Source organism: Streptomyces sp. NPDC002324 (assembly GCF_053593335.1).
Genome location: NZ_JBSFCF010000022.1, coordinates 115,343 through 161,720, shown reverse-complemented (window position 1 = coordinate 161,720; position 46,378 = coordinate 115,343). Strand labels below are relative to the sequence as shown.

The window sequence follows — 46,378 nt, the reverse complement described above, 5'->3', positions numbered from 1 at the left end:
ATCCCCCTCTGAACCCCCACGGGAGCCGACATGACCATCAAGGTCGTCCGGGGAAACCCCACCCCCGAGGAACTCGCCGCCGCACTCGCCGTCGTCCGCGCCCGCACCGCAGCAGCAGCCGTAGCCGTCCCCGAAGCGCCTGCGCAGCCGAACGAGTGGGCGGACAAGAAGCGCGCCATCCTCCGCGACGCCCTCGCGCAGCCGGGACCGACGACCTGGCGCACCTCCTATCGGCTCCGCTGAACCCGTCCGGGTACGTTGCGCGGCACGCTAGTACCCATTTGTACAGCTCGGGTTTCACGCTGGGCGACCACCCGCCGGTCCCGGAGGAGGCATCCATGGGGGACTGGCGCGGTGACGGCCCCGCCTGACTCGCGCGACCGGTGCCCGCGCAAAACTGCACGCAGGCGCGTCGTCGACACTCGCCGGCGAGACGAACCGCTGCGCCAGGCCGAGGCGATCATTCCGGCCGAAGGCTTCACCGCGGTGACCATGGATGGGCTCACCCGGCGGGCTCGGGTGCTCCATGGCGACGCCCAGTTGGTGCTGGCGGTCACCGGCGCCTTCTTCCGGGACGCGACAGCCGAGATCGAGCAGGCCGTCCAGGCCGAGCCCGACCCCCGTCGGCGCATCCGGGTCCACCTCGCCGGCGTCGGCACGGCCATGCGCCGGCACTCCCACGCGTTCTACGACGACATGGTCGGGTACGGGCCGACGGCACAGATCTACCGCACGAACTCAGCCGCCGCGGCGCACCGGGTCCACGTGACGCTCCTCCGCGTGCGACGACGCCGTCACGCGACATGGTCGAACCCGGCCACCCTCACGCAGTACACCCCGAACCGGTTGGCCACGGTGCTCGCGGGGTCGTCAGGCCACCGCGTTCAGCAGGTCGGCCAGCAGGTCGGGCCGTTCCAGGGCGATGAAGTGGCCTGCTCCCGGCACCTGCGTGAAGTCGGCGGCCGGCAGCAGTTTCTTGTTGGCTTCCCGGTCGGAGGGCCGGGACCAGTCGTTCTCCCCGTAGACGAGGTGGACGGGTGCCTTGACCTCGGGGTAGCGCGAGCGGGCGGCGATGAGGCTGGGCATGTTCTGGTACACGGCTCGGGCGACGGTCGAGTAGCCGGGGCGGCTGCCCACCTGGAGGAGTTCGTCGAGGTAGTCCTCCCGCAGCGCGCTCTTGTCGACCAGTCCGCCCTGCAGGATTTTGCGGACGACGGGCTTGGGCTGCACCCCGGCGACCACCGGGCCCACTCCCGGAGTGAGGACACCGCTGACCACTCCACGGGCGAGGAGACTGGAGCGGGCGATCCCGCCGGGGAAGTCGTAGGTGTTCACCGCGACGACGCGCCGGACCCGCTCGGGCAGGTCGGCCGCGGCGGTCAGGGCGAGCACCGCTCCCATGGACTCCCCGACCAGCGTCACGTCGTGGAGGTCGAGTTCGGTCAGCAGCCGCTCGACGCCCGCGCGCATGGCCGGCTCGTCGTACGACGCGCCGGGCACGATCTCGGAGTAGCCCATCCCCGGCAGGTCGAGGGCGTACACGGTGTACTGGTCCGAGATCATCGGGATGAGGAGGCGGAAGTGCTCGGCCTGGGTGCGCACGGTGTGCAGCAGGACGAGCGGAGCGCCGGTGCCCGCCTTGAGGTAGCGCAGCGTTCCCTCGTGACCTTCGTGTCCCGTGCGCGGGGCGATGGTGTGGCTGGTGGTCCCCGGGATCTGGATCGTGGGACGCGGTTCCTGGCTGGACATCTCGTCGGTTCCTCTTCCTGCTCGGTTACGGCTGTTCGGCTAATCGGTCGACTACGGCTACGGTTACTTGGCCAGTTGGGCGTACAGGCCCGCGAGGTCTCCGGCGAGGCCCGCCTTGACCTGGCGGGTGATGTCGTCGGCGAGCACCTCGTACGCTCCGGTCTCGATGCCGTCGAGGGCCAGAGCGGCGACATCACGAGGCGCGGACTTGGGTGCCTCGACGCCCGCCGCCAGGTCCGTGTCCACGTAGGCGACGTGCAGTCCGGTGACGCCGATGCCGCGCGGCTGCAGTTCCAGGCGCAGGGAGTTCGTCTGCGACCACAGTGCGGCCTTGGACGCGCTGTAGGAGCCGCCGAGGGCCAGCCAGGAGAGCACGGAGTGCACGTTGAGGATGTGTCCGCCGCCGTTGCGCTCGATGACCGGCACGAAGGCCCGGGTGACCAGCAGGGGGCCGTAGAAGTTGGTCTCGAACTCCCGGCGCACGTCCTCGACCGGGGAGTCCAGGAAGGACGCGCCGACCGAGGCGCCGGCGTTGTTGATCAGTACGGTGACGTCCTTCGCCTGCGCGGCGGCCGCGGCCACGGCCGCGGGGTCGGTGACCTCCAGAGCCACCGGGACGGCGTCGGGGTGCGTTACGGTGCGCGGGTCGCGGGCCGTGGCGTAGACCTTGCCGGCGCCGCGGGCGTACAGCTCCTCCACCAGGGCCTTGCCTATGCCGCGGCTGCCGCCGGTGACGAGGACGTTCGCGCCCTTGAGAGCGGTCATGACTGCCTCCACAGAGTGAGAAACCGATCGGTTTCCACAACAGTAAACCGATCGGTTTCCCGGCGCAAGTCCCGGGAGACGAAAGGAGGCGACAAGTCGGCGGTTCAAGGCGCATGGCGAAGTGCTCCGCCTCCGGCTCCTGCACCGCACGGCCGCCACGGTTTTCGACCGGGGCACGGCCGCGCCGAGCCTGCGACAGCTCGCGGCGGACGCGAAGACCTCCACGGCGGCGGTCTACTTGCTGTTCGGCAGTAAGGCAGGTCTGCTCGGCAGCCTGTATCAGGAGGCCGTACGCCTCTGCGTCGAGCGCCTGGGCGCGGTCCGCCCGACGGGCGACCCTGCCGGGGATGCGATCCGTATCGGGCTGGCCTATCGGGAGTGCGCCGTGGTCAACCCGCACCTCTACGCGATCCTCTTCTCCGACCGCGATGCCCAGTGCCCGTCCGACGCGGAGCGGCCGCGTGAGGTCGTCGAGACGTACCGGCCCTCGTCGACGCGATGCGCCGCGGGCGGCGGGCAGCGGGCCGGGCGGTTCGGTTCCGCGTCCGACGCCGAGGTCATCGCGCTGTCGGTCTGGGGAACGGCCCACGGCCTGGTCTCCCTGGTGCTGTCCGGGGACGAGCCGCCGGGGCCGGCGGTCGCCGACTGCAGGCCGTGCCGCGCCGCGAGTGGGCTGACGGGGGCGGGGACGGGCTCTGCGGCGGCGGAGACAGTGGCACGACTCGGGCTCGCGTGCGGAAGCCGATCGGTTTGCGGTGTGGACTGTTCGGTTTCTCGCCGTGTGGGCGGGTGAGTGCCAACCCGAGTCGCAAACGGTGCGGATGACTGTCGCGCGAGACGCCGCGTAGGTCACCGAGACTGGCTGGTGCGACGTGACGGACTGCAGCGCATCCCCGTCACCGTCGAGACCGAGCCCGAGGAGGCGGCGGTCCCGGCGTGGCGAATCTCCGCACGTCCCCGGGGCAGGGCGCTTCTCGGATGGCCCCGTACGGCACCCCATCCTGGAAACCGATCGGTTTTCATTCCGTCGGAATCGAGTTAACCTCGCAGCATGACCACCGAAACGAAATCAGGCCCGAGGGAGCGGCTGCTGGAGGCAGCGGCCACACTCACCTACCGAGACGGCGTCGGCATCGGCGTCGAGGCCCTGTGCAAGGCGGCAGGGGTGTCCAAGCGCTCGATGTACCAGCTGTTCGCGAGCAAGGACGAACTGCTCGCGGCAAGCCTGGAGCGGCGCACTGCCGCCTACGTGGCGGCCCTGCTGCCCGCGGCGGATGACGATCGTTCCCCCCGAGAGCGGATCCTGCATGTCTTCGCGCAGGTGGAATCGCAGTCCGGTGGGCCCGATTTCTACGGCTGCCCCTACCTGGACGCGCAGATCGAGCTCAAGGACCAGAACCATCCCGCGAGCCGGGTCGCCCGGCAGGTCAAGGAGAGCTTGACCGCCTTCTTCCGTGGCGAGGCGGAGCGGGGCGGGGCGAGCGATCCCGGTCTGCTGGCCCGGCAGCTCAGCCTGGTCTTCGACGGCGCCAGCGCCCGCGCGGGCATCGGGGCGGACACGCTGACCGGGCTCGTCGCGCCCACGGTGATCACCCTGCTCGACGCGGCGGGCGCGCGCTGACGCATCGCCCCTCCAAGGTGTGCCCCTGTCGCCGGCCCAAGGCGATCGTCGCGGCGGCGACCGACGCCAGGCCGAAGCTGCGCTACACCGCGGGCCCCATGGCCGGACGCGTCAGCACCCTGCGCCGTTTCGTGCCCGCCGGGGCCTTCGACAAGTAGATCCGCAAGATCAACCGCCTGGCCGGATGACGAGCGGATTCACGCGGAGACGGCCCCTCGCCGCGACGGCCGTCGCCCGTCCGTCCCACCTGCCGCATCGCTGACCCACCCCCAACCGGACCGGGGTCGTAGCGCCACACGGATCCGCAGTGCGGCAAGTGGCCCGTCTCGCCGCGCAGGCCCTCGACCAGTGCGGTGGCCGACTCCAGGGTGAAGCAGAGCAAGTCGATCACGGCGTCGGGAGCCGGCCCGGCCACCGTGCGGCCGAAGATGCCTGCCGCGTCCTCGCGCTGCCGGTCGGCCACGACCTGACGCACCCGTCGCCATTCGGGAGCATCGGTGTAGGCGGTGCTGCTGCCCCGGCTGATGTCGATCACTACGGTGTCGGCCCGGACGCTGTGCCGCCGGCCGGGCCGCGCCGGATGAGGCCGCCATCCCGCCTGCGCGCGACCGCCGGTCGGCGGTCTGGTCACTTGTCGGTGATGAACGGGGCGCGGCCGATCTGGGTGGAGTCGGAGACCTGCTGGAGGTAGTACGCGGCGGCGTTGGCCCGTGACAGGCGGATGCCGCCCCTGTCGCCGACGGCACGGACGTTGAGGGAGGCGGTCCTCGGGCCGTTGGACAGCATGGGGAAGCGGACGATGGTCCACTTCAGCCCGGACTCGCGCACGATCCGGCCGATGGCCACGATGGATTCGTAGGCCACGGGTTGGAATTTCCTTACGGCCGTGACCATGAGGCCGATCTTGGCTTCCTTGCCGTCTGCCGGGTCGGTGATGCTCGGCGTACCCATCGCCACCAGACGCTCGACACCGTGCTCGCGCATGGCCGCGACGATGTGGTGGTAGCCGGTGATGAGTACGGGGACGTCCGCCTTCTTGAGGGTCGGGCCGAGCATGCTCAGCACGGCGTCACTGCCGCGTATGGCCTGGGAGATGCTCCGGGGGTCGTCGAGTTGTCCTTGGACGGCGGTGAGCCGCTCGTGCGTGGGCAGCTTCGAGGGTGTGCGGGCGTAGGCGACCACGTCATGGCCCTCGGCCAGGGCCTGGTCGAGCAGCAGCAGGCCTGTGGGGCTGGTGCCGCCGAAGACAGTGATACGCATGAGATCCAATCCCTGGATTATTTGGACGACTTGATACGGATTGATGTGGCTTGAGGCCCATTTGGGTAACTTGAGAAGACTTGAGGTGAGTTGCTGCGCCCTTGGGTGAGTGTCAGGGCATGAGGGACGTCGGGGTGCGGGTGTGGGTGTGGGTGCTGCGGTGCAGGCGCTGCGTTACGCGGGGGACGTCAGTGGCGCTCGGGAACTGCGCAGTCGTCGGGGCCGCAGGCTGGGGTCGAGCCGGGCGTGGGGGGCGGCGGGAGGGTGTCGTTCCAGGCTGTGCGCAGTAGTTCGAGCAGCGTGTCGCTGTCCTGGGCTCCGGGAACGCCGTAGCGGTCGTCGATGACGATGAACGGGGCCCCACGCGCGCCCATGCGGCGTGCCAGTCGGGCGTCGTGCTGGACCTGCTGCCGGTAGTGGCGCTCGTCGAGGACGCGACGGGTCTCGCCGCGGTCCAGGCCCACATCGCCCGCCAGATTCACGAGGTCCTCCAGAGCGAAGACCGGATCTCCATGGCCGAAGTAGGCGCGGAAGATCGCGTGCCATGCCTCGCGGTTCCTGCCCCGAGCTGTGGCGTGGGCGAGGAACTCGTGCGCCAGGTCGGTGTTGCCGACCTCGTTGTCCAGCACCCGGTAGGGGCTCAGGCCCTCGCTCCGCGCGAGCGCCTCGATCCGCCTGGCAGACCTCTCCGCGTGGTCCGCGTCGAGGTCGTGCCGACGTAGCAGCGCCTCGCGGACGGGGAAGGTGTGCCCCTCGGGGAAGCCGCTGCTCAGCGGGAACGAGTGGTGGACCACCTCCACCTGGTCGCCGTGCTCGAATCGCTCGACGGCTCGCTCCACCCGGTGCTTCCCCAGACCGCACCAGGGGCAGGTCACCTCGGACCACACGTCCAGCTTCATCGCCCGCGCCTCCGTCCAATTCCTACGTGTTGTGCGTAACGCCATGGTGGACCAGTATGGGAGTCCCTACAAAAGGCACATCGGTGTGCGTGCCGGAGAGGAATGTGTGCCATGGGCACGGCAGGCGAGACGGATACGACGAGGGCTGCGGCGATCGGACCGTGTGCGGCCATTCCCGCCGATCAGATGGTGTTCATCCGGCAGATCCTGGACCGTGTCGGCGACAAGTGGAGCCTGCTGCTGATCGCGGTCCTGGAGACGGGCCCGCTGCGCTACACCGAACTTCAGAGGCGGGTCCCGGGTATCTCCCAGCGCATGCTCAGCCTCACGCTGCGCCAGCTGCACGAGGACGGCCTCGTCACCCGCACCGCATACGCCGAGGTGCCGCCGCGTGTCGAGTACACCCTCACCCCACTCGGGCGTGGCCTCCATGAGATCGTCACGTCGCTGATCGGCTGGGCCGCCGATCACCACGACGAGATCCGGTTCAACCGCGACCGAGCCGCAGCCACCGGCTCCTGACGCCGGAACCGGCCCGACCCCCTCCGCCCCTCGGCCCTGGTCCCGGACTAGGCCGACGAGCGAGCAGGTGAGCGCGCTCGCCGACCAGGGCTTTCGTGCGGTCGCCCCCGATGCCCGTGGCTTGTGGCTTTTCGCCCGGCGTGCGCCCGATGTATGCCAACGCCTACGGGGGTGAGTGAATTGGTCGGGGTCGTACTGACGATCGCGGACGCGCTCGCCCGGAACCGCTTCGACCTCGTCGGGCGCGACTGGGGCGGTGCCGTCGCCTGGTAACGGCATGTTCCCGAGAGCTGACGCAATCCTGACGGGGGCTTTGCCGCATCCATCTTGTTCCTGCGACTTATGTGCAGAAGTCTGGGGAAGCGGCTGAAAACAGCCGCTCACCGCGCGTGTTCGCCGCGCCGAGAGTGAGGCTCACGCCCCCATGCCGACCGCTCCCGATTCCTCCGCCCGTCCGGACGCCCCAGTCGGTGGGCACGGACACTCGTGGCACCGCCTCCGTGCGTCGATGACCCGCAAGGAGTGGGCAAGCCTGGGCGGGATGGCGGCGTTCATCCTGGCCCTGCACGTCATCGGCTGGTTCACGCTGGTCGCCGTCGTCGCCCCGCACCACTACAGCCTGGGCACCAAGACGTTCGGTATCGGTATCGGTGTCACCGCCTACACGCTCGGCATGCGGCACGCCTTCGACGCCGACCACATCGCGGCCATCGACAACACCACCCGCAAGCTGATGAACGACGGGCAGCGCCCCCTGTCCGTCGGGTTCTGGTTCTCCCTCGGACACTCCACCATCGTCTTCGCCCTCGCCTTCCTGCTCTCTCTCGGCGTCAAGGCCCTGTCCGGACCGGTCGAGAGCGACGACTCCACCCTGCACGGCGTCACCGGGTGGATCGGGACGACGGTCTCCGGGGCCTTCCTCTACGTCATCGCGGTCATCAACCTGGTGATCATGGCCGGGATCTGGAAGGTCTTCCGGCAGATGCGCTCCGGCCACTTCGACGAGGCCGCGCTGGAGGAGCAGCTGAACAACCGGGGCTTCATGAACCGCCTCCTGGGCCGCGTGATGAAGTCGATCACCAGGCCCTGGCAGATGTACCCGCTCGGTGCCCTGTTCGGCCTCGGCTTCGACACGGCCACGGAGATCGCCCTGCTGGTGCTGGCCGGGTCGGGGGCTGCTTCCGGCCTGCCCTGGTACGCGATCCTGTGTCTGCCGATCCTGTTCGCGGCCGGCATGTCACTGCTGGACACGATCGACGGCACCTTCATGAACTTCGCCTACGGCTGGGCCTCTTCCAGGCCGGTCCGCAAGGTCTACTACAACCTCACCATCACCGGCCTGTCCGTCGCCGTCGCCCTCCTCATCGGCACGGTCGAACTGCTGGGCCTGCTCGCGCAGGAGGCGGGGCTGCACGGCCCGTTCTGGGACCGGGTCTCCGGCCTGGACCTCAACATCATCGGATATGTCGTCGTCGGGCTGTTCTTCGCGACCTGGGTGATCGCCCTGCTGGTGTGGAAGGTCGGCAGGATCGAGGAGAAGTGGACCTCAGGGCTGAGTCGCACACCCACCTCCGCGGAGTAGGAGCCTTCGGGGCTCGCGGCGGACGGCTTCCCACCGCTCCAGTCGGCGCAGCCCGCGCACCGGCCGTACACCAGCGGCGATCGGGTGGAGTCCGGCCGTAGCCCGGCATTCCGGCCGCTGGCCGCTCGTGTCATGCCCCGTCGGCAGTGAAAGCGACATGACAGCGAGACGTCCTCCGGGTCCGCCACGCAACTGTGGTCCTAGGACCTATGCCTGATCGGCAATCAGTCGTAAATGCTGTTAGCGTGCACCTGCACACAAGTGGCAATTACGTGTCGGAGGACGTTGGACATGGCGGTTTACACGCTCCCGGAGCTTCCCTACGACTACGCGGCACTCGAACCGGTCATCAACCCGCAGATCGTCGAGCTGCACCACGACAAGCACCACGCGGCGTACGTCAAGGGCGCGAACGACACCTTGGAGCAGCTGGCGGAGGCGCGGGACAAGGAGCAGTGGGGCTCGATCAACGGCCTGGAGAAGAACCTGGCCTTCCACCTCTCCGGGCACATCCTGCACTCCATCTACTGGCACAACATGACCGGCGACGGCGGTGGCGAGCCCCTGGCCGCGGACGGCGTGGGCGAGTTGGCCGACGCCATCACCGGGTCCTTCGGCTCGTTCGCGGGCTTCAAGGCCCAGCTGACCAAGGCGTCCGCGACCACCCAGGGCTCCGGCTGGGGCGTACTGGCGTACGAGCCGCTGAGCGGTCGCCTGATCGTGGAGCAGGTCTACGACCACCAGGGCAACGTCGGCCAGGGCTCCACCCCGATCCTCGTCTTCGACGCCTGGGAGCACGCCTTCTACCTGCAGTACAAGAACCAGAAGGTCGACTTCATCGACGCCATGTGGGCCGTCGTCAACTGGCAGGACGTGGCCAGGCGCTACGCCGCCGCCAAGGAGCGCGGCGACAGCCTGCTGCTCACCCCCTGAGCGCTGACGCCGTGACCGTGACGGCGTCCGCACCGACGTCCTGCTCGTGATCGTCTTCTCAACCTTCACCGGGCAGGCGGCAAGGCGAAGGGCCCTCGCAAGGACGTGACTTGCGAGGGCCTTTCTCCATCCGCTCAACGCGCCGTCCGGGGTCCGGCCCTGCTCTGCAGGCCCCGGGGCGGGCCGGCTTCGCGGACGTATCCGTGGGCGGCGAGTTCACGGCCGACCTGCGGATGCGAGCGGGCCCCCGACGCGCCGCAGCAACAGCAACCCTGTGCCGTGCGCTGCGGATCGCCTTACCGACGACGGCGTGCTGCACCGGAACGCGAGCACCTCCGTCCCGTGTCTCGTGTGCCGTGTGCCGTGTGCCGTGTGCCGTGTGCCGTGTGCCGTGTGCCGTGTGCCGTGTGCCGTGTCCCAAGTCCCGTGACCGATCGCACGACCCGACGACGCGGCGATCTTGATAGCCTCGGGGAGCCAGTCGAGCCACATCCGAGGCCAGGGAATCCGGTGCGAATCCGGAACTGACGCGCAGCGGTGAGGGGGACGGGTGGGGCACGCATGCCACTGGGAGACCGGGAAGGCGCCCCGTCCGGACGAACCCGAGTCCGAAGACCTGCTGGCACCTCCGCACCCGTGTGCGGAGGGACGTCCGTAGGCCAGGCTCCGCGAACGAGCCCCGACCACCGAGGTACGCCCGTGCTCCGCACCGCCCTCCGTCCCGCTGCCTTCCTCCTTGCTCCCGCGCTACTGCTCACCGCCTGCGGCGGTTCCACAGGCGGCACCGAGGACACCAAGCCGTCCGTCGGCGCGGACTACCCGCGCACCATCGACAACTGCGGCCGGAAGGTCACCCTGAAGTCGGCTCCGCAGAGGGCCGTCTCGCTCAATCAGGGCACCACGGAGATCCTGCTCTCCCTCGGCCTCGCCGACCGCGTGGCAGGCACCGCCACCTGGACCGACCCGGTCATGAAGGGCCTGGACAAGGCCAACGCGTCCGTGCCCCGGCTCGCCGACAACGCGCCCTCCTTCGAGAAGGTCCTGGACGCCGAACCCGACTTCGTCACCGCCTCGTTCGTCTCCACCCTCGGCAAGGGCGGCGTCGCCACCCGCGATCAGTTCGAGAAACTGGGCGTGCCCACGTACGTCTCGCCCTCCGACTGCTCGGCCGGCAAGGACAACGACAGCGGTGGCGACGGATCGCGCAGCAAGCCCCTCACCCTGGACGCCGTCTACGGCGAGATTCACGACCTGGCCCACGCGTTCGACGTCGACGCCCGCGGCGACAAGCTCGTCGCCGAGTCGAAGGAGCGGGTGCGCAAGGCGACCGAAGGGCTGGACGCCTCCGGCGTCTCGCTCATGTACTGGTTCGCCAACTCGCAGTCGCCCTACCTCGCCGGCTGCTGCGGTGCACCCGGCGCCATCACCCGGGCCGTCGGCGCGAAGAACGCCTTCGCCGACACCCATGACGAGTGGCCCCAGATCGGCTGGGAGACCGTTGCCGACCGTGACCCCGACGTCATCGTGATCGGCGACCTCACCCGCAGGCAGCAGACCGCCGAGACCGCCCAGGCCAAGATCCGCTTCCTGGAGACCAACCCCGCCACTCGTCACCTGACCGCCGTCAAGAAGAAGCGGTACGTCCTGCTCAGCGGGCAGGCGATGAACCCCTCCATCCGCACCGTCGAAGGGATCGAGAAGGTCGCCGCCGGCCTGCGCGACTTCGGGCTCGTCAAGTGAGCCCGCGCGCACTGCTGTTGACCGGCGGCGGCTGCGCCGCGCTGCTCGCGTCGGTCGCCGTCGCGGTGACGATCGGCCCCGCCGACATCTCGGCCGGTGACGTCTGGGCCTCCGTTGCCGCCCATCTCGGCCTCGGCGAAGGCACCTTGGCGCCGCTGCGGGACGGCATCGTGTGGAACCTGCGCATGCCCCGCACCCTGCTCGCCGCGGTGTGCGGGGCCGGACTCGCGGTCTGCGGGGCGGTCATGCAGTCCCTGCTGCGCAACCCTCTCGCCGACCCGTTCGTCCTCGGCGTCTCCTCCGGCTCCTCCACCGGAGCGGTCGCCGTCGTCGTCCTGGGCGTGGGCGGGGGAGTGGTGTCCCTGTCGGCGGGGGCGTTCCTCGGCGCGCTGCTCTCCTTCGCCCTGGTGTTGCTGCTCAGCCACACCCTCGGCGGCAGCACCGACCGCGTCGTCCTGTCCGGGGTCGCCGTCATGCAACTCTTCTCCGCCCTGACCTCGTTCATCGTCCTGACCTCCGCCGACGCCGAGACCACCCGTGGCGTGCTCTTCTGGCTGCTCGGTTCGCTCACCGGCGCCGACTGGGGCCAGGTGGTGCTCTGCGCGGTCGTCCTGGCCGTGGTCCTGCTGGTCTGCCTCGCGTACGCCCGCACCCTGGACGCGTTCGCGTTCGGTGAGGAGGCCGCGGCATCGCTGGGCGTCCACGTGGCCCGTACCCGGCTGATCCTGCTCTGCGCCACCGCGCTGCTCACCGCCGCACTGGTCAGCTGCGCCGGAGCGATCGGGTTCGTCGGCCTGGTCCTGCCCCATGCCACCCGCGCTCTCACCGGGGCCGGCCATGCCCGTCTGCTGCCGGTCACGGCGCTGACCGGAGCCGTCTTCCTGGTGTGGGTGGACACCCTCGCCCGCACCGTCCTCGACCCCCAGGAGGTCCCGGTGGGCGTACTGACGTCCCTCATCGGGGTACCGGCGTTCGTGGCCGTGCTCTGTCGCGGACGGAGAAGGACATGACCAGCCTGCACGCGAACCGGGTCGTGCGGCGCATCGGCGACAAGGTCGTCGTCGACGGCGTCACCCTCGCCCTCCGCCCCGGTGAGACCGTCGGTCTGCTCGGCCCCAACGGTTCGGGAAAGTCGACGCTGCTCAGGCTGCTGGCCGGGGTTCTCGCGCCGACCGGCGGAGTCGTCACCCTGGACGGGCGTCCGCTCACCGAGGTCCGCCGCCGTGCCATCGCCCGCCGCGTCGCCACCGTCGAACAACACGCCCACACCCAGACCGAACTGACCGTCCGCGAGGTCGTCGCCCTCGGCCGCATCCCGCACCGTCGCGCCTGGACACCGCCCACGGCGGCCGACGCGGAGGCCGTCACCGAGGCCCTGGCACGCACCGGACTGGCCGACCGGTCCGACCAGTCCTGGCACACCCTGTCCGGCGGCGAGCGCCAGCGCACCCAGATCGCCCGCGCCCTCGCGCAGAAGCCCCGCGAACTCCTGCTCGACGAACCGACCAACCACCTCGACATCCAGCACCAACTCGATCTGCTGGACCTCGTCGCCGATCTGCCGGTCACCACCGTGATCGCCCTGCACGACCTCAACCTCGCCGCGATGTACTGCGACCGCCTGCTCGTCCTGCGCGACGGCCGCGCCGTCACGCAGGGCACTCCGACCGAGGTCCTGACTCCGAGCCTCATCGAACAGGTCTACGGAGTCCGCGCCGAGGTCACCCATGCCCCCGGCCACCCCGCGATCCGCTTCCTCCGCCCCACGGCCCAGGACGGATCCGCCCGCGAGAGGAGCACGACGAGCGATGCCTCGACAGCGATCTGAAGCAGCACAAAGGAAACACAGCCGGGCCGAACCGGCGCCGTGCCGCATCGTGGTCTGCCGGGACTGCTGCTGCGGAACCCCGAAAGTCACCGGAGTCGATCACACCCGGCAGGTCGAGCGGCTGTCCGAGAACGCCCCCGTGCGTGTCGCGGCCTGCCTCGACGTCTGCGAGCACGCGAACGTCATCGTCGTCCAGCCCTCGTCCGCCGCACGCGCGGCAGGCGCCCGCCCGGTCTGGCTCGGCCTCGTCAACGACTCCGACGCCACCGAGGACATCGCCGCCTGGGTACAGGCCGGCGGCCCCGGTGTCGCTCCCTGCCCCGACATCCTCGACCTGTACGTCTTCACCCCTCCCCGGAGGGCGCGGCGCGATGACGATCGCTGAAGCCCCCGCCGCGACCCGCCGGTCACGCCGCATCGACGCCACAGCACTCGCACAGCACTCGCGGCGCACCCCGGCCTCCCCGGAGGCGCCCACCGGCAATTCGGTTGCCCAGAGGCCGTAGTGCGGGGATAGGTTCGCGGGCGTGGATGCAATGGACCTGCTCAAGCGATCCGGCGGTCCCGTGACCCGGAGCCGCATCAGCCATGACCTGGCGCAACTCGGCCTCGGCGACGGCGATCTCGTGATGTTCCATACCCGCATGTCCGCCATCGGCTACGTGGCCGGCGGAACGGAGACGGTCATCGAGGCCCTGCGTGATGTGGTGGGATCGCAAGGGACCTTGATGGTGACCTGCGGCTGGAACGACGCGCCGCCGTACGACGTCGTGACCTGGCCGCAGGCCTGGCAGGATGCCCTGCGCGAGGAACACCCCGCCTACGACCCGGACTTCAGCGAAGCCGATCACAGCAACGGCCGGCTCCCCGAAGCGCTGCGCCGCCGGCCCGGAGCGATCCGCAGCCGCCACCCGGATGTCAGCTTCGCGGCCCTGGGGTCCGCGGCAGCCGCCCTGATGGCCGACCATCCCTGGGACGACCCCCACGGCCCCGGCAGCCCCCTGGCGGGATTGACCGCCGGTGGCGGCCGGGTGCTCCTGCTGGGAGCACCCCTGGACACCATGACGCTCCTGCACCACGCCGAGGCCCTCGCCGACGCCCCCGGCAAGCGGTTCGTGGACTACGAGCAGCCCATCCTCGTGGACGGCCGCCGGGTCTGGCGCCGCTTCCACGACATCGACTCGGAAGAAGGCGCCTTCGACTACTCCTCTGCGGTGGCCGAAGGACGGGAGCCGTTCGAAGTCATCGTCCAGGAGATGCTCGCTGCGGGAATCGGTCGGCAAGGCAGGGTCGGCGCGGCCGAGAGCCATCTGTTCGAGGCCGCGGAGGTCGTCGACTTCGCCACCACCTGGATCGAGGACAGACTGAGCAAGTAGAGGTGTGGCCGACTTCGTGGTCGTGTCGGTTCCCCGTGTTCGTGTCGGTTCCCCGTGTTCGGTCGGTTCCCCGGCGATCCAGTGTGCAGCGACGAGAGGAAGTCTTCCCGTGGTCACCTTCAGGACGAAAGGCGGCTCGGTGCAAGGCTTTCGGGCCTCTGCCGGTGTCGTCGCCGTCCTGGGCATCCCCTATGCCGCCCCGCCGTTCGGAGCGGGCCGGTTCCGGGAACCTCTTCCGGCGCCGACGTGGGCCGGTGTGCGGGCGTGCACGGAGTACGGCCCGATCGCCCCGCAGTCGGCACAGCTGCCCGGGGCGCCCCCGTGGTCGCCCGACGAGGAGGAGATCCTCACCGTCAACATCTGGACGCCGGCACCCGAGGGCGGCCACCTGCCCGTCCTGGTCTGGATCCACGGCGGCGCCTACACCATCGGATCCTCGGCCCAACCCGACTTCGACGGCACGGCGCTGGCCCGCGCCGGTCTGGTCGTGGTCACCCTCAACTACCGGCTCGGCTTCGAGGGCTTCGGCCATGTCCCCCGAGCCGAAGGACCGGTCCACCCGGACAACCGGGGACTGCTCGACCAGGTCGCGGCCCTGCGCTGGGTACACGAGAACATCGCCGCCTTCGGTGGCGACCCGGGCAACGTCACGGTCGCCGGCCAGTCCTCAGGGGCCGCCTCGGTCGCCTGCCTGATGGTGATGGATCGTGCCCGGGGGCTGTTCCACCGTGCCATCGCCCACAGCGCCGCCAGTCCCTGCTACACACGCGAGATCGCTGCCGCGACCACCCGTGAGGTCGCCGCGGCGGCGGGCTGTCCCGCGACGGCCGAGGGCCTGACGTCCGCGACCGCGCAGGCGCTTGTCGCCGCCTCCGACAGGGTGGTCGACGACTACCGTCGCGACCCCGGCTCCGGATCCCGCCACTACGACCCCGTGCTCTACGCGCCCGTCCTCGACGGCGACGTCCTGCCCACCGACCCCCTCACCGGGATGGCAAACGGTGCGGCCCGGGGAGTGGACCTGCTGGTCTGCCACACCACGGAGGAGTACTGGCTGCTCGACGCCGTCGGCAGCAGCGCGAAGGTCACCACCGATGCTCAGCTCGCGCGATTCGCCGCGGACTTCGGCCTGCCCGACGGCCTGGTGGCCGGCTATCGCGCCGCGTTGCCCCAGGCCCCGGTGCTCGACATCTACCTCAGCGTCTTCGGCGACCTGCTGTTCGGCGAGTACAGCAACCGACTCGCAGAGCAGCATGCCCGAGCGGGCGGCCGGGCGTTCCTGTCGCGTTTCGACCGTCGTCGTGCCGCGCCACCCGACGCGGTGGTGCGGGCGTGGCACTGCGCGGACATCCCCTTCGCCTTCGGCAACCTCGACGGTGACAGCGTGTCCTTCCTCATCGGCGGGACACCCACTTCCGCAGACCATGGACTTTCACGCCGCATGGTGCGCGCGTGGGCCGATTTCGCCGCCACCGGGAATCCTGGCTGGCCATCCGTCGACAGCTCCACCCAGAACAGAGTCTGGAGCGCCGACGACACCCCCGCCGACGAGGGACCCGCCGCTGTCCGTGCCCTCTGGGCCAAGGCCGGCTTTCCACTCCTGTGCCCGTGACCTGGAAGCTCCTCGGCGCCGCGCGGAGACCGTAGATCTGTGGCTCCGTGCCCCGACGTACCACCTCTCCCACGTTGGCCGGAGTCCGACTTGCCTGACCGGAAAGTCGAAGATAACTTTCCCAGCAGGAAAGTGACGCGGGGAGTGGAGGGGCGGACGTGAGCACGCCGATGGATGCCGAACAGGCATGGAGAGACCTGCAGCGCATCCGCGTGCCGCAGGAGCGGGTGTACGACGAGGTCGAGCGGTCCGCCGCGAGCAGTTCGGGCACTCCTTGGGCCACGGCCGCGCTCATGTGGCTCTTCCTGGCGGGTCTGGGGTTCGACCTGCCCGGATGGGGCGTGGGTCTGGCCGCCGCCGCGTACGTGGCGCTGCTGAGCGCGCTGGCCGTGCTCCACAACCGCCGCAGCCGGGTGCGCCTGCACCACACCCGGTGCACCGGGCCGATGCTCGCCACCTTCGTCGCGGGGGCGGTGGTGACCGGTGGGACGGTCCTGCTGTCCGGTCGGCTGGTCGACGCGCTGGAACCGATGCCGGGCAGTCTGATCCAGGCCACGGTCTCGGCGACGGTGTTCGTGCTGTTCGTCGGGCCGACGAGCCGCTGGGCGGCCAGGTCGGCGCGGCGCCGCGGCGCACAGGTGGCAGAAACGGGAGCGGGCGGCGCGGGGGAGGACCGATGAGCACCCCCGCCGGCTTCGACGAACTGATCCACCCCGCCACCCGGCTGTCGGTGGTCGCGCTGCTCGCGGCCACCGAATGGGCGGACTTCGCGTTCGTCCGCGACAGCCTCTCGCTCAGCGACTCGGCGCTCTCCAAGCAGCTGCACACCCTGGAGGAGGCCGGATATCTGGAGCTCCACAAAGAGGGCGGCGGACGCAAACGGCGCACCAGGGTACGGCTGACGGACCGCGGACGCGGCGCCTTCGAGGGGCACGTCGCGGCGCTCCGGGCGATCGTCGAGGGCTCCGGTCCTCCCGCGTCGACCGGAGCACCGCTACCACCGCGACACCCCTCGGGGGCAGGACGATGACGCCGAAGCCCACTGCCGGCCAACCCGTCGTCCGCGCGCGCGGCGTGACGATGGCGTACGGCGACATCGACGTCCTCCACGGTGTCGACCTGGACATCCGACGCGGCGAGGTCTTCGCGCTTCTCGGGCCCAACGGCGCGGGGAAGACCACCACCGTCGAGATCCTGGAGGGCTTTCGACGCCGCTCCGCCGGCGAGGTGAGCGTCCTCGGTACGGACCCGGAGCACGGCGGCGACGCGTGGCGCGGCAGGATCGGACTGGTCCTGCAGTCCTGGCGCGACCACCGCCGCTGGCGGGTCGCCGAGCTGCTGACACACTTCGCCACGTACTACCCCGACCCGCGTGACCCGGCCGGGCTGCTGGCCCTGGTCGGCCTCACCGACCAGGCAGGCCAACGGGTGGACCGGCTGTCCGGTGGCCAGCGCCGACGGCTGGACGTCGCGCTCGGCATCGTCGGCCGCCCCGAACTCCTCTTCCTGGACGAGCCGACCACCGGTTTCGACCCTCAGGCGCGGCACGAGTTCCATGTCCTGGTCGAACGGCTGGCCCGCGACGACGGCGTCACCGTCCTGCTCACCACCCACGACCTGGTGGAGGCCGAGCGCCTGGCCGACCGGATCGCCATGCTGGTCGGCGGACGGATCCGAGCCTGCGGCACCCCCGCTGAACTGGCCCGGCGGGCCGCCGCCCGGGCCGAGGTCCGCTGGACGGCCGACGACGGAACGATGCGCCGCGAACGCACCGAGGACCCCTCACGGCTGGTCTGGGAACTCCACCGGCACGCGGACGGCCCGATCGCCGGCCTGGAGGTCCGCCGCCCGACGCTGGAGGACACCTACCTGCACATGGTGCACGGGGACTCCGGCGGCAGGGACAGGTACACGGACGAGGAGGCACGGTCAGCGTGAACAGGACAGCCATGACGAACAGTTGGCGTGCCGGGATCCAGCGCGGCGGCATCGAACTGCGCCACCTCCTGCGCAACGGCAAGGAGATGTCCGGCCACCTGACCAATGTGGTCGTCGCGCTGGCCGTCGCCGCCTGGCTCAGCGACGACGTACCCGGCACCCGTACACCGATGGCCCATCTGGTGCTGGCAGGCTTCGCCGCCTACCTGCTGTTCCAGATCGGACTGATCAACCTGCCCCAGATACTCGTGACCGAGCGGGAGGAGGGTGCCCTGCTGCGGCTGCGCGCCACGCCCGGCGGGATACCGGCCTACCTCGTTGCCAAGTGTGTGCTGGTGGTCGTCGTGGCGGTCGGCACCCTGGCCCTGCTCCTGGCGGCCGCGGCGCTGCTGGTGGACGGGCCGCTGCCCCGGGGGCCCGGCGACTGGCTGACACTGCTGTGGGTCACCACGCTCGGGCTGCTCGCCGTCGTACCACTGGGCGCGGCCATCGGCGCCGTACTGCCCAACCCGCGCGAGGCGCTGGCGTTGATCATGCTGCCGACGATGGGGCTCCTCCTCATCTCCGGAACGGTGTTCCCGATCACCTCGCTGCCCGTGCCGGTCCAGCATGTCGCCGCCGTCTTTCCGCTCAAGTGGACGGCGCAGGGCCTGCGTTCGGCGCTGCTCCCCGACGCGGCACGGTCCGCCGAAGCGGCCGGCTCCTGGGAACTGCCCATGGTGGCCCTGGTGTTGACAGCCTGGGCGCTGCTCGGCTTCCTTCTCGCGGTACCCCTCCTGCGGCGCGCCGCCCGGCGCGAGTCCGGCTCCCGCCTGTCCGCGCGCCACCACAAGGCGGCACAGAGCGGCGCGCTGTCCGCATAGGCGAGCCGCGCAAGAGGGCAGCGCGTCCAGCAGGCGCTCGCCGCCCACACGTCGGCCGGGGGTCCGCGCCCCGCCTCCTCAGGACGCATCCGGTGCAGCCGTGGGCCGCGCGGGGATCCGGCGATGGATGTCCTCCACAGAGTGCGCGGGTTCGGCCGAGGCCAGCTGTGGCGTCGTGAACCCGTCGAACATCTCGTGCTGGAAGACCTCGCTCATGCGGCGCGTCGACTGGGTGGTCGAGCCCCCGACCGGTGCCTCGTAGTGACGCCACGGCGTTCCGTACAACCCCGCTGACCGCTGCTCTCCGCCTTGACGGCGGCCTTCGGCCGATCATGTGCTCCCCTCGAGGAACGCACCCGATCAGCCCGAAGGCCGCCTGGGCTGTGGCTCGGACCGGCCGTGCCCGTGGCTCGCACGGGCCACTGACGTCGGGGTTTCTCAGCCGCCCACGACAGGCTTGGATCCGATGGCCGCGCAGGCCGCCTCGTCCGTGGGATGCCCGTCCGCCGGGTAGATCACCGGAGCGCCGAGGGCGCCCGGGGCGCCGGTGTCCGAGGACTCGCCGTTGTCGGGCTGCGCATTCGGGTGGTAGCAGGCCACGAACCGGGTCGGCTTGGCGGTGTCCGGTCCCGTGCCGGCTGCGGACTCGCCCCACATCCGCTTCCAGGCTGCCGCGCAGGAACGGGCGGCGTCCCGCGGATCGAACTCGGTCTTCAGCGGCAGCTGGCTCAGGTCCGCCTCGGCCGACAGGGTGCGGGCGCACATGACGTTGCGCCCTTTCTCGTCCCACGGCCCGAGAGTGGCGACGGCCGTGGCCGTGGCACCTGCCAGGAGCGCGGCCGTGGCGGCGCCCACCAGGATCAGGCGCCGACGCCTCGGCACACCGACCGGGGCGGGCGGCTGTTCGGTACGCCGCAGGATGTCCCGCAGTACGGCCTGGCCGTCGGCGGACGTCGCCCACTCCTCGACGTCAGGTCGCAGCGCGCGGATGGCACCGAGGTCGGGCGCCTGGCTCTGCTTGGTGGTGGCCGTCTGCTTCATGCTGACTCCTGCTCGGCGAAGCTGGGGTGGGGGCGGGGGTGAGCGACCTGGACCGGTTCTGCCCGGCCCGCGCGGGTCAGCGCCGCCCTGAAGCGCTTGCGGGCCCGGTGCAGGCGCACCGCGAAGGCGGTGGTGCTGCAGCCCATGACCACGGCCGCCTGTCTGGCCGTCAGGCCGTACCAGGCGCTCAGCAACAGGGTCTCCCGGTCCTGCTCGGACAGCGCCGACAGCGCGGCGGCGACCTCGGTACGCGTACCGAGGTCGTCACCGATCTCCGCCGCCCCTGCCCGGTCGGCCATGGCCGCCATGCGCTCGGACAGTGCCCGGTGGCGTTGATCGGAGCGCACACGGTTGGCGAGCAGCCGTCGTGCCGAGGCGAGCAACCACGGCAGGGCGTCGTCGGGCACGGAGTCGGACTTGCGCCAGGCCAGTACGAAGGTCTCCGACAGGATGTCCTGCGCCGTCTCCCGGTCCGTGCGGTGCAGGAGATACGCGCGGACCCGGTCGGCATGAGCCGTGTAGAGGGCTTCCAGTGCCCTGTGCCCGTCGGGGTCCGCGTGCTCATCGGCGGTATCTCGTCGTCGTGTCACAACACCTCCATGGTTCCGGTCGCGACAGCCAACAGGCCGTCAACCGGGAGATGTGCGGCAGGGCCGGATTCCTTACAACGTCCGCCATCGTCACCGAGGGCGGCCGCACGCGTACGACGCGGAACAGGCCTGTCCAGCCATCCGGGGGCGATCAGTCGACGGGTTCCAACCGGACACAGCACCGATCCGGGCGGCCGGGCGACAGACAGGTTGTATACCCGCGGTGCCCAGCCCGTGCAGGGCACCGCGCAGCAGATACAGGTTCATGCCGCACACCGTCTGGGTGTGCTCAGGGGCCAGGGCGTGGAAGGGGCAGTTGCCGAGGACGACGGCGCCTTCCTCCTGTCCCGGCTCGAAGCCGTACCGCTCGAACAGATCGAGGAGGCTCCCGCCGGCCGACTCTCCCAGCTGCGTGCCGAGTTCCTCGGCCTTGCGGTGCAGCACCTCCCACACCGGCTCGCCGGTCGCCGCGGATTCCTCGACGGACTGTGCGAGGAGTCGCCCGGCGAGCTCGTAGCGCCGGTCCGGCAGGCTGACCGCGATCTGTGTCGTCGACCGCCGGTAGAGCTTCGCCGGCCGGCCCGCACCCGGTCCGGCCCGCCCGCTGCGTCGCTCGTAGACGACGTCGAGCAGGGACTCGTCCGCCAGGCGGTCGAGGCGGAAGGCCGCGGTCGGCGCGCGTGGCGTGCGCTGCTCGCCGATCCCGGCTACCAGGCGCTCGTGATCCTGCGAGCCGCCTTCACGGTGGCGCCGATCCTGTTCGGACTGGACAAGTTCGCCAATCTGCTCGTGGACTGGCCGTCTACCTCGCGCCGTGGATCGACGACCTCGCTCCCGGCAGTGCCCAGGCGGCCATTGTACGCAGTGGGCATGATCGAGATCGTGGCGGGCATCGCCGTGGCCCTCGCCCCCGGTTCGGAGCCTGGCTGGTGAAACCGGCGCGAGCCACGCCGGGTGATCGCACGACTCGCCGAGACGCGGCGAGCGCCCCCGCCTGTCGGCGGGGGCGCTCGCGTACTCCGCTGCTACTTCACTGCGTGCGGCTGTTCTCCTGGTCACGCCTCCTTGGACCGTCAGGCGTGAGCGTGTCCGCGCCGGTGTCCGCGGTTCGTGAACAGCCGGTACAGCGCGAGGAGGATGACGGACCCGATGATGGCTGCGATCCAGGTGGACAGATCGAAGAAGCCGTCGATCGAGTCGACTCCGAAGATCACCTTGCCGAGGAAGCCTCCGAGAAGGCCTCCAGCGATACCGATGAGCATGGTGACGATGATTCCGCCCGGGTCTTTGCCCGGCATGAGCGCCTTGGCAATGGCCCCGGCGAGCAGACCGATAGCTATCCACGCGATGATGCTCATGGCAGCGACTCTCCCTTGCGTTCGATTCGCCAGACGTGTTTCCAAGGAACACGTCGCCAAACTGCGGTCAACGCCGAAGACTCGGACGCACCGCCTGGGAAGGGGCCGGAGAGCGGTCCATGGGCATGCCGAGCAGGCCGCGTCCACGGCGTTTGCGAAGCCCCGACAGCGAGGTGTCGTTCGAATGTGGGACGGCTGCGGCGGGGGTGCCGTCGATGCGGCTCCACCCGCGGTCGCTAGGCGATGCCGCCGTTGCTCATCAGCAGCTGACCGTTGATCCACTCGCCTTCTCCGGAGCACAGGAAGGCCACGAGGTGCGCGGTGTCCTGCGGAGTGCCCACACGGCCGAGCGGGGCGCTGCGGATGCAGTGATCCCGGATCTCCTCCGACATCCAGCCGGTGTCGACCGGTCCGGGGTTGATCGCGTTGGCGGTCACGCCCAGGTGGGCGAGTTCACGGGCGGCGGCCAGGGTGATGCGGTCCAGGGCTCCCTTGCTCGCCCCGTAGGGCAGGTTCCCGACGGTGTGATCACTGGTGAGGCTGATGATCCGGCCGGTACCCGGGGCGGAGGCGAAACGGCTCCCGAACTCGCGGATGAGCAGCCATGTGGCACGCGCGTTGACGGCGAAGTGGCGGTCGAAACTCTCGACCGTGGTGTCGAGGAGACCGGAGTCGACCGACTCGCAGTGGCACATGACCAGCGCGGTGACCTTGCCGAGGCGTTCTTCGACTTCGTCGAAGACGCGTGGCGGGGTGGACGGGTCGGCGAGATCCGCCTCGACGGCCGCGGTGGACGCGCCGTGCTGGGCCAGAGTGTGACGGATCGCTTGCGTCGCGCCGGGCTCCCTGCCCCAGGGCATGCGGTCGTCGTAGGGGGTCCAGTAGGTGAAGGCGATGTCCCAGCCCGACGCGGCCAACCTGCGAGCGATGCCGGCGCCGATGCCGACGGTGCGACCCACGCCGGTGACCAGAGCGATCGGGCGGGCGGCCGGAGTGTCCCCTCCGTGGGCGGGCTGATCCTGATCCTTGCTGATCGTCACGGTCCGAGATCGTCCACGACCCACACCGGAGCGTCAATCGCATTTCCCTGCGGCAACTAGCCTGCGGCGTAACCGTGGTGGGGTGCATGCCAGTCGGTCGTCAGCGACGCGCGAAGAAGTGCGACGTGCACCGCAGGACGATGCACCGCAGGACGATGTACCCACCGGTACGGCCGACGGCGTCGCCGTCGAAACCCGCTGAACCGTCGAGGCCGGTGCCCCGCGGTGTGCGATCAGGCGCCGCGCAGAGCGGTCTCCAGGTGGCGTCCCCAGCGCAGGGCGGCGGCCACGCACTCCTGGGTCCTCGGTTCCAGGCGTCGTCGCGGTCCGACGACCTGTACGGCGGCGACGACCTCGTCGGTGAAGTCGCGTACGGGTACGGCGACCGAGTACAGGCCCGGTTCGGCCTCCTCGTCGACGACGGAGTAGCCGCGCCGCCGGGTCAGCTCCAGCCGGCGCAGGAAGCGTCAAGGTCGGCGGGTGTGTGGGGGCCGTGGCGGACGAACTCGGTGCGGGCGAAGACCGCGGCCACCTCGTCGTCGTCGGCGTCGCTCAGCAGGGCCTGGCCACAGTCGCTGCAGTACGCCGGGCACCACACCGAGACAGCCGAGACAGAGGACGAGCACGCATGACACCGAACACGGCCACCACCGCCGTACCGCCGCGGTGGGCCCTGCACCGGGAACTGATGGGCAAGACGGTCCGCACCGACCTCACACACGCCTTCCACCCCGGTCAGCCGCACTTCCCCGCCTTCCCGGACGAGAAGCTCGAGATGCCCTTCGACATGTCCCGCGGCGACGGCTTCAACGTGCACCTCTACACGATCGTCGGCCAGTGGGGCACCCACGTCGACCCGCCCGTGCACTTCGTCGACGGTGCCCGGACCCTGGACGAGATCCCCGTCGACGAGATGATCCTCCCGCTCGTCGCCCTCGACATCAGCGACCGGGTCGCCGCCGACCCCGACGCCGTGCCGACCCTGGACGACGTCGCGGCCTGGGAAGCCCGCAACGGCCGCATCCCCCAGGGGGCGTTCGTCGCCCTGCGCACCGGCTGGGGCCACCGCTGGCCCGACCCGGCCGCCATGGCCAACAAGGACGAGGCGGGCGTCAGCCACTACCCCGGCTGGTCCGCCGAGGTCCTGCGGTACCTCTTCGAGGAAGCCGGCGTCACCGCGATCGGGCACGAGCAGACCGACACCGACCCCGGACCGGCCACCTCGGCCGGTGACTTCAGCCTGGAGAGCTACGTCCTCGAACGGGACCGCTGGCAGATCGAGTTGATGGCCGGCTTCGACCGGGTACCCGAGGCGGGTGCCCTGATCGTCGCCACCTGGCCCAAGCCGCAGGGCGGTTCGGGCTTCCCGGCCCGTGTCTTCGCCCTGCACCACGAGGGCTGACCCCAGACGTACCGGCACACGCGGCTCCGGTGGCCCCAGGCCACCGGAGCCTTCGGCCAGTCAGGAGACGGACAGCGCCATGGACGCCATCGACGAGCAGATCATCCTCGAACTCACCCACAACGCCCGGATCTCCCACGCCGAACTGGGCCAGCGCGTAAGGCTGTCCCGCAACGCCGTACGCCAGCGCGTGGAGCGTCTGGAACGGCAGGGACACATCGGCGGCTACACGATCGTGCGCCCGTCGCGCGGGCCGGACCGGTCGACGGTGGCCGCGCACGTCCTGGTCTACCGGGAGGACCGGATGCGCGACGGAGACGTCCTCGCCGCACTCAAGCGCATCCCCGAGGTGGTCTCCCGCGATGTCCTCAGCCGGTCGGTTCGACCTGCTGGTCAGTGTGGAGGCAGGCACCCTGGAACGCGTACAGGGAATCTGGGAGCAGATCGCCCAGATGCCCGGTGTACGGGACACGGTGACAGCGCTGGCGCTGTCCCGGGTCGTCAGCCGGCCGCCACGGCAGCCATGATCCGCAGCGCGGTCTCCCGCTCCAACAACCCGCGGTCGACGGCCACTTCGATCACATCGGTTCCAGTCAGCGACGCCTGCCGGGCCACCTCCGCGGCGACCTCGTGCCCGATGTGCGGAGCGGGCGCCGTCGCCGCGCCGACCACGTGGGCGGCCCCGCGCGCGAGGTGCTCCCGGTTGGCGGTCACACCGGCTCCCTGTTGAGGCAGACCACCTTCGGCTGGGTCATCTCCTCATAGGCGAAGCGCACACCCTCACGGCCCATGCTGCCGTACTTGAACCCGCCGAAGGGCATCGCGTCGAAGCGGTAGTCGGACGAGTCGTTCACCATCACACCGGAGGCCTCCAGCAGCCGGGCCGCGTCCATCGCCCGGTCCAGGGAGCCGGTGAACACACCCGCGTGCAGGCTGAAATCGACCTCGTTGGCCCGCTCCACGGCCTCCTCGAAGGAGTCGACGGCCTGGAGCACCACGACGGGCGCGAACGCCTCCTCCCGCCAGACCGAGGACGTGTCCGGCACGTCCTCCAGCACGGTCGGCGCGTACACGCTGCCGTTCCGCTCGTGTCCGCACAGCAGTCGCGCGCCCTCGGCGAGCGCGGCGGCGACCGTGGCCTCCGCCGCCATCGCGGCCCGCTCGTCGATCATCGGGCCGACGTCGGTGCCGCTGTCCACCGGATCCCCGGCGCGCAGCCGCCGGGTCCGCGCCACGAAGGCGTCCCGGAACGCCGCGTACACCTCGCGTTCGACGAGGACGCGCTGGGTGCTGATGCAGTTCTGCCCGGCCGCCCAGAACGCACCGGACACGCACGCCTCCACCGCCGCGTCCAGGGCGGCGTCGGCCAGCACGATCACCGGGGCGTTGCTGCCCAGATCCATCGCGAGCTTCTTCAGTCCCGCCTGGCGCGCGATGGCCTCACCGGTGCGGAAGCCGCCGGTGAAGGACACCATGCGCACGTCCGGCGCGGACACCAGGGCGGCGCCCAGCTCGGCGCCGCCGTTGACCACGGTCACCACGTCCTCCGGCAGTCCGGCCTCCACCAGCGTGTCGACCAGCCGCAGCGCGGACAGCGGGGTGAGCAGCGACGGTTTGAGCACGACCGCGTTGCCGCCGGCGATCGCCGGCCCGAGCTTGTGCGCGACCAGGTTGAGCGGGTCGTTGTACGGCGTGACCGCCGCGATGACGCCCAGCGGCTCGCGTGTGAACCAGCCCAGGCGCCCCTCCGAGCCCGCGTAGGCGTCGAACGGCACCACCTCGCCCGCGTTGCGGCGCGCCTCTGCGGCCGACAGACGCAGCGTGTTGACGGCACGGCCGGTCTCCTTGCGGGCCTGGACCACGGTCTTGCCCGCCTCGGCGACGATCAGCCGGGCGAACGGCTCGGCACGCTCCTCGATCAGCCGGGCCGCACCGTCGAGCACGGCCGCACGGGCGGCGCGGGAGAGCCCGCGGGCGGTCTTCCGCCCCGCGCGGGCCCGCCGCATGACCTCGTCCACGGCGTAGGCCGGGGTGAGACACACCGAGCCGATGGGCTCGCCGTTGAAGGGGTTGCGCACGGCTGCCATGCCGTCGCCGACCTGCTCGTGGGAGGCCGGACGGGGGCACAGGACGGTGGTGTCAGACACGGTGGGCCTCCGCGAGGATCTCGTTGCCGGCTCCCGGCACCGCACCCGAGGCGGTCCGCTCGTGGATGCCGATGACGTCGGACAGCAGGGCGTACGCCGTCTCGATGCGCCCCGCCCCCGGGCCGCCGACGGTGACGGTGCCCAGCGGACGGGTGTGGAAGGCGATGGCGTTGCCGGGGCCGGCTATGCCGGCGAGGGGGTGCTCGGCGGGCAGTGCGACCGGCGCGACCCGTGCGTCGACCGTGCCGTCCGGGCGCCGGGTGGCGGAGCCGACCAGCTTCCAGCGCAGTCCCTCGGCCGCCGCCCGGCGGACGTCGTCGGCGGTGAGGGCGGACAGACCGGTGCAGGGCACGTCCGCGCGCCGCAGGTCGGCGTCGAGCACCTCGTTCGCGAGGATCACGACCTTCAGCTGGACGTCGTGGCCCTCGATGTCGGCCGTCGGGTCGGCCTCGGCGTACCCCAGGGCCTGGGCCTCTGCGACGGCCTCGGTGAAGGACAGCCCCGACTCCAGGCGGCCCAGGACGTAGTTGGAGGTGCCGTTCATGATCCCTTCGAAGCCGTGCACGGACAGCCCGCCGAACATCCGGCGGGCGGTGCGCAGCACCGGGGTGCCCGACATCACGGTGCCCTCGAACTCGAAGCACACACCGTGGCGTCGTGCCAGGTGCTTCAGGGCCTGCCCGTGCAGGGCGACCGGACCCTTGTTGGTGGTGCACACGTGCTTGCCGGCCTCGACGGCCCACCGCACGTGCGACAGCGCGGGCTCCCCGTCCGTGGGGTTGGTGAAGGTGGCCTCGGCGACGATGTCGGCGGGCACCTCACGGATCACCCACTCGTTACGGGCCTCCGGGCTGCCACCATCCCACCCCGAGAAGTCCAGCTCACCGGGCGCCACGGCGAGCAGCCCCGCCAGGTCGATCCCGCCGCCGTCCGTCCGTACGAGCGAGCCGGCCCGCAGATCGGTGATGGCCACCACCCGCAGGGCGAAGCCGAGTTCGGCCTCCAGGGCGTCTCCGCGTTCGGCGATCAGCTCGGCGAGCGCGCGGTTCACCCCGCCGAATCCGATGAGCGCCAGGTCGTACCGGGTCATCCGGACCTCCTCCTTGTCTCCACCGGCGCCACCCGTCCGGCGGCGCGACCACGTACAGCGTCACGCTCCGCCAGGTCGGTCCGGCCATGCCGAACCGGCCGCTACGACCGCCGATGTGCTCCTTCGCATGTCACTCGTCCTGCGTGCGCGGCAGCGCCCGCGACCGAGGGCCGGGGATCACCGGCTCGCTATTGTGCCGAGGTGACGACGAACGGCCCCTCATCCGGACAGACGGGCCCGGGAGCGGCCTCCTCACTGCGGATGGCCCTGCGGATGGTCAACACCGTGCTGGACCGCGAAGCCTCCGGCCGGACCGGCTTCAACGTCAGCAGGCTCGCCGACGAGGTCGGAGTCGAGCGCAGCAAGGCATCACGTACCACCCAGGACCTGTGCGACAAGGGCTTCCTCGAACGCCGCGACGACTCGACACTGCGCGTCGGCAACGCCTTCTTCACCGCCGCCGCCTCCCTGCACCCGGGCCTGCTCCGGCGCAGTCGCCCGCTCCTGCGCCGTATCGCCGTAGAACACGGTGTCGGCGCGCGCCTCTCCGTCCGTGACGGTGTCCAGGTCCGGCTGCTGCGTGCCGAGTCCGCCGCGGCCTTCGCCCAGGAGTGGCAGGGCCGGGCGGGCCTCGTCACCCCGTGTTGGTGCACCGGCGCGGGCCGCGCCCTCCTCCTCGACTACACCGCCGATGAGATCTCCGCCCTGCTCGACGACTACGAGCTGATCGGCGTCGGCGGCCCCAACGCCGCCCATTCCGCCGCGGAACTCTCCGCCGCCAACGACCGCGACCGCCTGCGCGGCATCGTCGCGGCCCACGGCGAGTTCGAGCACGGCGTCACCGAGTACGCCGTACCCGTGCGGGATGCAGGCGGACACATCCGCGCCGCCGTGTCGGTCGTCGGCAGGCACCAGGACCTGCTCTCCCGCGAGCGGATGCTGCGCACGGCCCTCACCGCGGCGGCCGCCGCACTGGCCCCGCCCATCGACGACGACGCCACGAACCAGTAGGACGCACCCCCAGTCTTCTGCTCGACGATCGAGAGCAATTGCGTCTGGGTAAATTATCAAGTCAGATACTTGCATTTGATGTTAAGTGGGGGACTCCCTAACGTTCTCGGCATGAACCTCACCGTCCTCGCGGCCTCCGGCCAGACCGGAATCGCCCTCACTCGACAGGCACTTCGACGCGGTCACACCGTGACCGCCATCGCGCGTGATCCCGAGCGGATCGCCGTGCCCGACTCCCCGAACCTGCGCAAAGTGGCGGGCGACGTGCACGACGCGGCGAGTATCGCCGCCGTCGTGGACGGGAGTTCCGTGGTCCTCTCCGCACTCGGCACCGACCGGGCCGGGACCCTGCTGACCGGCGCCCGGGCCGTCGTCGCCGCCGGCCCACGGCGCGTCATCTGGCTCGGTGCCTACGGCACGGGCAAGTCGGCCGAAGTGGCGGGGGAGGGTGCGAGCATGCTCGCCAAGGTGCTGGGCGACCGGCTCGCCGACAAGGTCGAAGCCGACAACACCGTCCTCGCGGCCGGTGGCACCGTCTTCCACGCCGGGATGCTCGCGGACGGGCCGGAAAGCCCTCGTCGGCGCACGATCGGCCTGGAGGCCGGGCCCCCCTTCGACCTCGGTGCGAAGGTCAGCCGGGAAACCGTCGCCGCGGCGATGCTGGACGAAGCGGAGACGCCTGCCTTCCCCGGCGCCGTCGCCCTGCCGTTGACGCAGTAGGCCGTGCGGTTGGCGCACGAGGCGGAGCGGTCAGCGGGCGGTGATCTCCGAGAGTGACGCCCGGACCTGCTCGCGCAGCCAGGCGTGGGCCGGGTCGGAATCGAAGCGCTGGTGCCAGTTGCAGTTGATCGTCGCCGCCGGGGACTCGATGGGCAGGGGCCGAGCGATGAGCCCGAACGCCTCGATGAGCGGGCGGCCGTGGATCGCCGTGCAGGTGACCAGCGCGTCACCGCGAGCGGCGATCTGCAGGGCCGTGGACACCGTCGCCACCGCCGCGACCACCCGGCGCCGCAGCCCTTCGGCGGCCAGCACGTCGTCGATCGGCGCGGTGAGACGGCCACGCCGGGAGATCACCACATGCGGCTGCGCCGCGTAGGAGGCCAGGTCGAGTCCGGCGGCACAGGGATGGTCCGCGCGCATCGCCACGACGAGGGGATCGTCGCCGAGCGACTCGGACCGGAACTCGGGCAAGCCGGGCCTGCCGCCGCCGAGTTCCAGATCGACGCGGCCGTGCCGCAGGTCGTCGGTGTCGACGGGGCTCTCCGCCAGTACCCGTAGCTGCACCCCGGAAGCCCGCTGCTGGATCCGCTCGACCAGGACCGGCAGCAGTGACGCGGCTACCGCGTCATGGCACTGGATCGTGAAAGTGCGCTCCATCTCGGCCGGGTTCAGCTCACGGACCGGCGAGAGCACCTCGTGCGCCTGCCTGACCAGCCGGTGCACGTCCTCCCGCACCGACACCGCGTACGGGGTGGGAGTCATCGAGTGGCCGGTACGCACCAGGATGTCGTCCCCCGTGACGGCGCGAAGCCGGCCGAGGGTCCGGCTGACCGCCGGCGAGGACAGATGGAGCCGCTCGGCCGCGCCCATCACGCTGCCCTCTTCGAGCAGGGCGTCCAACACGGTCAGCAGATTCAAGTCCAGTTGCATACAGGTAAATCCTCACAAGACACAGATCCACTTCCATTAACTCCAGGAGCATTTCATGAGCCAGGAACTTCTCGCCGCCACCGTCGCCGCCGTCCGCCACGCCGGGGCCCGCATGATGACGCGCTACTCCACCGAGTCGCGTCACCTCGGGCTCCCCGAGCTGCTCGCGAGCCTCCAGGCCAATGACGCGGCCGTCGTGGAAACGCTGCGTCCCGCGTTGGCCGAGGCCCTGCCGGGCGCGGGCTGGCTCAACGACGAGCACGGCTCGGGACCGCTGGCCACGGGGGAGTGGTGGCTGATCGACCCGGTCGGCGGCAACGTCAACGCCGTGCACGGCATGCCCGACTGGAACATCGGCGTGAGCCTCGTGCGGGACGGCCGCCCGGTACTGGCCGTGGTCTACTTCCCGGTCCTCGACGAGATGTTCACCGCGACCGAGGGCGGCGGGGCGTTCCTCAACGGGACGCGGCTGCGAGTGTCGGCCAAGACGTCGTTGGACGGCGCACTGGCCGGAACCGGTCAGGCGCAGCCGGGTCACGACCCCGAGCTCGCGACCCGGATGGGCTCCGCCTTCGCCGCGATGACGAACGCCGCACTCCATGTACGGGTCTCCGTACCTGTGACCCACCAGCTCGCCCAGGTCGCCGCGGGCCGGATGGACTTGCACTGGCAGTTCGACAACGTCCGGTCCCACGCGGCAGGAGTGCTGCTGGTCCAGGAGGCCGGAGGCGTAGTCACCGACCTCGAGGGCAAGGCCTGGGAACTGGCCGGCGAGAGCTACCTCGCTGCCGCGCCGGGTGTGCACGCCGCCGCGCTGGACGTCCTCACGGCCTGAGGAGAGGCCGGATCCATCCGCAAGCCGGCGGCGGTACGCCGTCCGGGGCGGGTGAGTGGATCGTCGCGGCCGGGAGCGTCTTCCTGCAAGGGGAGTGTGCCGAGAAGTTCGGCGGGACGGCGCTCCCGGAGGCATGTGGCGGGGTCACGCGGCGGGGCGCCGGCCGGTACCCGTCACCGCTCGCGTCCGGGTACTTCCGGGCGCTTCCGGGCGCTTCCGAGCGGTTCCGGGTGCACGCGCCAGGACGGTGGGTCGTCGCGGTGTTGGTGTGCAGCACACCGCGATCCGGGCCCCCGCAGGCGCCGAACACATGTGACTCACCGTCCACCAGCTGCCGCCTCCAGCCCCGCCCTCATCGCCGAGACCGACCTCCACAGCGAAGGACGCTCATGAGCACCCACACCACACCCCGAACCACCATGCCGACACGGGGGAACCGAGTCCGCCGGCGCATTCCGGCCCGGCTGCGCAAAAGCATTCTCGTCACGCATGTCGTGGCCGCGGGAGCCTGGATCGGCATCGATGTCATCTCGGCCGTTCTGGTGGCCGTCGGCTGGGTGCGTGAGGGTGACGACCGCACCGCCGTGTACCAGGTACTCGCGGACTACTTCGTCGTTCCCCTATTGCTGTCGGCTCTTGTAGCGGGTTCGATCTGCCTCGGCACCGGTGTCCTGCTGGGAATGGCGACCAAGTGGGGACTCGTTCGCTACCGGTGGGTCGCGGTGAAGCTGGTCCTCAACGTGATCGCCTGCGTGATGCTGCTGGTGTTCCTCGGCCCCATCACCGAACTGGCCACGGGGGAACAACCGTTGCGGGACATCTGGTTCGTCGCGTTCCTCGCCGCCACCGCCATGGGGTTGCTGAGTTTCGCGATGGTGCTCTCGGTCTTCAAGCCGTGGGGCCGAGTGCGCAAACCCGCTTGATAACCTGTCGCGATGGATGAGGCGTTGGATGAGGGTCCGTTCTTTCACGGCACAAAGGCCGATCTGAGGGTGGGAGATCACCTCACCGCCGGTTTCCGTTCGAACTACCGGCCAGAAATCGTGATGAACCACATCTACTTCACCGCGTTGCGCGACGGCGCGGGACTTGCCGCTGAACTCGCCGCCGGTGACGGGGCGCCGCGTGTGTATGTCGTCGAACCGACAGGGGAGTTCGAGAACGACCCCAACGTCACCGACAGGAAGTTCCCTGGCAATCCCACCCGCTCCTATCGCAGCAAGGAGCCACTCCGGATCGTCGGCGAGGTCACCGACTGGACGCGACAGACACCTGAAGCTCTCCAAATGTGGCAAGAACGGCTTGCTGCGATCCGAGTGGATGATCGCGCCGAAATCATCAACTAAGAGGCGGTCGTGCGCTTCGCGCCGGACACGGGACAGCGAGCGGGATGCCCGCCTGAAGCCACCTTGGGCCTCCGAGTTCGTCCAGCACCGCCCCGGTGCAGCCGCTGGTCTGCGCGTAGACCGCGTAGACCACTGTCGTGAACACGGCCTGCTCGTCACGTGAAGCGGTCCCGCCATCTTGCGGACGAGTGGGGGACGACGGCAGCAACGGGGCGGCCGAGGCCCCGAGTTCAACAGGAACGGGACGCTTCGATAGATCAGCACCCACGACCGGCGTCATGCCGCACGCACCTCAAGTCACCTGCGACAACCTTTGTGCCCTGGCTGGTGCGGCCGACCTGGCGGCCTGCTCGATCTTCGCGCAGTGGGCCGCACGGGTCTCCTCGTCGATCTGCTTCACGAGTTCGGCGCGCAACCCGGTCCGGCCGTCCAGGCCCTCGCGCAGGATATCGGCGTGCCCGACATGCCGGATGGACTCGCCGAGGACATGGACCATGATGGCGAACAGGTTGGTGTCGGCGTGCGGCTCCGACCACCACGGCACATGGCCGGGGGCGTCGAGGGGAAGCTCGTTGATCGTCGCGTCGGAGTGTTCCCACGTGCGCCGGTAGAACCCGATGATCTGATCGCGCGTCTCGTCCTCGGTCGCCCACAGATCGCTGCCGTCGGAGTCCTGCCACCGGGACAGCGGTTCCGGGGAAGGGCGGTCGAAGACCTCGCCGAAGTACCTGGCCTCGACTGTGGCCACGTGTTTGACCAGGCCGAGGAGGTTGGTCCCGGTCGCGGTCAAAGGTCGGCGGGCGTCGTATTCGGACAGGCCGTCGAGTTTCCAGAGCAGCGCCTCGCGGTCGCGCCGCAGCCTCCCGTGCAGGTTGCCTTTCGCGAATTCATCGATCATGCGGCATGAGCCTGCCATGGGCCGCTCGTGGTCTCAAGATCCCGTACCTGGGGGCAGCGAGGGTGTTGACGACGTGCGGCGCGGACGGCCGGGGCCTGCCCTGAAGAGACGAGTGTCTGGCGGTGCTGCACCGGAGCCGTGCTGGAGTCCGTTCATCGGGCCCCACGCCAGGCAGAGGGCCAGGGCGAGGTAGATCAGGTCGCCCGCGATCGTCACTCGCGCGCCACGGCGGAGACGCTTGGTCAGCGCGCCGGCGAACAGCGGTACCGGTCCGGTTGCGGCCGGCGGCTCCGGGATGGGCGCGACGCCGAGTGCGGCGGGCAGTATCAGGCCCGCCGCAGCCAGGAGTTCGACGCCGCGTTCCTGTCCGCCACGGTGACGCGGATCTCGATCGACGTGCTGCGCTCGGCGCGGGTGCGGCGGGAGGCGTACGTGGACCCCTGGTTCCCCGAGCCACTGTTGAGCGATCCGTACCAGGACCCGTCGCGCTCGGCCGAGCCGGCCGACTCGGTGTCGATGGCGGCGCTGCTCCTGCTGGAGCGGCTCAGCCCACTGGAGCGGTCGGTGTTCGTGCTGCGGGAGGTGTTCGGCTTCGGATTCGACGACATCGCCTCGGCGGTGGGACGTTCGGAGGCCGCGTGCCGGCAGTTGCTGGTACGGGCACGACGGCACATGGAGGCCGGGCGGCCGCGGTTCGAAGCGGACCGTCGGCACCGGCAGGAGCTTGCGACACGGTTCTTCGACGCCCTCCGCGAAGGCGATGTCGCCGGCCTACGGGATCTACTGGCCGCCGACGTGCAGTTGCTGGGGGACGGCGGCGGCAAGGCCCCGCAGCTGGCCAGGGCCGTGGTCGGCGCCGAGAACGTCGCACGGTTGCTGGCATCCGTTTTCCCGCTGCTGGCCCGGATCGATGTGACGTTCACGGCGCACGAGGTCAACAGCCAGCCCGGCGCCGTCTTCCGCGACCGGGACGGCAAGGTCCTCCACGCCCTCGCCCTCGACGTGCTCGACGGGCAGATCCAGACCATTCGTTCGGTGATCAACCCCGACAAGCTCGGCCAGCTCGGACCGGTTGCCGACGCCTGGGCCGTCGACGGCGAGGTGAAACAGGCCCGCCGACAGATGCAGTGACCCCGGAAACGGCGCGGGTCGGCTCGTTCGCTCATCAGGCGATGCCGAGGCTGTGCGGGCGAGCGATGCCACGCATGGCGTGGTCGATGACCGGCCCGCCGCCGACTTCGCCCCCGACCAACGGCGCCTGCTGCCTCAGCGTCAGGTCGGTGCTCACGTGTGCGGCCACCAGCAGCACCCCGTCCCGCAGCGGCAGCCTTCAGGGTCGGCCACGGCCCGGCGCGTCGGCGCCCTCTTGGCGCAGCTGAGTCGCCAACTCGCCGAACGTAAGCGGGCTCGCCCCGGTCACACAGCAGGATCACCACGGGGCGGCCCTGACGGTGCGGAGTCCGGGAGGCATGATGTCCTCTGTGTCGAACAGCGCGGAACTGCATCCTGACCGGATACCGGGGTACGACGGTGGCCCTCTCACCCACCAGACCGGGCTTCTGGACATGCCCTTGTTCTGGCTGGGGCACCTCTACTCGTGTGCCCAGAGCGAGGAGGTCGAGGAGCTGCTGTTCGGCGCGGACTACGACGCGGCCGACGACTTCCAGCGACGCCTGTGGGAGCGCGCCGAGTGGCCGACATTCACCGTCCCACTCGCCGACGATCACCGTCTCCACATCGTCTACCGCACGTTCGCGGACGACACCGGCACCGACTATCTCCTCCACCACCCCGACTGGGACCGGGCCGAACTCCTCGCCCGGGACGACGGGCACTTCATGGGACCGGGCCTGTCCTGGACCGAGTTGGTGGGGGCCGCGACCAACGCGCTGCCCGGAGGCAGCACCACCGATCCCCACGCCCGCCTGCTGCTCCTGCTGCCGGCGCTGGGCGACGACGAGCTACCCGACGACGCCGTTGACCGCTTGACCGCGGCGCTACGTGCCCGAACCAGCGTGGAAGCCCCCGAGCCTCTCGCCTCGGCTCTTCTGGAAGACCAAGGGGCTGCCGGCGCCGCGCGCTGGACGACAGCCGGGCACGGCTTCTCTACCAACGACGGCGAGTACTCCTTCCGTAACCCCGCCAACCACTTCGCGCTGTCGGTCGACCGCCTGGCCCGCGTGGCCGGCGCGCTGGCACCGTGACCGGCGTGTGCCGATCTCGACGCGATGTCGAGGGTTGCGCTCAACGAGGTTCGGCAGCTACCTCATCCGGTTCGGCAGGGCTCTTGCGGCGCCGAACGTATCGCGAGAACTCCACCGCACCGGTTACCGCGAAGGCGAACCCCACACCCACCAAGACGGCTACGAGTGTGTTCTCCTGGAAGAAGACGCCACCCAGATATCCCGACAGTGCGGTGTAGGCGCTCCACGTGAAGGTGGAAATCGCAACGTAGAGAACGAACTTGCGCAGCGGGTACATCACCACTCCTGCCGTTCCGGTGGCGAGATAGCGTCCGACCGGAACGAAACGGGTGGAGACGAGAACAAATCCGCCCCGTAGCTTCAGTTCGCGATCGAACCAGTCATACGCTGTGCGGCGTTTGGTGCCGACGGGCAGGCGCTTGAATATGCGTTCTCCCATCAGTCGGCCGATGGAGTAGGGAACGAGGTCACCGAGGAAAGCGCCGGCCGTTGTGGCGGCGATGACAAGCAAGATGTTGGTCTGCCCGGTCGCGGCGGCGACGCCTGCGAGAATGACGACGGGTTCACTCGGAATCAAGGGCAGGAAGGAGTCGAGCAAGGATACCGCGATGATCACGGCGTAGAGTGCGGGCGACGCCAGCAAGGACTCCGTGAGGTCCAACCAGTCCGGCATGCTCTACCTGCTTCCTGTGAATGGGGACTGCACGGGTGACTTCACTCCTGGGCCCGTGTCAGGTGGCGGGTGCCGTGGTGAGCATCCAGCGGATGAACGCGGCGTAGTGCTGAGCGAATTCGACTGCGTCGCGGGCCTGTTCGACGGCGGCGGAGTGCCTGCGTACCGTTTCGAAACGGGCGCTGCGAGCCTGCTCATACGTGGTGAGGGCCTTCTCCAGGTCTGTCTCGGCTGACAAGCAGCTCCGCAGGACGCCGACATCTTCGATGCCGAGAGTGCCTCCCGAAGCGATGTGGGGCGACAGTCCGTGCGCGGCGTCGCCGATCAACGCCACGCGTGTGCTCGTCCAGAAGGGCAGTTCCGGAACGAGCGTGACCTGGTTCTCCAGGATGGATTCCTCCGGCGTCTCGGCGATCAGGGAGAGGAGGTCGGTGTTCCATCCGGCCTGTGCCAGATTCCGCGCGCGCTCCAGTGCCCGCTCGCGCTTGCTTCCGGTGAGCGGGTCGGCATCGAACTGGTTGACCATCCACATCGTCCGATCGCGACCGATCCTCGCGTACCCGCCGCGGGTACGACGGCTGCCGATGGTGAGCACGGTGGACTCCGAGCTCTGGCTGCCGGTCGGTACGATCGCGCGCCAGGCATAGTGGCCGGAGTGCGTCACGGCGTCACTCCCCGGCATCAATTGCCTGCGCACGCGTGAGTGCACGCCGTCCGCGCCGATGAGTAGGTCAGCGCGGAATGTCTGGCCGTCGGCGAGGTGCACGGTGACATCCGATTCGGTCTCGGTATATCCGGTCACGTGTGCGGCAAGGCGGATACGGTCCCTGCCGACGGTGTCGGCCAGGAGGGCGTTCAACTCGGGGCGCGGTACGAGCCGGAACTGGTGGTCGCCGTCGATGTGACCAGGAGCGCGGACAGGATCGCCGGCCGGGGTGAAAAACCACGTGTCCTGTTCGACGCTCATATCGCGGATTGCCGAGCCGATGCCGAGATGGTTGAACTCCCGCAAGGCATTGGCCCACAGGCCGATTCCTGCGCCGACAGCTCGGATTTCCGGTGCCTGTTCCAGCACGATGACCTCACGGCCGATGAGCTTGAGGGCGGCTGCGGCGGTGAGTCCCACCAAACCGCCGCCGACGATTACCGTGGATTTCGAGGACATTTTCATCACTCCGTCTCTTGACGTGCTGGGGCGCGGAGTTCCTGTGTCTGCAAGGTGTCGCCCGGAAGCACGTCTCGACACTATGAGCAGCCACTGCCCAATTCAAATGCCATATCATCAATGATGGATTTACTCGCATGCATCTGGATCGCGATGAGCCCTACGAAGAATCGGGCACGACCCCCTTGCTGAAACGCCCGGATCGGCCTTCGGCCTTCGGCCCGGGCGCCGACGGCAGCGATGGTCCCCGGCGACAGCGGCTGACCTGGCCCAACTCACCCACATCGGCACCCCGTCGTGGAGTTCGGCTAGCAGGGCCGCGCCCGCCGCTGTCACCGGAACCCTCGGCGGATGGCGGCGCCCTACACGGCGCACAGAGCCGTAGGCCGTAGGCCGTGGCCTGATGGTGCCTTGCGAGGGTCAGCACACCGGCCGTCGCGGCCGAGCCGGCACCGGAGATCATCCCGGTCGATCTGTTCAAGTGCGTCGAGCAGGACACGCCGGCGTCGCATCGGGTCAGGGAGTACAAGACGGCCGGGGGGCCAGTCCCACGTCAACATCAAGGGGGCGGGACGGGGTTGGGTGTACCTGGAAGTCGGGGACGCCCAGTTGTACAAGCTTCTCGCATCGTCCTCCACGAGCTGGGGCACATTTTGTCGCTTCCCGATATGCACCCGGGCGCCGCCCGTTACTGACTTCTTCGCCAAGAACAACGTCGGTGACCGGGTTCCATGGTGGGGGTCAGGACTCGTTGCCAGGTAGGGGAGATGTCGCCGGGCCGCCGACCGTGACCCCGCACTCCCCGGGCGCGAGGAGAGCCACGATCTTCGACTGTCCAGTCGACCCGAGCACACCTTCGTACCCGACCTGGCCCGTCTGGCGAAGGTCCCCGGGCGCGTTGAGCCGAGCCATGACCACCGCGAACTCCCAGAACAGGCCGCCGCTCGTTCGGGGCCTTGGGCTGCTCCCGGAGCGACCCGACCCGTCCATCGAACTGACCACTCACGGGCGGCAGAGGCTCCTGCTCCGGGCCGCTGAGTCCACCATGCGCCGAACCCGCCGAACTCGCCGAACCCGCCCGGGCTGTTCGGGCTGTTCCATCTCAGGCAGGCATCTCAGGCTCCGTCGTCCCTGCAGGTCGGAGGGGGTGGGATCGCCCCACCGTTGCAGATTGCGGGCAGCTGTTGCCCCGCGCTCACCGGTCGTCCGACGCTATTGCTGTCGCACCGGCCGAAGTGGCCGACCGCACGGCATCGCTACGACACACATCGAAGCTCGACTCGCACCGGGCGCAGGACGCGGACGCTCCCAGGGGCGGCCGACGGGCGCGGTGCCCATGGGGCGGCGCGTTCGTCCCCGATACCGCCGACCGAGGCGGAGCCGGGTGGTGCGGTGCGAACAGCCCAGTACGCGACCTCACACCGACCAGAAGAGAGTCCACGCATATGAACATCAAGTCCCTCCCGGTCCACCGTGTTGCCGTGGCGGCAGGTCTCGTCCTGGCTCTCGGGTGTGGTGTGTCGGCACAGGCCTCCGCCACCGGGCCGCGGACGATCAGCGGGAAGGCCCAGGACGCGGCGACGCACCGCTCCGGCGGCATCGTCGCCAAGGCCACCGTCGCCGCCTGCTCCGACAAGGTTCTCGGCGTCTCCGCCGTGAAGGAGCCCGCAGACAGCAAGGACGCCCGACACCTCCTCCTGACCGTCCAGAACGCCGGCGACAAGAAGTGCAACCTCTACCGCTACCCTCTCGTGCGCCTCGGCGCCGGTCGGACCACGGCCCCCGTCATCAAGGAGAGCGACCCGAACCCCGGGGTGCCCGTCACCCTCGCTCCGGGTGAGGAGGCGTACGCGGGTCTGCTTGTCAACGGCCCCATGGACGAGTACGAGGCGAAGAGCATCACCCTCGGCCTCCAGGGTCAGAGGCCCGGCAGCAGCGCGGGCAAGCCGATCGACGTGCCCATGCCCGTCCCCACGCTGTACGCCAACGACGGCCAGCGCGTCACCTACTGGACGACCGCTCCCGGCTTCGCCCTGGACTTCATCATGTCCAAGTGACGGACCTCGACCGGAGCCGCATCCTCAGCCAATGACCAGAGGGCGAGTTGAGTCGGGTGGGGGTGTGACGAGGCGGACCGCGTGCGTGCTTGACCGGCGCGCTCGCGGTCGCGCCCGCCGGCCTGCCCTCGGCTGGGCCACGGGCAGGTTCCGGTGCAGCCCGCAGGCGCTGCCACTGGATGCCGCCCGTCAGCCCGCTGATGCGGACAGGCCAATCGGCACGCAGCCGCCCCGTGTTGGCCGGCCATGACTTTCCTGGACTGCTCGGAGACGGTCGACAACTCGGCTCCCTGGTCCTCGCGGTGCGGGACTGGACATGCTCAAGCGGTACGACCGGCTCGTCGAGTACCGGGTGCGTCTCGCTCGACAACACCGCTGGCCGAGCGACGGCGCGGCCAGTCCACCGCCTCCTGCCCCTGACTGCAGCCTCGGCCGCGCAGCGGCTGCCCGGCCGGAGCCTTGTGGACTGCCAGGGCCGAGGGGTCGATGCACTCGCGTTCGATCGACACCAGCGAAAGTTTCGAGGCATCTCCCCGGCGTGGTACCTCGCCTTGCCGCGTTCGAGTCGTCTGGTGTAAGTAGCGGACTGTACGGACCGCCGCACCTGATGGCAGGCCGATGCGAGGAGATACCGATGGGGTTCCAAGAGCGGTGGCAGAGCAGGCAGGAAGAGCTTGCGGCTCAGGCGGAGGACCGGGAGACCGCAGAGGTTGAACGGTGGAACGAGTTCGTCGAACGATTCCAGGACCCCATCCTCGAACAGGCCCGTCTGGCGTTCGAACGCGGTGACGGCTGGTTCGAGACCGAGATCGACCAGCGCAGTTCAGGCAGCCTGAATCCGTATGGAAATACCGGGCTGGACCTTGGGCGGTCGTCGATGGTCAGGAGCAGGGTGGATCAGCACGCTGCGACTCCATCCCCACGCAGTGACCTGCTCTCGCGGATCGAGGATGTGGGCTGGAAGCTGCATACCGCTCAGTACATCCACATACAGCTGGGCGAGGAATCACGCGACAAGTGGCTGTCGTCGGGGCAACGCGTGGCGATCAAAGGGAAGATCGTCGGAATGTACCTGTTCGAGAGAGCCATGGCCTCTCGGGACGACTCCCTGAACAGCGGTTCGGGCTGAGAATCTTCGTAGAACCGGGTCCACCCCAAGGTGACCTTGCCGTCCGGGTTTCGGTGTCGGCCGGCGGCCTTGGTCGCGAGCCGGCTGAGGAGCTGGCCGGCGCGTTCGAAGTCGTCGGGGGGTGGATCTCCTGTCGGCTGGTCAGGCTCCACGCGTCGGTCTTGGAGTGCTGCCTGCGTACCAGGGCCGAGGCCAGCGAGCCGTCCACCTTGGAGGCCTGGTCGTGCCGGCCCAGGAGCGGCCCGGGATGATTCTCGATCACGGGCCGTCCGTGTTCGTCCTCCACCGCGACAGGGAAGTCGGTGACGTTGCTGAGCACGTCCGACGCGCTGTCCCGTCCGAGGTGCCAGCGAAGCTCGGTGAGTTCCCCCTCCGATATGTCGTGGCGCAGATCGATCGTGACAGGGAGTTCAAAGACGCCTGCCGTGGCGCCACACGTCAGTGGCACAGCCAAGCGTCCCGACCAGCGGCATCGGTCTGTACCGATTCGACCATGAGCCGTTCGCGGACCGCGGGCGCACTGTCGTGCTCCTGAGCGAGTTCGGGCCAACGGCCCCCACACCCGCTTCCGGCGAACCCGTGCCGGAGGGTCCGATCCACGCTGGTTCATCCAGTCATCGAAAAATTCGGCGCCGCTCGCGAATCTTGCGAGAAGTATTGACGTTACTTCCCGGCCCCCTATGATCCGATTGATCGACACTTCGCCCCTTGTTCGAAATTGCGCACACGTCAGGACCGCTTCACTCGCAGAGGGGGCAAATCCTGGCCGCGCTCACGAAATGGCCGAGCCGCAAGGAGTACGTCGCTCATGTCTATGTCATGCCCTCGTCATGCATGTCTTCGTGGTCGTGCGCTGTCGAGCCCTTCGGCTCTCCTGCGGCGGGCTCGCGCCATCACGATCAACGACCGCCAGGGGCAAAGGCGTTGCGAGGAGGTGCGAGTCCTCCGTTCCCGGTCACCGCCGCTGTCTCGCGAGGCCTCGTAGAACCGGGCCGACCAGACCCCCGTACGACCCGAACCTGCACAGCCCGAACCCGCACACCCCAAACCCCTCACTCAAGAATCAAGAGGTCGACATGCGCACAGTAGGTTTCAGCCGCAAACGTCTGTCCATGATTCTGGCCGCCTCGGTTGCGGCCCTGGTCTCGGCGGCGGCGTCACTCGTCGCCAACCCCGCTCAGGCGGCCACCAGCGCGTGCTCCCTTCCGTCGACGTACCGGTGGACCTCGACAGGTGCGTTGGCGCAGCCGGCGAACGGGTGGGCTTCGCTGAAGGACTTCACCACCGTGACGTACAACGGCAAGCACCTGGTCTACGCGACGAACTTCGGGGGATCGTCGTGGGGCTCGCTGACGTTCAGCCCCTTCACCAACTGGTCGGACATGGGCGCGGCCCGCCAGACCGGCATGAACCAGTCGGCGGTTGCGCCCACGCTGTTCTACTTCGCGCCCAAGAGGATCTGGGTGCTCGCGTACCAGTGGGGTCAGTGGCCGTTCATCTACCGCACGTCGAGCGACCCCACCAACCCCAACGGCTGGTCCGCGCCGCAGCCACTGTTCACCGGCAGCATCTCCGGTTCCGGCACCGGCCCGATCGACCAGACACTGATCGCCGACGGCCAGAACATGTACCTGTTCTTCGCCGGTGACAACGGCAAGATCTACCGCGCGAGCATGCCGATCGGGAACTTCCCGGGCAACTTCGGCTCCTCCTACACCACGATCATGAGCGACACGACGGCCAACCTGTTCGAGGCCCCGCAGGTCTACAAGCTCCAGGGCCAGAACCAGTACCTCATGATCGTCGAGGCGATGGGGGCGAACGGGCGCTACTTCCGCTCGTTCACCTCCTCCAGCCTGAGCGGTTCCTGGACCCCGCAGGCCGCCACCGAGAGCAGGCCCTTCGCTGGCAAGGCCAACAGTGGCGCCACCTGGACCAACGACATCAGCCACGGTGACCTGGTCCGCAACAACCCCGACCAGACCATGACCGTCGACCCCTGCAACCTGCAGTTCCTCTATCAGGGCAAGTCCCCCTCCGCGAACGGCCCCTACAACCAACTCCCGTACCGGCCGGGTGTCCTGACCCTGCAGCGCTGACCTGCCTGGGCCCACCAGCCGATGAAGGGGTGCCTGGCCGAAGCTCTCCCATGTCAGGCACCCTCTCCATCACCTCGCTCGTCGCGGGCCCACGTGAGCACGGAACGGCGTCGCGGGGAATTCCTCGTGGCTGTGGTCGATCACGTGGTCGGCGCCCAAGGCCCGCACGGCTGCGGGCTGGAGAGTGCTCGCGACGGCGGCCGTGACCTGGGCACCGAGGGCGGGGGCGAGTTGGACGGGGAAGGTGCCCGTGTCACCGGTGGCTCCGGTGATCAGAACCTGCCGGCCCCTCCTCGACCTGCCCCCTGTCTGTCGCGGACGGCCTGGAGCGCGGTCAGCGCGCTGACGGGTACCGTCGCCGCCTCCTCGAAGCTGAGTCGGGTCGGCCTGGGCGCGATCCTGGCGGAGAGGGATGGGTGACGGCGTACTCGGCGAACGCGGCGACTGCCGTGCCGTAGACCATGTCGCCGGGCGCGCACCCGGTCACCTCGAAACCGACGGCCTCGACGACACCGGCGATGGTGCGGCCGGGATCGGGGTGCTTGTGCCTGCGCAGCCAGGTGCGGCAAGCCCGGGGCGGCCACGGCCGCGCCCAGGCCTGGGAGGGCGAAGTGCTGCCAGGCACTCCCGGCGATCATCGGAACAGGGGCAGATGCCATGGCGCGCCGATGTGCGATTCGATCGCTATGTGCTTGATGTCGCTTTATGTGGCCTTTAGTGTTCGCCGGGAGGAAATCCGCGGGGTCCGGCTCCCGTGCCGGCGTCCGGAAGCGAGGTGTGGAGCGCGTGCAGGCGAGGTGCGGCTACCGGCCGGTTTCGGGGCGGATGAGGCGTCACAGGGACACACGCTGGCTGCGGGCGTTCGCCGTACTGCCGTTGCTGGTGTCGATGCTCGCCGCCTGTGGCGGTGACGAGGGCTCCGCCCGGCCTACCCTCAACTGGTACAACTTCCCCGACGACTCCGGCGCCCTCCAGAAGGCGGCCGACCGGTGCACCCAGGCGTCGGGCGGACGCTACAGGATCAGCTACAACAAGCTCCCGCGTGCCGCGGACGGCCAACGCCAGCAGCTCGTCCGCAGACTCGCCGCCGAGGACGACTCGCTCGACATCCTGGGCCTGGACGTCACCTGGGCGGCGGAGTTCGCCGAGGCGCGCTGGATCCGGGAATGGAAGGGAGCGGCGAAGCAGCGGGCCATCACGGGCACGCTGCGTGTGCCTCTGCAGACCTCGACCTGGAAAGGCCGGCTGTACGCCGTCCCGTACAACACCAACACCCAACTCCTCTGGTATCGCAAGGATCTGGTGCCCACCCCGCCCAGGACCTGGGCCGAGATGCTGGACATGGCCGAGGCGCTCGCCCGGCAGGGCAAACCCCACTTCGTGGAGATCCAGGGCGCTCAGTACGAGGGCCTGACCGTCTGGTTCAACTCGCTGATCAACAGCGCGGGCGGCTCCATCCTCAACGCGCGTGCGACCGAGCCCTCCCTCGGTGCACCTGCCGTGCGGGCCGCCGGGATCATGCGTGATCTGGCGAAGTCCCCGGCCGCGGACCCCTCCCTGCCCAACCAGATGGAGGACCAGAACCGGCTCGCCATGGAGTCGGGAGTGGCGGCGTTCGAACTCAACTACCCGTTCGTCTATCCGTCGATGAAGGCGAACAACCCCGACCTGTTCAAGAACTTCCGCTGGGCGCCGTACCCGAGGGTCGACGTGAACCGTGCGGCACGGCCCACCATCGGAGGCATCGATCTGGCGGTGAGCGCGTATTCGCGTCACCCCGGCCTGGCCTTCGAGGCGGCGCTGTGCCTGCGCAACCGGGAGAACCAGCTCTCCGCCGCGCTCGAGGGCGGTCTGCCGCCTACCCTGCGCGCCCTGTACGACGAGCCCGCGTTCATGAAGGAGTACCCGTTTTCCCGCGAGGTGCTGGCCGCCCTGGAGTCGGCGAGCGTGCGCCCGCTCACTCCCGCCTACCAGAACGTGTCGATCGCGGTCTCCCACACGCTGTCCCCGCCGTCGGGGATCCGACCGGTGAGTTCCGTCGACACCGTCAGGGAGCAGATCGACGATGCCCTGCGATCCGAGGGTGTGATCCCGTGAACCACCTCCAACCACCCGACTCGGGCAGCCGGCGCCGTGGTGCGCGTGCCCCCTCCCTGGACGGCCCGAGATGAGCACGCGGGCGCAACCGCCCGGAAGCCCGCCTCCCCCGGGGGCGGACACCAAGCAGGCGGGGCCGGACCGGTCGACACTCTCGGCGGGCGCCAGGCAGGAGCGGCGGCTGGGCTGGCTGCTCTGTGCGCCCGCGGTCGTCGTCATGATCGCGGTGACCGCCTACCCCATCGGGTACGCCGTATATCTCTCCCTCCAGCGGTACGACCTGCGCTTTCCCGGGCGGGCCGAGTTCGTGGGCCTGGGCAACTACGGGGCGGTGCTCTCCTCCCCGTTCTGGTGGGACGCCTTCTGGGTCACCCTGTTCATCACCGCCGTGTCCGTGACGATCGAACTCGTCCTCGGCATGGTGCTCGCCCTGATCATGCACCGCACGATCTTCTGGCGCGGTGTCGTCCGTACGTCGGTCCTCATTCCGTACGGGATCGTCACCGTGGTCGCCGCCTTCTCCTGGCAGTACGCCTGGACGCCCGACCTCGGCTACCTCGCCGAGCTGCTGCCCAGCGGAGACGCTCCGCTGACCGAGAAGTGGCCCGCCCTCTGGCTGATCATCCTCGCCGAGGTGTGGAAGACGACGCCGTTCATGGCGCTGCTTCTGCTCGCGGGCCTGGCGCTGGTGCCTGAGGAGACCTTGAAGGCGGCCATGGTGGACGGTGCCACTGCCTGGCAGCGCTTCACCAAGATCATGGTGCCGCTGATGAAGCCGGCGATCCTGGTGGCGCTGCTGTTCCGTACCTTGGACGCGTTCCGGATCTTCGACAACATCTACGTCCTGACCGCGGGAGCCCAGGAAACAGGCTCTCTCTCGATCCTCGGGTACGACAACCTGTTCACCGCACTGAACCTGGGCATCGGGTCGGCGATCTCGGTCCTGATCTTCCTCTGTGTCGGGATCATCGCCTTCACGTTCGTCAAGTTGTTCGGCGCCGCCGCGCCTGGCGCGGAGGTGAAGCGCTGATGGCCGAAGTAGGCAAGACGCCTGCCGCCCGATGGGGTGTCATCAATGTGGTGGTGGTGCTGTACGCCCTGTTCCCGGTGTGGTGGATCGCCGCGTTGTCCTTCAAGGACCCCACCACCCTGACCGACGGCAACTACATCCCCACGGACTGGACCTGGGAGAACTACCGGGGCATCTTCGAGACCGCCGAGTTCACCCGCGCGCTGATCAACTCGATCGGTATCGCCCTGATCGCCACGGTGATCGCGGTGGCGCTGGGCACCATGGCCGCCTACGCGGTGGCCAGACTGCGCTTCCCCGGCAAGCGGGTGCTCATCGGCATGTCCCTGCTGATCGCCATGTTCCCGCCGATCTCCCTGGTGTCCCCGCTGTTCAACATCGAGCGGATCATCGGGATCTTCGACACCTGGATCGGCCTGATCATCCCCTACATGACCTTTTCGCTGCCGCTGGCCATCTACACCCTGTCGGCCTTCTTCCGGGAGATCCCCTGGGATCTGGAGAAGGCCGCCAAGGTCGACGGGGCGACACCCGCGCAGGCCTTCCGGATGGTCATCGTGCCACTCGCCGCGCCGGGCGTGTTCACCACCGCGATTCTCGTGTTCATCTTCTGCTGGAACGACTTCCTGTTCGCGATCTCGCTGACGTCCACCGAGTCCGCGCGCACGGTGCCCGCCGCGATCGCGTTCTTCACCGGAAGCTCCCAGTTCCAGCAACCCACCGGGTCGATCGCAGCCGCCGCTGTGATCATCACCATCCCGATCATCGTTTTCGTTCTGCTCTTCCAGCGGCGCATCGTCGCCGGACTGACCTCCGGGGCAGTCAAGG

49 protein-coding genes, 5 pseudogenes and 1 riboswitch (1 of these 55 only partly in view) are annotated in these 46,378 nt (G+C 69.7%); of the genes and pseudogenes, 35 read left to right on the top strand and 19 right to left on the bottom strand.

The window, feature by feature from the left end; all coding sequences use genetic code 11:
* Positions 1–30: 30 nt before the first annotated feature.
* The gene (locus ACWCRJ_RS26860; RefSeq protein WP_450941703.1) at positions 31–243 is read left to right on the top strand and encodes an acyl-CoA carboxylase epsilon subunit; all 213 of its coding nucleotides are present in this window, start codon (positions 31–33) and stop codon (positions 241–243) included.
* Positions 244–870: 627 nt separating this feature from the next.
* Here ACWCRJ_RS26860 and ACWCRJ_RS26855 read toward each other — a convergent pair.
* Entirely contained in the window at positions 871–1,749 is an 879-nt protein-coding gene (locus ACWCRJ_RS26855; protein WP_450941702.1) for an alpha/beta fold hydrolase, read from the bottom strand.
* 63 nt (positions 1,750–1,812) lie between these two features.
* A complete protein-coding gene (locus ACWCRJ_RS26850) occupies positions 1,813–2,514 on the bottom strand; it encodes an SDR family oxidoreductase (RefSeq protein WP_450941701.1) in 702 nt (233 codons plus the stop codon).
* A 121-nt stretch (positions 2,515–2,635) separates the two neighbouring features.
* Here ACWCRJ_RS26850 and ACWCRJ_RS26845 point away from each other — a divergent pair, with 121 nt between their 5' ends.
* From ACWCRJ_RS26845 to ACWCRJ_RS26835, 3 genes and pseudogenes are all read left to right on the top strand, one after another.
* Positions 2,636–3,307: a TetR/AcrR family transcriptional regulator gene (locus tag ACWCRJ_RS26845; RefSeq protein WP_450941700.1), complete on the top strand. Its 672-nt coding sequence runs from the start codon at positions 2,636–2,638 to the stop codon at positions 3,305–3,307.
* 258 nt (positions 3,308–3,565) lie between these two features.
* Positions 3,566–4,135 carry a TetR/AcrR family transcriptional regulator gene (locus ACWCRJ_RS26840; RefSeq protein WP_450941699.1) on the top strand — a complete coding sequence of 190 codons (570 nt, stop codon included), beginning with the start codon at positions 3,566–3,568 and terminating at the stop codon, positions 4,133–4,135.
* Between the two features lie 38 nt (positions 4,136–4,173).
* Positions 4,174–4,293, top strand: a pseudogene (locus ACWCRJ_RS26835) (short-chain dehydrogenase/reductase); the annotation flags it as partial.
* Positions 4,294–4,762: 469 nt separating this feature from the next.
* On the opposite strand, the gene ACWCRJ_RS26830 reads toward ACWCRJ_RS26835, so the two are convergent.
* Entirely contained in the window at positions 4,763–5,395 is a 633-nt protein-coding gene (locus ACWCRJ_RS26830; RefSeq protein WP_450941698.1) for an NAD(P)-dependent oxidoreductase, read from the bottom strand.
* A 188-nt stretch (positions 5,396–5,583) separates the two neighbouring features.
* Positions 5,584–6,294, bottom strand: coding sequence for a DsbA family oxidoreductase (locus tag ACWCRJ_RS26825; protein WP_450941697.1), 711 nt, complete (start codon positions 6,292–6,294; stop codon positions 5,584–5,586).
* A 111-nt stretch (positions 6,295–6,405) separates the two neighbouring features.
* Between ACWCRJ_RS26825 and ACWCRJ_RS26820 the strand changes: the two genes are divergently transcribed.
* From ACWCRJ_RS26820 to ACWCRJ_RS26755, 14 genes are all read left to right on the top strand, one after another.
* Positions 6,406–6,816 (top strand): winged helix-turn-helix transcriptional regulator, encoded by a 411-nt coding sequence (locus tag ACWCRJ_RS26820; RefSeq protein WP_450941696.1) that lies wholly within the window; start codon positions 6,406–6,408, stop codon positions 6,814–6,816.
* A gap of 424 nt (positions 6,817–7,240) precedes the next feature.
* Positions 7,241–8,398 (top strand): HoxN/HupN/NixA family nickel/cobalt transporter, encoded by a 1,158-nt coding sequence (locus ACWCRJ_RS26815; protein ID WP_450941695.1) that lies wholly within the window; start codon positions 7,241–7,243, stop codon positions 8,396–8,398.
* Between the two features lie 291 nt (positions 8,399–8,689).
* Entirely contained in the window at positions 8,690–9,331 is a 642-nt protein-coding gene (locus tag ACWCRJ_RS26810; RefSeq protein ID WP_450941694.1) for a superoxide dismutase, read from the top strand.
* A gap of 461 nt (positions 9,332–9,792) precedes the next feature.
* Positions 9,793–9,969, top strand: a riboswitch (cobalamin riboswitch).
* Between the two features lie 61 nt (positions 9,970–10,030).
* On the top strand, positions 10,031–11,071 hold the full coding sequence (locus ACWCRJ_RS26805; protein WP_450941693.1) for an ABC transporter substrate-binding protein: 1,041 nt from the start codon (positions 10,031–10,033) through the stop codon (positions 11,069–11,071).
* A complete protein-coding gene (locus ACWCRJ_RS26800; protein WP_450941692.1) occupies positions 11,068–12,081 on the top strand; it encodes a FecCD family ABC transporter permease in 1,014 nt (337 codons plus the stop codon). The genes ACWCRJ_RS26805 and ACWCRJ_RS26800 overlap by 4 nt, the downstream gene beginning before the upstream one ends.
* The gene (locus ACWCRJ_RS26795) at positions 12,078–12,899 is read left to right on the top strand and encodes an ABC transporter ATP-binding protein (RefSeq protein ID WP_450941691.1); all 822 of its coding nucleotides are present in this window, start codon (positions 12,078–12,080) and stop codon (positions 12,897–12,899) included. Before ACWCRJ_RS26800 ends, ACWCRJ_RS26795 begins: the two co-directional genes overlap by 4 nt.
* Positions 12,880–13,284: a (2Fe-2S) ferredoxin domain-containing protein gene (locus ACWCRJ_RS26790; RefSeq protein WP_450941690.1), complete on the top strand. Its 405-nt coding sequence runs from the start codon at positions 12,880–12,882 to the stop codon at positions 13,282–13,284. Before ACWCRJ_RS26795 ends, ACWCRJ_RS26790 begins: the two co-directional genes overlap by 20 nt.
* Before the next feature lie 142 nt (positions 13,285–13,426).
* The gene (aac(3), locus tag ACWCRJ_RS26785; RefSeq protein WP_450941689.1) at positions 13,427–14,275 is read left to right on the top strand and encodes an aminoglycoside 3-N-acetyltransferase; all 849 of its coding nucleotides are present in this window, start codon (positions 13,427–13,429) and stop codon (positions 14,273–14,275) included.
* A 109-nt stretch (positions 14,276–14,384) separates the two neighbouring features.
* Positions 14,385–15,887 carry a carboxylesterase/lipase family protein gene (locus tag ACWCRJ_RS26780; RefSeq protein WP_450941688.1) on the top strand — a complete coding sequence of 501 codons (1,503 nt, stop codon included), beginning with the start codon at positions 14,385–14,387 and terminating at the stop codon, positions 15,885–15,887.
* Between the two features lie 170 nt (positions 15,888–16,057).
* Positions 16,058–16,567: a hypothetical protein gene (locus tag ACWCRJ_RS26775; protein WP_450941707.1), complete on the top strand. Its 510-nt coding sequence runs from the start codon at positions 16,058–16,060 to the stop codon at positions 16,565–16,567.
* The gene (locus ACWCRJ_RS26770) at positions 16,564–16,917 is read left to right on the top strand and encodes a transcriptional regulator (RefSeq protein WP_450941687.1); all 354 of its coding nucleotides are present in this window, start codon (positions 16,564–16,566) and stop codon (positions 16,915–16,917) included. Before ACWCRJ_RS26775 ends, ACWCRJ_RS26770 begins: the two co-directional genes overlap by 4 nt.
* Entirely contained in the window at positions 16,914–17,825 is a 912-nt protein-coding gene (locus tag ACWCRJ_RS26765) for an ABC transporter ATP-binding protein (protein ID WP_450941686.1), read from the top strand. The genes ACWCRJ_RS26770 and ACWCRJ_RS26765 overlap by 4 nt, the downstream gene beginning before the upstream one ends.
* Positions 17,826–17,836: 11 nt before the next feature.
* Positions 17,837–18,688 (top strand): ABC transporter permease, encoded by an 852-nt coding sequence (locus ACWCRJ_RS26760; protein ID WP_450941706.1) that lies wholly within the window; start codon positions 17,837–17,839, stop codon positions 18,686–18,688.
* Positions 18,689–18,815: 127 nt separating this feature from the next.
* The gene (locus ACWCRJ_RS26755; protein ID WP_450941685.1) at positions 18,816–18,950 is read left to right on the top strand and encodes a hypothetical protein; all 135 of its coding nucleotides are present in this window, start codon (positions 18,816–18,818) and stop codon (positions 18,948–18,950) included.
* Positions 18,951–19,126: 176 nt separating this feature from the next.
* On the opposite strand, the gene ACWCRJ_RS26750 is transcribed toward ACWCRJ_RS26755, so the two are convergent.
* The 6 genes and pseudogenes from ACWCRJ_RS26750 to ACWCRJ_RS26725 all read right to left on the bottom strand — a co-directional run bounded on the left by ACWCRJ_RS26750 (position 19,127) and on the right by ACWCRJ_RS26725 (position 23,163).
* Entirely contained in the window at positions 19,127–19,729 is a 603-nt protein-coding gene (locus tag ACWCRJ_RS26750; protein WP_450941684.1) for a hypothetical protein, read from the bottom strand.
* Positions 19,726–20,319 (bottom strand): RNA polymerase sigma factor, encoded by a 594-nt coding sequence (locus ACWCRJ_RS26745; protein WP_450941683.1) that lies wholly within the window; start codon positions 20,317–20,319, stop codon positions 19,726–19,728. Before ACWCRJ_RS26745 ends, ACWCRJ_RS26750 begins: the two co-directional genes overlap by 4 nt.
* Before the next feature lie 151 nt (positions 20,320–20,470).
* Positions 20,471–21,092 (bottom strand): annotated as a pseudogene (locus tag ACWCRJ_RS26740) (helix-turn-helix transcriptional regulator).
* A 300-nt stretch (positions 21,093–21,392) separates the two neighbouring features.
* Positions 21,393–21,677 carry a GlsB/YeaQ/YmgE family stress response membrane protein gene (locus ACWCRJ_RS26735; RefSeq protein ID WP_013006167.1) on the bottom strand — a complete coding sequence of 95 codons (285 nt, stop codon included), beginning with the start codon at positions 21,675–21,677 and terminating at the stop codon, positions 21,393–21,395.
* Between the two features lie 236 nt (positions 21,678–21,913).
* Positions 21,914–22,717 carry an SDR family oxidoreductase gene (locus tag ACWCRJ_RS26730; RefSeq protein ID WP_450941682.1) on the bottom strand — a complete coding sequence of 268 codons (804 nt, stop codon included), beginning with the start codon at positions 22,715–22,717 and terminating at the stop codon, positions 21,914–21,916.
* Between the two features lie 233 nt (positions 22,718–22,950).
* Positions 22,951–23,163 carry an IclR family transcriptional regulator domain-containing protein gene (locus tag ACWCRJ_RS26725; protein WP_450941705.1) on the bottom strand — a complete coding sequence of 71 codons (213 nt, stop codon included), beginning with the start codon at positions 23,161–23,163 and terminating at the stop codon, positions 22,951–22,953.
* A gap of 182 nt (positions 23,164–23,345) precedes the next feature.
* Between ACWCRJ_RS26725 and ACWCRJ_RS26720 the strand changes: the two genes are divergently transcribed.
* From ACWCRJ_RS26720 to ACWCRJ_RS26710, 3 genes and pseudogenes are all read left to right on the top strand, one after another.
* On the top strand, positions 23,346–24,119 hold the full coding sequence (locus ACWCRJ_RS26720; RefSeq protein ID WP_450941681.1) for a cyclase family protein: 774 nt from the start codon (positions 23,346–23,348) through the stop codon (positions 24,117–24,119).
* A gap of 79 nt (positions 24,120–24,198) precedes the next feature.
* A pseudogene (locus ACWCRJ_RS26715) lies at positions 24,199–24,273 on the top strand (AsnC family transcriptional regulator); the annotation flags it as partial.
* Positions 24,274–24,481: 208 nt separating this feature from the next.
* Positions 24,482–24,646: an Lrp/AsnC ligand binding domain-containing protein gene (locus tag ACWCRJ_RS26710; RefSeq protein ID WP_450941680.1), complete on the top strand. Its 165-nt coding sequence runs from the start codon at positions 24,482–24,484 to the stop codon at positions 24,644–24,646.
* Here ACWCRJ_RS26710 and ACWCRJ_RS26705 read toward each other — a convergent pair.
* The 3 genes from ACWCRJ_RS26705 to ACWCRJ_RS26695 are packed head-to-tail and all read right to left on the bottom strand — an operon-like array spanning position 24,621 to position 27,356.
* Positions 24,621–24,833 carry a hypothetical protein gene (locus ACWCRJ_RS26705; protein ID WP_450941679.1) on the bottom strand — a complete coding sequence of 71 codons (213 nt, stop codon included), beginning with the start codon at positions 24,831–24,833 and terminating at the stop codon, positions 24,621–24,623. The genes ACWCRJ_RS26710 and ACWCRJ_RS26705 overlap by 26 nt on opposite strands.
* Positions 24,830–26,266: an aldehyde dehydrogenase family protein gene (locus tag ACWCRJ_RS26700; protein ID WP_450941678.1), complete on the bottom strand. Its 1,437-nt coding sequence runs from the start codon at positions 26,264–26,266 to the stop codon at positions 24,830–24,832. The genes ACWCRJ_RS26705 and ACWCRJ_RS26700 overlap by 4 nt, the downstream gene beginning before the upstream one ends.
* Positions 26,259–27,356 carry a homoserine dehydrogenase gene (locus ACWCRJ_RS26695; protein WP_450941677.1) on the bottom strand — a complete coding sequence of 366 codons (1,098 nt, stop codon included), beginning with the start codon at positions 27,354–27,356 and terminating at the stop codon, positions 26,259–26,261. Before ACWCRJ_RS26695 ends, ACWCRJ_RS26700 begins: the two co-directional genes overlap by 8 nt.
* Positions 27,357–27,557: 201 nt before the next feature.
* Here ACWCRJ_RS26695 and ACWCRJ_RS26690 point away from each other — a divergent pair, with 201 nt between their 5' ends.
* Entirely contained in the window at positions 27,558–28,367 is an 810-nt protein-coding gene (locus ACWCRJ_RS26690; protein WP_450941676.1) for an IclR family transcriptional regulator domain-containing protein, read from the top strand.
* A gap of 111 nt (positions 28,368–28,478) precedes the next feature.
* Positions 28,479–29,087, top strand: coding sequence for an NAD(P)-dependent oxidoreductase (locus tag ACWCRJ_RS26685; RefSeq protein WP_450941675.1), 609 nt, complete (start codon positions 28,479–28,481; stop codon positions 29,085–29,087).
* A gap of 30 nt (positions 29,088–29,117) precedes the next feature.
* Here ACWCRJ_RS26685 and ACWCRJ_RS26680 read toward each other — a convergent pair whose 3' ends face one another.
* Entirely contained in the window at positions 29,118–30,017 is a 900-nt protein-coding gene (locus ACWCRJ_RS26680) for a LysR family transcriptional regulator (RefSeq protein ID WP_450941674.1), read from the bottom strand.
* 55 nt (positions 30,018–30,072) lie between these two features.
* Here ACWCRJ_RS26680 and ACWCRJ_RS26675 point away from each other — a divergent pair, with 55 nt between their 5' ends.
* The 3 genes from ACWCRJ_RS26675 (at position 30,073) to arr (ending at position 32,198) form a co-directional block, all read left to right on the top strand.
* On the top strand, positions 30,073–30,852 hold the full coding sequence (locus tag ACWCRJ_RS26675) for an inositol monophosphatase family protein (protein ID WP_450941673.1): 780 nt from the start codon (positions 30,073–30,075) through the stop codon (positions 30,850–30,852).
* A 389-nt stretch (positions 30,853–31,241) separates the two neighbouring features.
* Complete coding sequence (locus tag ACWCRJ_RS26670) at positions 31,242–31,775, top strand: hypothetical protein (RefSeq protein ID WP_450941672.1); 534 nt, start codon at positions 31,242–31,244, stop codon at positions 31,773–31,775.
* Positions 31,776–31,787: 12 nt separating this feature from the next.
* The gene (arr, locus tag ACWCRJ_RS26665; protein WP_450941671.1) at positions 31,788–32,198 is read left to right on the top strand and encodes an NAD(+)--rifampin ADP-ribosyltransferase; all 411 of its coding nucleotides are present in this window, start codon (positions 31,788–31,790) and stop codon (positions 32,196–32,198) included.
* Between the two features lie 292 nt (positions 32,199–32,490).
* Here arr and ACWCRJ_RS26660 read toward each other — a convergent pair whose 3' ends face one another.
* Complete coding sequence (locus ACWCRJ_RS26660) at positions 32,491–33,096, bottom strand: DinB family protein (protein WP_450941670.1); 606 nt, start codon at positions 33,094–33,096, stop codon at positions 32,491–32,493.
* Positions 33,097–33,129: 33 nt separating this feature from the next.
* Positions 33,130–33,393 carry a hypothetical protein gene (locus tag ACWCRJ_RS26655; protein ID WP_450941704.1) on the bottom strand — a complete coding sequence of 88 codons (264 nt, stop codon included), beginning with the start codon at positions 33,391–33,393 and terminating at the stop codon, positions 33,130–33,132.
* 60 nt (positions 33,394–33,453) lie between these two features.
* On the opposite strand from ACWCRJ_RS26655, the pseudogene ACWCRJ_RS26650 reads away from it, so the two are divergent.
* Positions 33,454–34,227 (top strand): annotated as a pseudogene (locus ACWCRJ_RS26650) (sigma factor-like helix-turn-helix DNA-binding protein); the annotation flags it as partial.
* Positions 34,228–34,261: 34 nt separating this feature from the next.
* Here ACWCRJ_RS26650 and ACWCRJ_RS26645 read toward each other — a convergent pair.
* Positions 34,262–34,396 carry a hypothetical protein gene (locus ACWCRJ_RS26645; protein WP_450941669.1) on the bottom strand — a complete coding sequence of 45 codons (135 nt, stop codon included), beginning with the start codon at positions 34,394–34,396 and terminating at the stop codon, positions 34,262–34,264.
* A 181-nt stretch (positions 34,397–34,577) separates the two neighbouring features.
* Between ACWCRJ_RS26645 and ACWCRJ_RS26640 the strand changes: the two genes are divergently transcribed.
* Positions 34,578–35,300 (top strand): hypothetical protein, encoded by a 723-nt coding sequence (locus ACWCRJ_RS26640; protein ID WP_450941668.1) that lies wholly within the window; start codon positions 34,578–34,580, stop codon positions 35,298–35,300.
* 40 nt (positions 35,301–35,340) lie between these two features.
* On the opposite strand, the gene ACWCRJ_RS26635 is transcribed toward ACWCRJ_RS26640, so the two are convergent.
* Positions 35,341–35,973 carry a DedA family protein gene (locus tag ACWCRJ_RS26635; RefSeq protein ID WP_450941667.1) on the bottom strand — a complete coding sequence of 211 codons (633 nt, stop codon included), beginning with the start codon at positions 35,971–35,973 and terminating at the stop codon, positions 35,341–35,343.
* A 58-nt stretch (positions 35,974–36,031) separates the two neighbouring features.
* A complete protein-coding gene (locus tag ACWCRJ_RS26630; RefSeq protein WP_450941666.1) occupies positions 36,032–37,144 on the bottom strand; it encodes an FAD-dependent monooxygenase in 1,113 nt (370 codons plus the stop codon).
* Between the two features lie 1,439 nt (positions 37,145–38,583).
* Here ACWCRJ_RS26630 and ACWCRJ_RS26625 point away from each other — a divergent pair.
* From ACWCRJ_RS26625 to ACWCRJ_RS26595, 7 genes and pseudogenes are all read left to right on the top strand, one after another.
* Positions 38,584–39,195 (top strand): DUF4232 domain-containing protein, encoded by a 612-nt coding sequence (locus tag ACWCRJ_RS26625; RefSeq protein WP_450941665.1) that lies wholly within the window; start codon positions 38,584–38,586, stop codon positions 39,193–39,195.
* 634 nt (positions 39,196–39,829) lie between these two features.
* Complete coding sequence (locus tag ACWCRJ_RS26620; protein WP_450941664.1) at positions 39,830–40,324, top strand: hypothetical protein; 495 nt, start codon at positions 39,830–39,832, stop codon at positions 40,322–40,324.
* 1,196 nt (positions 40,325–41,520) lie between these two features.
* Positions 41,521–42,423 (top strand): annotated as a pseudogene (locus ACWCRJ_RS26615) (non-reducing end alpha-L-arabinofuranosidase family hydrolase); the annotation flags it as partial.
* 126 nt (positions 42,424–42,549) lie between these two features.
* Positions 42,550–42,843 (top strand): hypothetical protein, encoded by a 294-nt coding sequence (locus tag ACWCRJ_RS26610; protein ID WP_450941663.1) that lies wholly within the window; start codon positions 42,550–42,552, stop codon positions 42,841–42,843.
* 405 nt (positions 42,844–43,248) lie between these two features.
* The gene (locus tag ACWCRJ_RS26605) at positions 43,249–44,520 is read left to right on the top strand and encodes an ABC transporter substrate-binding protein (RefSeq protein ID WP_450941662.1); all 1,272 of its coding nucleotides are present in this window, start codon (positions 43,249–43,251) and stop codon (positions 44,518–44,520) included.
* A 70-nt stretch (positions 44,521–44,590) separates the two neighbouring features.
* Positions 44,591–45,550, top strand: coding sequence for a carbohydrate ABC transporter permease (locus ACWCRJ_RS26600; protein ID WP_450941661.1), 960 nt, complete (start codon positions 44,591–44,593; stop codon positions 45,548–45,550).
* On the top strand, positions 45,550–46,378 hold the 5' portion of the coding sequence (locus ACWCRJ_RS26595; protein WP_450941660.1) for a carbohydrate ABC transporter permease. Its footprint extends 5 nt past the window's final position; the window shows 829 of its 834 coding nt (coding positions 1–829); the start codon lies at positions 45,550–45,552; its stop codon lies beyond the right edge, outside the window. The genes ACWCRJ_RS26600 and ACWCRJ_RS26595 overlap by 1 nt, the downstream gene beginning before the upstream one ends.

Coding starts and splice junctions, on each gene's coding strand:
- ACWCRJ_RS26680 (WP_450941674.1), bottom strand. CDS start 30,017: ATGCAACTGGACTTGAATCTGCTGACCGTGTTGGACGCCCTGCTCGAA.
- ACWCRJ_RS26755 (WP_450941685.1), top strand. CDS start 18,816: ATGTCCTCCACAGAGTGCGCGGGTTCGGCCGAGGCCAGCTGTGGCGTC.
- ACWCRJ_RS26675 (WP_450941673.1), top strand. CDS start 30,073: ATGAGCCAGGAACTTCTCGCCGCCACCGTCGCCGCCGTCCGCCACGCC.
- ACWCRJ_RS26850 (WP_450941701.1), bottom strand. CDS start 2,514: ATGACCGCTCTCAAGGGCGCGAACGTCCTCGTCACCGGCGGCAGCCGC.
- ACWCRJ_RS26750 (WP_450941684.1), bottom strand. CDS start 19,729: ATGAAGCAGACGGCCACCACCAAGCAGAGCCAGGCGCCCGACCTCGGT.
- ACWCRJ_RS26600 (WP_450941661.1), top strand. CDS start 44,591: ATGAGCACGCGGGCGCAACCGCCCGGAAGCCCGCCTCCCCCGGGGGCG.
- ACWCRJ_RS26825 (WP_450941697.1), bottom strand. CDS start 6,294: ATGAAGCTGGACGTGTGGTCCGAGGTGACCTGCCCCTGGTGCGGTCTG.
- ACWCRJ_RS26810 (WP_450941694.1), top strand. CDS start 8,690: ATGGCGGTTTACACGCTCCCGGAGCTTCCCTACGACTACGCGGCACTC.
- ACWCRJ_RS26695 (WP_450941677.1), bottom strand. CDS start 27,356: ATGACCCGGTACGACCTGGCGCTCATCGGATTCGGCGGGGTGAACCGC.
- ACWCRJ_RS26720 (WP_450941681.1), top strand. CDS start 23,346: ATGACACCGAACACGGCCACCACCGCCGTACCGCCGCGGTGGGCCCTG.
- ACWCRJ_RS26790 (WP_450941690.1), top strand. CDS start 12,880: ATGCCTCGACAGCGATCTGAAGCAGCACAAAGGAAACACAGCCGGGCC.
- ACWCRJ_RS26770 (WP_450941687.1), top strand. CDS start 16,564: ATGAGCACCCCCGCCGGCTTCGACGAACTGATCCACCCCGCCACCCGG.
- ACWCRJ_RS26710 (WP_450941680.1), top strand. CDS start 24,482: ATGTCCTCAGCCGGTCGGTTCGACCTGCTGGTCAGTGTGGAGGCAGGC.
- ACWCRJ_RS26775 (WP_450941707.1), top strand. CDS start 16,058: ATGGATGCCGAACAGGCATGGAGAGACCTGCAGCGCATCCGCGTGCCG.
- ACWCRJ_RS26815 (WP_450941695.1), top strand. CDS start 7,241: ATGCCGACCGCTCCCGATTCCTCCGCCCGTCCGGACGCCCCAGTCGGT.
- arr (WP_450941671.1), top strand. CDS start 31,788: ATGGATGAGGCGTTGGATGAGGGTCCGTTCTTTCACGGCACAAAGGCC.
- ACWCRJ_RS26605 (WP_450941662.1), top strand. CDS start 43,249: ATGAGGCGTCACAGGGACACACGCTGGCTGCGGGCGTTCGCCGTACTG.
- ACWCRJ_RS26630 (WP_450941666.1), bottom strand. CDS start 37,144: ATGAAAATGTCCTCGAAATCCACGGTAATCGTCGGCGGCGGTTTGGTG.
- ACWCRJ_RS26670 (WP_450941672.1), top strand. CDS start 31,242: ATGAGCACCCACACCACACCCCGAACCACCATGCCGACACGGGGGAAC.
- ACWCRJ_RS26820 (WP_450941696.1), top strand. CDS start 6,406: ATGGGCACGGCAGGCGAGACGGATACGACGAGGGCTGCGGCGATCGGA.
- ACWCRJ_RS26860 (WP_450941703.1), top strand. CDS start 31: ATGACCATCAAGGTCGTCCGGGGAAACCCCACCCCCGAGGAACTCGCC.
- ACWCRJ_RS26620 (WP_450941664.1), top strand. CDS start 39,830: ATGGGGTTCCAAGAGCGGTGGCAGAGCAGGCAGGAAGAGCTTGCGGCT.
- ACWCRJ_RS26765 (WP_450941686.1), top strand. CDS start 16,914: ATGACGCCGAAGCCCACTGCCGGCCAACCCGTCGTCCGCGCGCGCGGC.
- ACWCRJ_RS26830 (WP_450941698.1), bottom strand. CDS start 5,395: ATGCGTATCACTGTCTTCGGCGGCACCAGCCCCACAGGCCTGCTGCTG.
- ACWCRJ_RS26735 (WP_013006167.1), bottom strand. CDS start 21,677: ATGAGCATCATCGCGTGGATAGCTATCGGTCTGCTCGCCGGGGCCATT.
- ACWCRJ_RS26840 (WP_450941699.1), top strand. CDS start 3,566: ATGACCACCGAAACGAAATCAGGCCCGAGGGAGCGGCTGCTGGAGGCA.
- ACWCRJ_RS26635 (WP_450941667.1), bottom strand. CDS start 35,973: ATGCCGGACTGGTTGGACCTCACGGAGTCCTTGCTGGCGTCGCCCGCA.
- ACWCRJ_RS26685 (WP_450941675.1), top strand. CDS start 28,479: ATGAACCTCACCGTCCTCGCGGCCTCCGGCCAGACCGGAATCGCCCTC.
- ACWCRJ_RS26625 (WP_450941665.1), top strand. CDS start 38,584: ATGAACATCAAGTCCCTCCCGGTCCACCGTGTTGCCGTGGCGGCAGGT.
- ACWCRJ_RS26795 (WP_450941691.1), top strand. CDS start 12,078: ATGACCAGCCTGCACGCGAACCGGGTCGTGCGGCGCATCGGCGACAAG.
- ACWCRJ_RS26855 (WP_450941702.1), bottom strand. CDS start 1,749: ATGTCCAGCCAGGAACCGCGTCCCACGATCCAGATCCCGGGGACCACC.
- ACWCRJ_RS26760 (WP_450941706.1), top strand. CDS start 17,837: ATGACGAACAGTTGGCGTGCCGGGATCCAGCGCGGCGGCATCGAACTG.
- ACWCRJ_RS26660 (WP_450941670.1), bottom strand. CDS start 33,096: ATGATCGATGAATTCGCGAAAGGCAACCTGCACGGGAGGCTGCGGCGC.